50 protein-coding genes (1 of these 50 only partly in view) are annotated in these 55626 nt (G+C 71.8%); 31 read left to right on the top strand and 19 right to left on the bottom strand.

Going from position 1 to position 55626, the window contains the following annotated elements:
- Positions 1–544, bottom strand: the 5' portion of a protein-coding gene (locus tag K8625_RS22060; RefSeq protein ID WP_223750442.1) for a TetR/AcrR family transcriptional regulator. 47 nt of this gene lie to the left of the window's left edge; only the first 544 of its 591 coding nucleotides appear in the window; it begins with the start codon at positions 542–544; the stop codon falls past the left edge of the window.
- A gap of 188 nt (positions 545–732) precedes the next feature.
- Between K8625_RS22060 and K8625_RS22065 the strand changes: the two genes are divergently transcribed.
- From K8625_RS22065 to K8625_RS22075, 3 genes are all read left to right on the top strand, one after another.
- Positions 733–1746 (top strand): NAD(P)-dependent oxidoreductase, encoded by a 1014-nt coding sequence (locus tag K8625_RS22065; protein WP_223783804.1) that lies wholly within the window; start codon positions 733–735, stop codon positions 1744–1746.
- Positions 1747–1778: 32 nt separating this feature from the next.
- Positions 1779–2795 (top strand): NAD(P)-dependent oxidoreductase, encoded by a 1017-nt coding sequence (locus K8625_RS22070; RefSeq protein WP_223783805.1) that lies wholly within the window; start codon positions 1779–1781, stop codon positions 2793–2795.
- A gap of 169 nt (positions 2796–2964) precedes the next feature.
- Positions 2965–3267 carry a hypothetical protein gene (locus K8625_RS22075; RefSeq protein ID WP_223783806.1) on the top strand — a complete coding sequence of 101 codons (303 nt, stop codon included), beginning with the start codon at positions 2965–2967 and terminating at the stop codon, positions 3265–3267.
- Here the strand turns inward: K8625_RS22075 and K8625_RS22080 are convergent.
- From K8625_RS22080 to K8625_RS22090, 3 genes are all read right to left on the bottom strand, one after another.
- Complete coding sequence (locus K8625_RS22080; RefSeq protein ID WP_141327493.1) at positions 3264–3770, bottom strand: MarR family winged helix-turn-helix transcriptional regulator; 507 nt, start codon at positions 3768–3770, stop codon at positions 3264–3266. The genes K8625_RS22075 and K8625_RS22080 overlap by 4 nt on opposite strands.
- Positions 3771–3827: 57 nt before the next feature.
- The gene (locus tag K8625_RS22085) at positions 3828–4205 is read right to left on the bottom strand and encodes a response regulator (protein WP_223750437.1); all 378 of its coding nucleotides are present in this window, start codon (positions 4203–4205) and stop codon (positions 3828–3830) included.
- An 80-nt stretch (positions 4206–4285) separates the two neighbouring features.
- A complete protein-coding gene (locus K8625_RS22090; protein ID WP_141327495.1) occupies positions 4286–4639 on the bottom strand; it encodes a helix-turn-helix domain-containing protein in 354 nt (117 codons plus the stop codon).
- A 232-nt stretch (positions 4640–4871) separates the two neighbouring features.
- Between K8625_RS22090 and K8625_RS22095 the strand changes: the two genes are divergently transcribed.
- From K8625_RS22095 to K8625_RS22105, 3 genes are all read left to right on the top strand, one after another.
- Positions 4872–6338: a GDSL-type esterase/lipase family protein gene (locus K8625_RS22095; protein ID WP_223783807.1), complete on the top strand. Its 1467-nt coding sequence runs from the start codon at positions 4872–4874 to the stop codon at positions 6336–6338.
- A 2-nt stretch (positions 6339–6340) separates the two neighbouring features.
- Entirely contained in the window at positions 6341–8557 is a 2217-nt protein-coding gene (locus K8625_RS22100) for a serine hydrolase domain-containing protein (protein ID WP_370641949.1), read from the top strand.
- Positions 8558–9120: 563 nt separating this feature from the next.
- A complete protein-coding gene (locus K8625_RS22105) occupies positions 9121–9882 on the top strand; it encodes a YIP1 family protein (protein ID WP_223783809.1) in 762 nt (253 codons plus the stop codon).
- Positions 9883–9976: 94 nt separating this feature from the next.
- Here the strand turns inward: K8625_RS22105 and K8625_RS22110 are convergent, their stop codons facing one another.
- Both K8625_RS22110 and K8625_RS22115 read right to left on the bottom strand, forming a co-directional pair.
- On the bottom strand, positions 9977–11074 hold the full coding sequence (locus tag K8625_RS22110; protein ID WP_223783810.1) for a hypothetical protein: 1098 nt from the start codon (positions 11072–11074) through the stop codon (positions 9977–9979).
- Positions 11075–11272: 198 nt separating this feature from the next.
- The gene (locus K8625_RS22115) at positions 11273–11740 is read right to left on the bottom strand and encodes an amidohydrolase family protein (RefSeq protein WP_223750432.1); all 468 of its coding nucleotides are present in this window, start codon (positions 11738–11740) and stop codon (positions 11273–11275) included.
- 227 nt (positions 11741–11967) lie between these two features.
- Between K8625_RS22115 and K8625_RS22120 the strand changes: the two genes are divergently transcribed.
- Positions 11968–12687: a trimeric intracellular cation channel family protein gene (locus K8625_RS22120; RefSeq protein ID WP_223750431.1), complete on the top strand. Its 720-nt coding sequence runs from the start codon at positions 11968–11970 to the stop codon at positions 12685–12687.
- Between the two features lie 87 nt (positions 12688–12774).
- On the opposite strand, the gene K8625_RS22125 is transcribed toward K8625_RS22120, so the two are convergent.
- Complete coding sequence (locus K8625_RS22125; protein ID WP_223750430.1) at positions 12775–13890, bottom strand: kelch repeat-containing protein; 1116 nt, start codon at positions 13888–13890, stop codon at positions 12775–12777.
- A 175-nt stretch (positions 13891–14065) separates the two neighbouring features.
- Between K8625_RS22125 and K8625_RS22130 the strand changes: the two genes are divergently transcribed.
- On the top strand, positions 14066–14968 hold the full coding sequence (locus K8625_RS22130; protein ID WP_223783811.1) for a LysR family transcriptional regulator: 903 nt from the start codon (positions 14066–14068) through the stop codon (positions 14966–14968).
- An 86-nt stretch (positions 14969–15054) separates the two neighbouring features.
- Positions 15055–15552: a DoxX family protein gene (locus tag K8625_RS22135; RefSeq protein ID WP_223783812.1), complete on the top strand. Its 498-nt coding sequence runs from the start codon at positions 15055–15057 to the stop codon at positions 15550–15552.
- Here K8625_RS22135 and K8625_RS22140 read toward each other — a convergent pair.
- Both K8625_RS22140 and K8625_RS22145 read right to left on the bottom strand, forming a co-directional pair.
- Positions 15519–16859 (bottom strand): nicotinate phosphoribosyltransferase, encoded by a 1341-nt coding sequence (locus K8625_RS22140; RefSeq protein WP_223783813.1) that lies wholly within the window; start codon positions 16857–16859, stop codon positions 15519–15521. The genes K8625_RS22135 and K8625_RS22140 overlap by 34 nt on opposite strands.
- 60 nt (positions 16860–16919) lie before the next feature.
- Positions 16920–17372, bottom strand: a complete 453-nt coding sequence (locus tag K8625_RS22145) for a co-chaperone YbbN (RefSeq protein ID WP_223750426.1) — start codon at positions 17370–17372, stop codon at positions 16920–16922.
- 257 nt (positions 17373–17629) lie between these two features.
- Here K8625_RS22145 and K8625_RS22150 point away from each other — a divergent pair, with 257 nt between their 5' ends.
- The 4 genes from K8625_RS22150 to K8625_RS22165 all read left to right on the top strand — a co-directional run bounded on the left by K8625_RS22150 (position 17630) and on the right by K8625_RS22165 (position 22486).
- Positions 17630–18643: a 2-hydroxyacid dehydrogenase gene (locus K8625_RS22150; protein ID WP_223783814.1), complete on the top strand. Its 1014-nt coding sequence runs from the start codon at positions 17630–17632 to the stop codon at positions 18641–18643.
- 33 nt (positions 18644–18676) lie between these two features.
- Positions 18677–19966 carry a universal stress protein gene (locus K8625_RS22155; protein WP_223783815.1) on the top strand — a complete coding sequence of 430 codons (1290 nt, stop codon included), beginning with the start codon at positions 18677–18679 and terminating at the stop codon, positions 19964–19966.
- 192 nt (positions 19967–20158) lie between these two features.
- Positions 20159–20746: a superoxide dismutase gene (locus K8625_RS22160; RefSeq protein WP_223750423.1), complete on the top strand. Its 588-nt coding sequence runs from the start codon at positions 20159–20161 to the stop codon at positions 20744–20746.
- Between the two features lie 105 nt (positions 20747–20851).
- Positions 20852–22486, top strand: coding sequence for a hypothetical protein (locus K8625_RS22165; protein ID WP_223783816.1), 1635 nt, complete (start codon positions 20852–20854; stop codon positions 22484–22486).
- 7 nt (positions 22487–22493) lie between these two features.
- Here K8625_RS22165 and K8625_RS22170 read toward each other — a convergent pair whose 3' ends face one another.
- Positions 22494–23141, bottom strand: a complete 648-nt coding sequence (locus tag K8625_RS22170) for a hypothetical protein (protein WP_223783817.1) — start codon at positions 23139–23141, stop codon at positions 22494–22496.
- Between the two features lie 133 nt (positions 23142–23274).
- Positions 23275–24333: an SMP-30/gluconolactonase/LRE family protein gene (locus K8625_RS22175; protein ID WP_223783818.1), complete on the bottom strand. Its 1059-nt coding sequence runs from the start codon at positions 24331–24333 to the stop codon at positions 23275–23277.
- Positions 24334–24415: 82 nt separating this feature from the next.
- Here K8625_RS22175 and K8625_RS22180 point away from each other — a divergent pair, with 82 nt between their 5' ends.
- From K8625_RS22180 to K8625_RS22205, 6 genes are all read left to right on the top strand, one after another.
- Positions 24416–25237, top strand: a complete 822-nt coding sequence (locus tag K8625_RS22180; RefSeq protein ID WP_223783819.1) for a hypothetical protein — start codon at positions 24416–24418, stop codon at positions 25235–25237.
- Positions 25238–25339: 102 nt separating this feature from the next.
- Positions 25340–26221: a LysR family transcriptional regulator gene (locus tag K8625_RS22185; protein WP_223783820.1), complete on the top strand. Its 882-nt coding sequence runs from the start codon at positions 25340–25342 to the stop codon at positions 26219–26221.
- 98 nt (positions 26222–26319) lie between these two features.
- Positions 26320–26952 (top strand): CHRD domain-containing protein, encoded by a 633-nt coding sequence (locus tag K8625_RS22190; RefSeq protein WP_141332680.1) that lies wholly within the window; start codon positions 26320–26322, stop codon positions 26950–26952.
- A 104-nt stretch (positions 26953–27056) separates the two neighbouring features.
- Entirely contained in the window at positions 27057–28664 is a 1608-nt protein-coding gene (locus tag K8625_RS22195) for an LVIVD repeat-containing protein (protein ID WP_223750416.1), read from the top strand.
- A 155-nt stretch (positions 28665–28819) separates the two neighbouring features.
- Positions 28820–30004 carry a hypothetical protein gene (locus K8625_RS22200; RefSeq protein ID WP_223750415.1) on the top strand — a complete coding sequence of 395 codons (1185 nt, stop codon included), beginning with the start codon at positions 28820–28822 and terminating at the stop codon, positions 30002–30004.
- A 102-nt stretch (positions 30005–30106) separates the two neighbouring features.
- Positions 30107–30847 (top strand): SDR family oxidoreductase, encoded by a 741-nt coding sequence (locus K8625_RS22205; RefSeq protein WP_223750414.1) that lies wholly within the window; start codon positions 30107–30109, stop codon positions 30845–30847.
- Between the two features lie 15 nt (positions 30848–30862).
- Here the strand turns inward: K8625_RS22205 and K8625_RS22210 are convergent, their stop codons facing one another.
- Positions 30863–31531, bottom strand: coding sequence for a metallophosphoesterase (locus tag K8625_RS22210; protein ID WP_223783821.1), 669 nt, complete (start codon positions 31529–31531; stop codon positions 30863–30865).
- A 3-nt stretch (positions 31532–31534) separates the two neighbouring features.
- Positions 31535–32449, bottom strand: coding sequence for a transcriptional regulator (locus K8625_RS22215; RefSeq protein WP_223750413.1), 915 nt, complete (start codon positions 32447–32449; stop codon positions 31535–31537).
- A 196-nt stretch (positions 32450–32645) separates the two neighbouring features.
- Between K8625_RS22215 and alr the strand changes: the two genes are divergently transcribed.
- Positions 32646–33857 carry an alanine racemase gene (gene alr, locus K8625_RS22220; RefSeq protein ID WP_223783822.1) on the top strand — a complete coding sequence of 404 codons (1212 nt, stop codon included), beginning with the start codon at positions 32646–32648 and terminating at the stop codon, positions 33855–33857.
- A gap of 109 nt (positions 33858–33966) precedes the next feature.
- Here the strand turns inward: alr and K8625_RS22225 are convergent, their stop codons facing one another.
- Positions 33967–34962, bottom strand: coding sequence for a lysophospholipid acyltransferase family protein (locus tag K8625_RS22225; RefSeq protein ID WP_223750411.1), 996 nt, complete (start codon positions 34960–34962; stop codon positions 33967–33969).
- A gap of 92 nt (positions 34963–35054) precedes the next feature.
- On the opposite strand from K8625_RS22225, the gene K8625_RS22230 reads away from it, so the two are divergent.
- Positions 35055–37805, top strand: a complete 2751-nt coding sequence (locus K8625_RS22230) for a M1 family metallopeptidase (RefSeq protein WP_223783823.1) — start codon at positions 35055–35057, stop codon at positions 37803–37805.
- 56 nt (positions 37806–37861) lie between these two features.
- On the opposite strand, the gene K8625_RS22235 is transcribed toward K8625_RS22230, so the two are convergent.
- The gene (locus tag K8625_RS22235) at positions 37862–38614 is read right to left on the bottom strand and encodes an enoyl-CoA hydratase (protein ID WP_223750409.1); all 753 of its coding nucleotides are present in this window, start codon (positions 38612–38614) and stop codon (positions 37862–37864) included.
- An 89-nt stretch (positions 38615–38703) separates the two neighbouring features.
- Positions 38704–39609, bottom strand: a complete 906-nt coding sequence (locus K8625_RS22240; RefSeq protein WP_223750408.1) for a ribose-phosphate pyrophosphokinase — start codon at positions 39607–39609, stop codon at positions 38704–38706.
- A 136-nt stretch (positions 39610–39745) separates the two neighbouring features.
- Here K8625_RS22240 and K8625_RS22245 point away from each other — a divergent pair, with 136 nt between their 5' ends.
- The 3 genes from K8625_RS22245 to orn all read left to right on the top strand — a co-directional run bounded on the left by K8625_RS22245 (position 39746) and on the right by orn (position 41850).
- Complete coding sequence (locus K8625_RS22245) at positions 39746–40432, top strand: phosphoribosyltransferase (protein WP_223750407.1); 687 nt, start codon at positions 39746–39748, stop codon at positions 40430–40432.
- A 54-nt stretch (positions 40433–40486) separates the two neighbouring features.
- The gene (locus K8625_RS22250) at positions 40487–41179 is read left to right on the top strand and encodes a dienelactone hydrolase family protein (RefSeq protein ID WP_223783824.1); all 693 of its coding nucleotides are present in this window, start codon (positions 40487–40489) and stop codon (positions 41177–41179) included.
- 119 nt (positions 41180–41298) lie between these two features.
- The gene (gene orn, locus K8625_RS22255; protein ID WP_046716931.1) at positions 41299–41850 is read left to right on the top strand and encodes an oligoribonuclease; all 552 of its coding nucleotides are present in this window, start codon (positions 41299–41301) and stop codon (positions 41848–41850) included.
- 21 nt (positions 41851–41871) lie between these two features.
- Here orn and K8625_RS22260 read toward each other — a convergent pair whose 3' ends face one another.
- Both K8625_RS22260 and K8625_RS22265 read right to left on the bottom strand, forming a co-directional pair.
- Positions 41872–42267 carry a response regulator gene (locus K8625_RS22260; protein ID WP_223750405.1) on the bottom strand — a complete coding sequence of 132 codons (396 nt, stop codon included), beginning with the start codon at positions 42265–42267 and terminating at the stop codon, positions 41872–41874.
- Between the two features lie 163 nt (positions 42268–42430).
- On the bottom strand, positions 42431–43975 hold the full coding sequence (locus K8625_RS22265) for an AMP-binding protein (protein ID WP_141330564.1): 1545 nt from the start codon (positions 43973–43975) through the stop codon (positions 42431–42433).
- A gap of 299 nt (positions 43976–44274) precedes the next feature.
- On the opposite strand from K8625_RS22265, the gene K8625_RS22270 reads away from it, so the two are divergent.
- Genes K8625_RS22270 through K8625_RS22300 form a run of 7 tightly spaced genes read left to right on the top strand, consistent with a single transcriptional unit; the run spans position 44275 to position 54703 of the window.
- Positions 44275–45519 carry an efflux RND transporter periplasmic adaptor subunit gene (locus K8625_RS22270; RefSeq protein WP_223750404.1) on the top strand — a complete coding sequence of 415 codons (1245 nt, stop codon included), beginning with the start codon at positions 44275–44277 and terminating at the stop codon, positions 45517–45519.
- Positions 45516–46283, top strand: a complete 768-nt coding sequence (locus K8625_RS22275; RefSeq protein ID WP_223750403.1) for an ABC transporter ATP-binding protein — start codon at positions 45516–45518, stop codon at positions 46281–46283. The genes K8625_RS22270 and K8625_RS22275 overlap by 4 nt, the downstream gene beginning before the upstream one ends.
- A gap of 39 nt (positions 46284–46322) precedes the next feature.
- Positions 46323–48740 (top strand): ABC transporter permease, encoded by a 2418-nt coding sequence (locus tag K8625_RS22280; RefSeq protein WP_223783825.1) that lies wholly within the window; start codon positions 46323–46325, stop codon positions 48738–48740.
- Between the two features lie 20 nt (positions 48741–48760).
- Positions 48761–49438: an ABC transporter ATP-binding protein gene (locus tag K8625_RS22285; RefSeq protein ID WP_223783826.1), complete on the top strand. Its 678-nt coding sequence runs from the start codon at positions 48761–48763 to the stop codon at positions 49436–49438.
- A 19-nt stretch (positions 49439–49457) separates the two neighbouring features.
- Positions 49458–51863 carry an ABC transporter permease gene (locus tag K8625_RS22290; protein ID WP_223783827.1) on the top strand — a complete coding sequence of 802 codons (2406 nt, stop codon included), beginning with the start codon at positions 49458–49460 and terminating at the stop codon, positions 51861–51863.
- Between the two features lie 33 nt (positions 51864–51896).
- Positions 51897–53348 (top strand): sigma-54 dependent transcriptional regulator, encoded by a 1452-nt coding sequence (locus K8625_RS22295; protein ID WP_223750399.1) that lies wholly within the window; start codon positions 51897–51899, stop codon positions 53346–53348.
- Positions 53345–54703 carry an ATP-binding protein gene (locus K8625_RS22300; protein WP_223783828.1) on the top strand — a complete coding sequence of 453 codons (1359 nt, stop codon included), beginning with the start codon at positions 53345–53347 and terminating at the stop codon, positions 54701–54703. Before K8625_RS22295 ends, K8625_RS22300 begins: the two co-directional genes overlap by 4 nt.
- A 7-nt stretch (positions 54704–54710) precedes the next feature.
- On the opposite strand, the gene K8625_RS22305 is transcribed toward K8625_RS22300, so the two are convergent.
- Positions 54711–55151 (bottom strand): VOC family protein, encoded by a 441-nt coding sequence (locus K8625_RS22305; RefSeq protein ID WP_223783829.1) that lies wholly within the window; start codon positions 55149–55151, stop codon positions 54711–54713.
- Between the last annotated feature and the right edge of the window lie 475 nt (positions 55152–55626).

Below are 55626 nucleotides of genomic sequence, written 5' to 3' on the forward strand. Positions count from 1 at the left end.
TGGCCGCGGTGCCCTCCGCCACGGCCCCGCGCAGCACGTCGCGCGACAGGGCCTCCGCCGCGCCGATGATGGCCACGCAGCGCTGGCGCAGGGCCTCCCGGGGCAAATCGCAGAAGGGCGCGAGCGTGCGCTGGTAGAAGTCCACGTACTGGTCCAACAGGCCCTGGTGGAAGGCCTCCATCTGCCCGTCCCCCTTGAGCGCGGCGGCGATGGCGAAGTGCTCGGGGCCGGACGTGGTGTAGCAGCTCATGTACGCGGCGCTCATCACCCGGGCCACGTCCTCCAGCTTGCGCCGCGTGCGCTCGAGCGCCTCCTGAAGCTGGGCCACCTGCCGCGCGTCGGTGCGCTCGTACAGCGCCATCAACAGCCCGGCGCGCGTCTGGAAATGCTCGTAGGTGATGGGCTTGCTCACCCCCGCGCGCTCGGCCAGGTGCCCGAGCGTCAGCGCGTCCGTGCCCTCCTCACGCACCACCGCCACCGCCACGTCGAGCAGCTGCTCGCGTCGCTGGGCCTTGGGCAGCTTCTTGGAAGAGGTCTCACTCATGCGCGTCACCACGGCTCTTGAGGGCTTAGTCGCCTCGCCCCTGGCGCGCAACCGACGGGGTCCTGGTCGAAATGGTTGCGGACCTACTTTTAGTAACTTACTTCCTGTAGGGTCGTCGGAATTCCCGTCCGCGCCGGTCCTCCGGCCCTCTCGACCACTGCCTTCGCTGGCAGGGGAGCGCACCCGTCATGTCTTCACCCACGCAGAAGCCCGTCCTCATCATCGGAGGCTCGGGCGTCGTCGGCTCGATGGCCGCCCAGACGCTTCGTCGTTTCCATCCCGAGCTGCCCATCACGATTGGCGGGAGGGATGTGGCCCGCGCGGAGGCAGTGGCCCAGAAGCTGGGGCACGCGGACGCGGTGCGCGTGGACTTGTCGCGCGGGGATTTGGGATTGCCCGAGGGGCGCGGGTACAGCGCCGTGGTCCTGTTCGTGAAGGACCACACGCTCAACGCGCTGCGCTTCGCCCAGGCCCGGGGCATCCCGCACCTGGGCATCTCCACGGCCCTGTTCGAGGTGGCGCCCGAGGTGACGTACTACATGAACGCGCCCCAGCGCTCGGCGGTGCTGCTGGGCACCAGCTGGCTGGTGGGCGCGGCGACGCTGCCCGCGCTCCACTTCGCGCGGGAGTTCAAGACGCTGGACTCCATCGCGATGGGGGCCGTGCTGGACGAGCAGGACGTGGGGGGGCCCGCCGCGTCCGCGGACCTGGAGCGCGCCGCGAGCGCCGCGCCCAACGCGCTCATCCTCGAGGACGGCAAGTGGCGCTGGGTGGGCGGCGCGGCGGGGGAGCGTCGCTTCCGTGATGGCGACGGGAACGAGCACGTGGGGCAGGCGTACTCGCTGACGGACCCGGTGAGCCTGGCGGCCGAGACGAAGGCGCGCGCCATCCGGCTCGACGCGGTGGTGGGCCTGTCCGCCGGGCGTCGCAAGGGTGGGGCCTGCTCCGTCGAGACGCTCTTCGAGCTCGAGGGCACGCTGCAGGACGGCACGCGGGCACTCGTGCGCTACGAGATGAGCCACGCGCAGGGGCAGGCGCCTGTCACGGCGGTGGGCGTGGCCGTGAGCGTGGAGCGACTGCTGGGGCTCGCGGGCGGCGCTCCCGTCGCGCCGGGGCTCTACCTGCCGAACGTCCTCATCGAGCCCGCCTATCTGATGCGACGGCTCGAGGAGGCCGGTGTCCGTACGCGCCGCCTCTCCTGATTCGCATCCCCTTGCTCGAAAGGAATCCCGTCATGAACAACGCATCGAAGCTCAACCCCGTCCTCTTCATCGGTGGCTCCGGCGTCGTCGGTCGTCGCGCCGTGAAGGCCCTCCGCGACCTCCAGCCGCACCTCCCCCTCCGCATCGGCGCGCGCGATGTGACGAAGGCGTCCGCGCTCGCGCGTGAAGTGGGCCACGCCGACGCCGTGCGCATCGACCTGGAGCGCGATGACCTGGGCCTGCCTCCGGGCTCCACGTTCAGCGCCATCGTCGTGCTGCTCAAGGACGACTCGCTCCGGACCCTGCGCTACGCGCAGGACCAGGGGGTGCCCTACGTGTCCTTCTCCGACTTCGTCTTCGACATCGGCCCGGAGGTCGCGCTCCACGTCCAGCGGCCCACCGCCGCGCCCACGCTGCTGCTCGGGCACTTCCTGGGCGGCACCGTCGCCCTGGCCACGCTCCACTTCGCGCGCGAGCTGGCGAAGGTCCACGCCATCCGCATCTGCGCCGTGTTCGACGAGGAAGACGTGGGCGGACCCGCCGCGCTCGGCGACATGGACCGCGTGGCGAAGGGCGTGCCCAGTCCGCTCATCCGCAAGGAGGGCCGGTTCCTCTGGGCCACCCGCGAGGCCGACCTCACGCGCACCTTCCAGGGCGTCGACGGCACGCAGTGGCAGGGCCGCGCGTATCCGCTGCTCGACGTGGCCTCGCTCGCGGCGGTCACGGACGCGAGCGACATCCGCCTGGACTTCGCGCTGCGCCCCGCGTCGCGCCGCGCGCCGGGACAGGGTCCGGGCCACGAGGTCATCATCGAGTTGGAGGGCGTGAAGGCGGACGGAACGCCGTCACTCGTGCGTCACGCGCTGGTCGACGCGGACGTCCATTCCGGTCTCAGCGGAAAGGGCGCCGCGCTCGCCGTGGAGCGGCTGCTGGGCCTCACGGGTGGGGCGCCCGTGAAGCCCGGCTTGTACTCACCCGAGGGTGTGCTCGACGCGGCCTACGTCGTGAGCCGCCTCCAGGAGTGGGGAACACGGATTCACCGCGTATGACGCAATCGAGTGCCTGGAGAGGAGGCCGCCGTCCCCACCCGACTGGCGACTGTCAGTCCACGGGCGGATACTCGCGCCTCCCCCTCACTCCGTCCCCGCAGGAGTCCGCTTCATGTCGCGTCCGCTGACCGCAGCACTCCCTCGTCCTTCTTCGGTGAATCGGTCTTCCGTGAGTGTCGCGGTCTCGAACGTGAAGGTGGCGGACCCCGGTGACGCGGGCGCGCCGCGCGCCGTGCCCGTGGGTGAGCGCACGGAGCGGCTCGACGGCATCTCCCGCTTCATGCAGGAGCTGGAGCAGGGACAGCGCGCGCTCGTCGGCGTCATCCAGTCGGCGCCCTCGGGCGAGCGGCTGTCCAACGCGGAGCTGCTCGCGCTCCAGGCCTCGATGACGCGCTACACCCAGGCGCTGGAGCTGGTGAGCCAGTTGGTGGGAATCGGCGGCAGGCCGACGCGCACCGCGCCGGCGCGCTAGCCGGACTTCTTGCGCTGACCCCGGGGCGCCGCGGCGGAGGACTCCTCACCCAGCCGCGCGCCCAGTTGCTCCCGGATGGCGAGCACGCGGGCCTTCAAGTCCCGGAGCTCCTCCAACGAGCAGCCCGAGGCCTCCAGGATGGACGGAGGCACGCTCTCCGCCCTGGCGCGCAGCGCGCGACCGGACGCCGTCAGGCGGATGCGCACCTGGCGCTCGTCGAGCACGTCCCGCTCACGCTTGAGCAACCCCGCCGACTCCAGCCGCTTGAGCAGCGGCGTCAGCGTGCCCGAGTCGAGCAGCAGCCGCTCCCCCAGCGCCTTCACCGTGACGCCGTCCTCCTCCCACAGCACCATCATCGCCAGGTACTGGGGATACGTGAGGCCCAGCTTCTCCAGGAGCGGCCGGTACGTGCGGTTGAGCAGGTGCACCGTCGAGTACAGGGTGAAGCACAGCTGCTCGTCCAGGTGCAGCGCGTCGCCGCGCTTCTTGTTCGACGGGGACATGACGGCTCCTCTCCCCACCATGCCCCCGGACTGCATTGTGCGCAATGAAATCGCGCCTCAGGGCCGGGGCAGGTCGCGCGCCAGCCGCAGCCAGACGGGGAGCCGCTCCAGGAGCGTCTCCAGGTCGAAGGGCTTGAGCAGCGTGTCGAGCACGCCGGGGTGATGGATGGGCCGCGTCGTCATCGCCACGACGGCGAGGCCCGGCCAGTGCCGCGCCACGCGCCCGAGGAAGTCCTGGCCCGTCATGCGCGGCATTCCCATGTCGAGCAGCACCAGCCTGGGACGGCCGTGCACCTCCAACCAGGTGAGCGCCTCCAGGCCGTCCTTCGCCATGGACACGAGCTGTCCCGTGCTCGCGATGATTTCGACGACGGCGGCGCGCAGGTCCGCATCGTCCTCCACGACGAGGAGGATGCCTTCGGGGACTCCCGACATATGCGAGCGTGCGTAGGTCAGCGTGGCCGTGGGGAACAGGGAACATCTGCCGGTTTCCACCGGCAGATGTCCGAAGAAGACTACGAGTCCTCGAACATCGCCTGGAGCACCCTCCGGGCGAGCTTCACCTCCGGGTCGGAGCGACACGAGAGGAAGTCGCAGATTTCCGCCACGTCGCCGGTTCGCTCGTGCTCGAAGCCCTGGAAGAGCGTCTTGAGCGACACGTCCAGGCCCACCGACAGCTTGCCCAGCGTGTCGAGCGAGGGAGAGAAGGACCCGCGCTCGATCCGACGGATGGCATCCACGGAGAGGTCGCACCGCTCGGCCAGCACCTCCTGGGTGAGCTCGCGGCCATTACGGAGCTGGCGTACATGGCTGCCGAACTTGCGATGGAACCTCGTCCAGTTCGCTACCTTGTTTTTCGCTTTCTCCATATGAGTGGCGGGTAATTTGGGGACGGGGCGGCCCAAGTGAAGTGAGTCTGTTGGCGTGTGGACCCTGGCATCGGCCTGTCCGCCAACTCGCAGGCCCTGTGTGTCGCAGGCGCGCGCGAAACCAGTGGGCAAGGTGCGAGCCCCCGGAAGCTTCGGGCTCCCTCGGAGAGCAGGGGGCCTGGCGGGCCGGGAAAATGCGCGAGCGGAAGCTTTCGTCTACGCTGGATGCCGCATGACGCATTCGGAAGTCGGGTGGGTGGGCGTCGGGCGCGTGCTCCGCGTCCTGGCCTGTGGCGGGCTGCTGACCGCTTGTGAAATCGGTTCCGAGGCACGTCCCCCCTCCGCGCCAGTCCCCGCGGCGGTGGCGACGCCGGCCGTGGCGTCACCGAGGACCCCGGTGCCGGTGACACCCGCCGTGGCGCCCCGCAGGGTCTTTCCGGAGCCGACCGAGCGGACCCGCTCGACGCAGGCGCTGGCGGTGAAGCTGGGTGCTCCGGGCGCGAAGGTGGAGGACCCGTGCGTGGCGTCGGTGGCGCAAGGGTGCGTGCGCACCGCGCTGGCGCCCTTCTTCGAGTCGCTGGACGCGCTGTCGTCGGGCACGGCGAGGCGGCCCACCGTCATCGAGGCGTTCGGCAACTCCCTCATCGCGGGAGATCGCATCGTGGACATCCTGCGGGATGACCTGGGCGCGAGCTTCGGCGCGGCGGGGCGGGGCGTGCTGCTGGTGGACCGGATGGCGCCCTACGGCGGGCGTGGCCGGGCGAGCCACAGCGCGAGCGGTTGGACGCCGCGCACGCTGGGCGAGCTGCGCGCGCCGCCGCTGCCGTTCGGAATCACCGGCGTGTACCACGTGGCCACCCAGGCGAAGGCGCGCGGCCGCTTCAAGCTGGAGGGCGAGGCGCGGGGCACGCTGTGGTGGCTGGACGTCCCGCGCGGGGGCGCGCTCAGCGTGGTGAGCGGCGACACGGTGCTGGCGCGGACGACGCCGGAGGGCACGGGCGCGTCGCGCTCCACGCGCTTCGAGCTGCCGCCCGGCGCGACGACGGTGGACGTGGTGGCGGAGGGCAAGGGCGCGGTGGTGCAGGGGGTGGTGCTCCAGCACGAGCGCCCTGGCATCGTCCTGGACATGTTGGGCGTCCCGTCCGCGGACGCGAGCCTGTACGCGCGGCTGGAGGACGGAGCGCTGCGCTCGCAGCTCACCGAGCGGGACCCGAAGCTGCTGGTGTTCTTCCTGGGCGGCAACGAGTCCAAGCGCCTGGAGTGGAAGCGCACGGACCTGGCGACGCTGCGCGAGGACCTGGGGGCGCTCTTGCGGCGGGCCCGCGTGGCGGCGCCGTCGAGCGCGTGCCTGGTGGTGGGGCCGATGGACGCGGTGCGCGACTCGAAGGACTCGGGCAAGGCCTTCACCCAGCGCCCGTTCCTGGAGGCGGTGGTAGAGGCGGAGCGCGAGGTGTCGCTCGCGGAGGGCTGCGCGTTCTTCAACCTGTACGAGGCGATGGGCGGCAAGGGCGCGCTGACGCGCTTCCACAAGTCCGGCTTCATGCATGACGACCTGGTGCACCCGCGTGGACGCGGGCTGGATGTGCTGGGGCACCTGGTGACGGACGCGCTCCTGCGCGCGTGGGTGGAGACGCCGCCGGCCCAGGGCCCCGTGGCCCAGGTGGCTCCGGCGGCCGAGCGGGTGGAGGCCGTGCCATGAGGATGCGAAGCGCGGGGTGGCTGGCCGTCGTCCTCTGGGTCTCGACGCCGGTGGTCGCGGCGCCGAAGCTGCCGTCCAGCTGTGAGAGCGTGGACGTGGACGAGGCCGGCGCCTCGCCGCGCGCGCTGCCCGAGGAGGTGACGAAGGCGCTGGACGCCATCGTCCGCTCGGAGCTGTCCCAGGGGCCCGTGGCGGGCTTGTCCGTCGCGGTGTCCCGCGGGGAGCAGCGGTGGGTGTGTGGCTATGGCTACCGCGACGTGGCGAAGCGGCTGCCCGCGACGCCGCGCACCACGTACCGCATGGCGTCCGTCACCAAGTCCTTCACCGCGGTGGCGGTGCTGCAGTTGGTGGAGCAGGGCAAGCTGTCGCTGGACGCGGACATCCACGCGGTGGTGCCGACGTACCCGGAGAAGCAGTGGACCGTCACGGTGAAGGATTTGCTGGGACACCTGAGCGGCGTGCCCACGTATGACGGCGTGGCGTCGACCCAGAACGTGAAGGCGGTGAGCACCGAGGAGGCGCTGGCGGTGTTCTCGCACAAGCCGCTCGCGTTCGAGCCGCGCTCCCGCTACCTGTACAGCACGTGGGGCTACAACCTGCTGGGCGCGGCGGTGGAGTCCGCGTCCGGGCAGTCGTATCGCGACTACCTGCGCGAGCATGTCTTCCAGCCCGCGGGTATGGCGCACGCGGACCTGGATGTCACCGCGACGCGCGATGAGCACCAGGCGGTGGGCTACCGGGTGAAGGACGGGGTGCTCCAGCGCTCGCGCTTCCTGGATGTGTCCAGCCGCTTCGGTGGGGGTGGGACGCGGGGGACGGTGGGGGACATGCTCGGCTTCGGTCGGGCGGTGCTGTCGCACCGGCTGGTGTCTCGCGACACGATGGGGAAGATGCAGGCGTCCATGGCCACGAGCGATGGGCGGCTGACGGACTACGGCATGGGCTTCGCGACCTATCCGCTGCGCGGCCACTACCTGGTGGCGCACGCGGGAGGGCAGCCGGAGACGACGACGCTGCTGGTGATGTTCCCCGCGGAGGACACGGTCATCTCGCTGGCCACGAACATCGAGGGCGAGGCGAAGCGCCTGCGCCGGCTGTCCATCCGGTTGATGGAGGGGGTGCTGGAGCAGGGCGTCACGCGGCGGGATGCGCACTTCACGGACCCGGTGGACTCGGTGGTGTACGAGGGGCTGGGGCGCATCGCGAGCTACGGGCTCGCGTACCATCTGTGGGCCACGCGCGGGCCGGGCTCGCTGCCGGCGGACGAGGACCTGCCGGGCGCATTCAGCCGGGTGTCGGAGCTGCTGGACCGCAAGGCGATTGCGCGCGATGGCAAGGCGGCGCTGGAGCGCATCCGCGGTGGGCATGACCCGCGGCTGGGGTCGGTGTTCATCCGCGTGGGCGCGCACATGGCGCGCACGTTGGAGAAGGCGCGGGGCCCGGAGCGGCTGCTGGCGTATCCGGCCGAGGGGCCGCTGTCGTTCTTCGCGGACTACCTGGCGGCGTGTGAGGCGCAGGGAGCGCCGGACACGGAGCGCTTCGGGGAGCCGCTGCGCACGGACCTGCTGCGGTTCGTGGCGGGGTGGAAGCGCGCGGAGGTGCCAGAGCTGCAACGTCAGCGGCTGGACGAGGAGTCGAACCCGGAGCCGCGCTGGGCGGTGGTGAAGAAGGCGGCGGGGCTGTCGCCGGACGTGCGGCCGGACTACTCGGACGAGATGCTGCGCATCGCGGAGCGCTTCGCGTGGCGCAAGCAGCAGGCGGGGCGGCTGCGCTGGCTGGAGCGCGCGGTGGAGCTGCACCCGAGGAGCGTGGACGCCCGGCTGGCGTTGGCGCAGGCGCTGCTGGTGGCGAAGCGGGACGAGGAGGTGCTGGGGCATCTTCGCGAGGCCCACGCGACGCCGCAGGGCATGCTGGCGCTGGCGCCGACGCCGCTGCTCAAGCGCGTGGCGGAGGCGGAGTCTCCGCGCGTGGGGCTGGGGCTCTTGCGCGCGGCGGTGGCGCTGCATCCGGAGTCGCCGGAGCTGTGGGAGGCGCTGGCGAAGCGGGAGAAGGCGCAGGGGCACAAGGCCGAGGCGAAGGCGGCGCTGCGTCAGGCGCGACGCGCGCGTGAGGCCCGGCCGGAGCCCTCGGTGGACCCCGCGAGCCGGAGCGGTGGAGACCGTGGCGCGGGCCCCGTGCCGGATGACCACGGACTGGTGCGGCCGCGTCCGTCGCCCTGAGCGGGGGCTCGCGTCGCGGGCCGGAGCGGTGGAGACGGTGGCGCGTGCATGGGCCTCTCGCCTCGCGCGGGCGCCTCGTTGCGAGCCCACGCGCCGGAGCGGCGCGAAGCTCGTGCGCCCATGCTCTTCTCTCGCGCGGGCGCCTCGTTGCGAGCCCACGCGCTGGAGTGGCGCGGGCGCCACGTGCCGGAGCGGCGCGGCGGATGCGCCCGCGTTCCTCGCATTGCGAGGATGCCTCGCTCCGAGTCATGACCCGGGCGGGTGCCGGAATGAGCACGGGTTGATGCGTCCGTGTCTCATGTTCTGAGCGGGTGGCATGCTCGTCGAGTCACCGAGGGCAGACGGGCAGGCGCTGCGCATGAGGCGCTCCCGCAGGCGTTCCGCTGGGGCCTTGCGAGCGTTGCGACTGTGCGAGGATGTGAAGCGTGTCCGAGTTCGTGTGTCCCTTCTGTCAGGCCCCCGTGGGCGCAGGTGCCCTTCGCTGCGGTGGCTGCGGCGCCTCCTTTGTCGTCTCGCCTCCGCCCGACTCGGGCGCTCCGGTGTGTGCCGTCCATCCTCAGTGGATGAGCCTTCATGCCTGTGAGCGCTGCGGCGCCTTCGCGTGCGCCCGGTGTCTGCGCCGAGGTCCTCGGCTGGAGCTGGTCTGCGAGTCGTGCCACGCCCGCGTGCCCCACGCCCTGCTTCCGTGGGACCAGCGCGCGGAGCTGGGCTGGGTCAAGGCGTTCTGGAGGACGTGCGTCGAGGTGATGCTCCGCCCCGTCACCACCTTCGAGCGGATGTCTCGCGAGGCGTCGGTGGGCGACTCGCTCCTCTTCGCCGGCCTCAGCGCGTTCGTGGGCTACGCCTCCACCTGGCTCCTCTACACCCTCTTCCTGCTCGCCTTCCCCTACGAGAGCTTCCCCGCCAGCGGCTCCGACAACGAGACCCACCCCGCGCTCTTCCGCGGCGTCGTCGTGGTCCTCTTCGTCGTCTGCATGCTGCTGTTGCCGTTGCTGAGCATGGGCCTCACGCTCGCTGTCGCGGGGCTGGACCACCTGGTGCTCAAGGTCGCCGGCGCGCAAGGCACGTTCAGGACGACGCTGCGCGGCCATGCCCTGTCCCAGGGCGTCAACCTCGCGGGCCTGGTGCCCTTCTGCAGCATGTACGTGCTGCCCTTCTGGAGCCTCGGCGTCCGCGTCTCCGCGTACCGGAGCCTGCACGGTGTCGGCTGGGGGCCCGCGGTGTTCGGCGCGCTGCTGATACCCGCGCTCACCTGCTGCATCGGCGTGGGCAGCTACGTGGCCATCATGACGGCCATCCTCGCACCCGGGACCCTCAAGCTCTGACGACCGCGCTCGGTGCTTCGCGTCTCCATGCCGTGGAGGGGGTCCTGCCTTCGCGTCGCCGCGACGCGAAGGCGCGCTCATGCACCTGAGGGGACTACTGCGTCGCCGACGCGCCCGCCGTCGGGATGGCGGCCGTCACCGTGCGCTGCTTGGGCCAGAAGCGCGCGTCGTGCACGTCGTCCAATGACGCGATGCGCTTCTTCGTGCGCGCGTCGTAGACGCGGGCGTGGGCCTCCGCGCTCACCAGCAGCAGGGCGCCCCTCACGCGCACGGCCACCACCTCCGTGGGGGACAGCGACAGGGACTCGGGCTCCGCCAGCCGGTCCTCCGACTCCCACCGCAGCGGCAGCATCAGCACCGGCAGCTCGGTCGCCGCGCGCCACGCGTACAGCGGCCCGCCATGCGTCTCCAGCGAGACCCAGGCGCCGTACTCCGTATGGCCCTTGTCCTTCACCACCGCGTCCAATCGCACGGCGTCCTCGCTGCCCTCGGAGAGCTCCGTCGCGACGGGGTCGTCCGGGTCCGTGCCGACGGTGGAGGACACCAGCTGGCTCGCGGTGGCCAGCGCGCTCGTGCCCGGCGCGTCCTCGGTCTCGTACACCGTGGCGACCGACTCGATGCGCTTCCACGCCTCACCCTCGCGGCGGTACGCGTGGGCCAGGCCCGGGCTGCTGCCCTCCATCTCCGGCACCATCAGCTTGCGGCCGTCGACGACGAAGAACTCCTCGCCGCGCTCCTCCTTGCGCGCCAGCCCCTCGAGCTGGGAGACGAGCGCCACCACCTGCCCCCGGGCGTCGAAGCCGACCGTGTCCGTGTGGCCCTCGGTGGGCAGCGGCAGCGGGACACCCTGGGCGGCGTCGAAGTCCACCCTCCAGGCGCGCGGCTGCACATTGCCGTTGCCCCGGTCCACCAGGACGCCCTGCTTGCCGTCCGGGCTCCACGCCAGGCGGACCCGCGCGCAGGGCGCCTCCACGGTGGCCAGGGCCTTGCGTATGCCCGTGGTGTCCTGACGCAGCCACGTACAGCTCGCTGGCGCCGCGTCCTGGAGGAGCGACAGCGAGAAGGCGGGCACGGGCTCCGGGGCGGGCTTGGGCGCCGCGGGCGTCTCGGGGACGGGGTCCTGTGACTTCTTGCAGGCGCCACCGAGAAGCATGGTGCCGAGGAAGAACGCGGGGCCGAGATGGCGGAGCATGGAGGCTCTCCGGTGCGGGGTTCCTTCACACCATCGCAGAACGGCCGGAGTGGGAGGAAGTCACCCTCGGAGTAGACGGCGAGGAAGTTTCCGATAGACCACTCGCGCGTGGGTGCCATTCACCCCGCTCCCCCCGTCACGACGCATCGCTTCCGTCGCATGTCTTTTCATTTTCTCGCGCGATGAAGGCAGGCGGGCTCAGACGAGCCAGCCGCTCTCGTCGAGGAACAGGGCCTCGCTGAACACGGTGTCGTCGTCTTCCTTCGCGGCGCGCGCGTTGTCGAAGTAGAGGCTCTCGCCGTCCTTGACGATGTGCAGCACGCGCAGGTCCTCGCGGGCGCGGGGCGTGATGGTGAGTGGGTTGTCGGAGAGCACGACGAAGTTGGCGCGCTGACCGGGCTCGAGCGTGCCCTGAGGTTCGGCGTCGCCGGAGGCCGCGGCGTCGGTGGTGGTCGGGTCATCGACGATGGCGGGAATCATGGTGCCGCCCCGCAGCGAGACGACCTCCGTGTCGGGGCCGCGCAGCGCGAGGATGTCGGCGCGGGTGCCCACGGCGAGGATGCGGCCGGCCTGGACTGCGATGGCCTCGGCGGTGGGCTGCTGGTCGTTCATGGTGAGGAGGGTGCCACCCTCGAAGATGCGGTCCGCGGGCTGGGTGGGGCTCATGGCGTGGGCTCGGGGGAGGGGGTTGCTTTCAGCAAAAGGTGTTGTCGCGCGCGGAGCCCGTCCACGGGGGCGTGAGGTGTCGCGCCGTCGCCCGAGAGGTTGCCCGCCGGGGTGGGAGCGCCGTGCGGACGGTCCCTGGGCCTGTCGGCGTGTGTTGCCCGCGGCGCGTGGCGTCCCCACGCTGCCAGTGGGGTGGTGGAGCGCTGACGGGCCGCCTCGCGCATGCCATGTCACTCGACCTGACGGAACCGAATGTCCAGGAGCAGGTCATCTCGCTGGGGACGCTGGTGGCGGACCTGCTGGGGGTGTTCTCCGGCTCGGTGCTGGGCGCGCTGCTGGCCGAGCGTCGGAAGATGGACCTGATGGGCTTCCTGGTCCTGGGCCTCGTGTCCGGCGTGGGCGGCGGCATCCTTCGCGACACGCTGTTGCAGGTGGGGCCTCCGCTGGTGTTGGTGAAGCCGGCGTATCTGGTCGCGGCCTTCACGGGGGCGTTCGCCGCGTTCCTCTTCGAACTGCGGCACGGGCCGACGGTGAAGCTCTTGTCGATGCTGGACGCGCTGACGCTCGGCTCGTTCGCGGTGGCGGGCACGCAGCGCACGCTGGAGGTGGGGCTCAGTCCGGGGACGGCGGTGTTGATTGGCATCATCACCGCGTCGGGGGGCGGCATCATCCGCGACGTGCTCATCCGGCGCACGCCCACGGTGATGAGGCCGGAGCCCGGGTACTACGCCATCGCCGCGCTCGCGGCGAGCGTGGTGTGTCTGGCGTTCTCGCTCATGGGGCACAGGCGTCTGGCGTTGGCGGCGGGCATGGCGGTGGGCGCGCTGGTGCGGCTCATCTCCGTGCGGCGCGGGTGGAGGCTGCCGGTGAAGCGCTCGCGGCAGCCTCCCAGGAAGGGCGATGACTTCGGTGGGCCCCCGGACAGCGAGCAGTGGGTGAAGCCGTGAGGTGACGGCTCAGGGCTTCTTCTTCTCGCGGAGGACCTCGGCAGGGAGGTTGCGTCGGAGCGGACGCAGCAGCGCCGAGACGGCGGGCTACTCGGTGAACAGCTCCGCGGAGGAGTACAGCTCGGGCTCCTCCTGGCTGGTGCCGCCCGCCACGAGCACCTTGCCGTTGATGAGGCGCGTGGCGGTGTGGCCCTGCGTGGGCTGGTCATTGCCCACCACGGACAGCTGCCAGAAGGCCTGCGGGTCGTAGACCTCCGTGACGCCGCCAATCTGGTTGCGCGTGCCGCGCGCGACGAGCACCTTGCCCGACGGCAGCAGCGTCAGCGAGTGGCCCATGCGGCGCTCCTCGGTGGCGTAGGACGTGTACTCCCACTCGTTGTCCTCCGGCCAGAACAGCCACGCGCCGCTCGCGTACTGGCCCTGCTCCTGTCCCACGGCCAGCACCGCGCCCTGGTTCAGCAGGATGGCCGCGTGCCCGTAGAACGCGGGCGCCGCCGCGGCGGTGCTCCACGTGCCCGTGCTCACGTTGTAGACCTCGGCCGCGCCGACGACGCCGTCGTCGTTGATGGCCAGCACGTTGCCGGACGGCAGCCGCGTGAGGCTGGCGCGGCCCGCCACCACGGACGTCGAACCCGTCGCCGTCCACGTGCCCGTCGCCGGGTCATACAGCTCCGCGCTCTTCAGCGCCGTCGCCCCGAAGCCGCCGAACACCAGCACCTTGCCGGTCGACAGCACCACCGCCTTGTGGCCCCGCCGCGCCGTGGCCAGGCTGCCCGTGGCGCTCCACGTGTTCGTCGAGGGGTTGTACAGCTCCGCGCTCGCCAGCGTGCCGGCGCCCTGGCCGCCCACCACGAGCACCTTGCCCGAGGACAGGAGCGTCGCCGTGTGGTTCGAGCGCGTCTGGCTCATCGTCGCCGTCGCCGCCCAGGTGTTGGTGTTCGGGTTGTACGTCTCCGTCGACGCCGTCACGCTGCCCCAGCCGCTGCCGCCCGTGACGAGCACGTTGCCCGTCGGCAGCCGCGTCGCCGTGTGGTACGCGCGCACCTGGCTCATCGACGCCGCCGCGGACCAGGGCGAGGTGAAGGCCGCCCGCGTCTCGGCACGCGGCGCCTCGGCTGCCGCCGTGGTGGCGCCCGCCATCGTCGCCAGCGCTCCGCACAGTCCCAGGCCCAGCCACGTCTTCGCTGTGGTTGCTCGTGTCATCCGTTCCTCGTGGTGAATGGTGAGGCCCGCATTGTGACAAGTGGGACCGACGCTCCGGGCGGTCTTCCACGTCAACTCCGCGTGACGGCGGCATAACAGTCACCTGGTTGCATTGGAAATACGGTGTAGATGTGTGTATCTGGTCCTTGAGGTATGTCCGTGGCAGCCTGCGCGCGTGACGGAGCCTCTGTTCGATGACCTGCTGGGCCTCGCGTGCTTCGCGCGCGTGGTGGAGCACCGCTCGTTCACCCGGGCCGCGGCGGTGCTCGGGGTGTCCAAGTCGGTGGTGAGCGCGCGCATCTCCCGCCTGGAGTCCAGGGTGGGGGAGCGGCTGCTCATCCGCACCACCCGCAAGCTCTCCGTCACGGACGCGGGGATGGGGGTGTACGCGCATGCCGCGCGCCTGTTGGAGGAGGCGGGCGCCGCCACGCGAGGGGCCTCCGATGCGGGACGGGGGAGCCTGCGCGTCAACGCGCCCATCAGCTTCGCGCAGATGTACCTGGCCCGGCCCCTGGCGCGCTTCCTCGCGGCCCACCCGGGGGCTTCGGTGGAGGTGATGTTGAGCGACAGGCTGGTGGACCTGGTCGAGGAGCGGGTGGATGTCGCCTTGCGAATCACGCGCCTGCGCGATTCGAACCTCGTGGCGCGCAAGCTCGCGACCACCGCGCTGTGTGTCTGCGCGGCGCCCGCCTACCTGAAGCGCAGGGGGACACCCCGCAGGCCCGAGGACCTGTCGGACCATGCGTGCCTGCGCTACGCGCACCTGCGCGCCGAGGACGAGTGGCGCTTCCACGGCCCCCGGGGGCGCATCCCCGTGTCGGTGAGCGGTCCGCTGACGGTGGCCAACGGCACCCTGCTGCGCGAGGTGGTGGCGGAGGGAATCGGCCTCGCGGTGCTGCCGCGCTTCATGGTGGACGAGGACCTGCGCGCGGGGCGGCTCGTCACCGTGCTGGACGACTTCATGCCCAGGCCCGTGGGCATCCACGCGGTCCACGCGGCGGGGCGCTCCCCCGCGCCGCTGGTGCGCGCCCTGCTCGACGTGCTGGCCGCGGAGTTCCGTCCCGCGCGCTGGGGCTGAACGGACCGACGCACGGGATTGTCCTGCCAGCAGAACGATTCGTTCTCGACACAGGCCTTCCGCGGGAGCCGCCAGGCGCGCATTCCATGTCGCGTCAGCTCACCCGTCTTCCGGAGGTCGTCGTCATGCTCGGCAACGCATCCCATCCCGCCTCATCCGCCCTCGCCGCCACCGTGCTCCGCGTGTCCCTGGGGGTCGTGTTCCTGGCCCACGCGGGCGCCAAGTGGTTCATCTTCACCCTCGATGGCACCGCCCGGTTCTTCGTGGCCCATGGCTTCCCCGGGTGGACGGCCACGCCGGTGTTCGCCATGGAGCTGCTCGGCGGCCTCGCGCTCATCGCGGGCCTGCGGGTCCGCCTCGTGTCACTGGCGCTCCTGCCCGTGCTGCTCGGCGCCTTCGCGTCCCACGCCTCCCTGGGCTGGATGTTCACCAACCCGGGCGGAGGCTGGGAGTACGTCGCCTTCCTCATCATGGCGCTCGCCACCCAGGTCCTCCTCGGCAGCGGCGCCTTCGCCGTGGACGGCGTCCTCGCGCGAAGCGCCACCCAAACTCACGGCCCGGTCGCCCAGACCTCCACCTCGTGAGCCCGCGCCCGCGCCAGCCCGTCCCCGATGACGACCGAGTAGGGCGGCCTCGCTGGCTGCAGCGCCCGAATCTCCCTCGGCAAGCGCTCACGCTCCCGACGCGCGTACTCCCGCGCCTCGGCCAGTGACGCCACGGCCCCGGGCACGCGCTGTCCCGCGCGCATCACCGGCCGCAACAGCGGACGCCCCTGCGCCGCGTCTCCCCGCCGCACCAGCAGGTCGCGCCTCGCCACGCCGTCCTCCTCCTGCCGGTACACCTGCTTCGCCCCGGGGAGCAGCGCCTTGCCCGCGGACAGCTTCACCCGCGCCCGGCCCGCGTACTCCACCAGCTTGTAGGCCATGTCCAGCGAGGGTGCGTCCGCGGACACGCCCATCGCCGTGCCCACCCCGAAGCTGTCGATGGGCGCGCCCCGCGCGAGCAGCCCCGCCACCTGCTCCTCGTCCAACCCGCCACTGGCCACCAGTCGCACGCGCTGAAGCCCCGCCTCGTCGAGCAGCTCCCGCGCCGCCAGCGACAGCGCGAGCAGGTCCCCCGAGTCGAGCCGCAGCGCGCGCACGCGGAACTCCTCACCCCGCTCGCGCGCCAGCCGGATGACGTGCTGGATGCCCCGCAGCGTGTCGTACGTGTCCACCAGCAGCGTCGCGTCCGGATACACGCGCGTGAAGGCGCGGAACGCCTCCAGCTCATCGTCGTGCGACTGCACGTAGCTGTGCGCCATCGTCCCCGCGAGCGGAATCCCATACCGCTTCCCCGCGAGCACGTTCGACGTCGAGTCCACCCCCGCGAGGTACGCCGCGCGCGCCACCTTCAGCCCCGTGTCCGCGCCGTGGATGCGCCGCAGCCCGAACTCCATCACCGGCCGGCCCCGCGCCGCCTCCACCACCCGCGAGGCCTTGGACGCCGCCAGCGTCTGCAGATGCACCAGGTTGAGCAGGTACGTCTCCACCAGCTGCGCCTCCGGCAGCGGCGCCCGCACCTCCAGCAGCGGCTCCTGCGCGAAGACCGGCGTGCCCTCCGGCATCGCGTCCACGTCCCCGCTGAAGCGGAAGCGCTCCAACCACCGCAAGAGCCGGTCCGAGAAGCGGCCCGTCGACTCGAGCCACGCCAGGTCCTCGGACTCGAAGCGCAAGCCCTCCAGCGTCTGGAGCGCGTCCTCCAGGCCCGCCGCCACCAGGTAGTTGCGCTGGCGAGGCAGCCGGCGCGCGAAGAGGCTGAACACCCCCTCGTCCCACTGGCCCTCGGCCAGGTACGCCTCCGTCATCGTCAGCTGGTAGAGGTCCGTCAGCAGCGCGGCCTCGGACTCCATGTCGACTCCCCTCCTGCGCGGGCCCCGAGCCGAGGCGCGGGCCGCACTCGAATGCACGACTCAGGCCGTCACGCCCGCGCCTCCTTGCGCCGACGTCGCGCCCGCCACCCAGCGCTCCAGCTCCGGCTTCGGCATCACCCCGCTGCGCCGCGCCACCTCGCGCCCGCCCTGGAACACCACGAACGTGGGGATGCCCTGCACGCCGAGCGCGCTCGCGGAGCGCGGGTTCTGCTCCGTGTTGAGCTTGAGCACGAGCAGTCGCCCCGCCTGGGCCCGGCCCACCGCGTCCAGGATGGGGGCCGCCGCGCGACACGGTGCGCACCAGGGCGCCCACAGGTCCAACAGGATGGGCACCGGCGAGCCCAGCACCGCCCGGTCCAGCCCCTCGCCGTCCACCTCCTGCGGCGCGCCCGACAGGTCCAGCGCCCGGTGACACCGGCCACACTCGGGGTTTCCCGAGGGTCGGGGCTCTCTCACACGATTGAACGCACCACAGGCCGCGCAGCGGAACATGACGCCTCCTTCTCGACAGCCTCTCATTGCGAAAGGTAGGCCGCGCGGGGCCCCGGCGCGTCCCCCCGCGAGCACGTCACGCCGAGGGTACCGCCTGCCCGCCCGCCACGGTGCCCTGACTTTTTTGCGCCCTTTGTCGCGCATGCGCAGCTTTTTCGCGGTCCTCCATCGCGCCTGGGCCACGGGGAGGGCATGGTGTGGGCGTTGCAGGGAGCACCATCAGGACGGGCACCCGGTCCGTCGGCGGGAGGGCAGGCATGCGGCTGGCGGTATTCGACACCCATCGCTACGACCGGAGCGCGTTGGAGGATGCCAACGCGGACTTCGGCCATGCGCTGACCTTCCTGGAGCCCCGCCTCACGGCGCAGACCGCGCGGCTGGCGGAGGGCTTCCACGCCGTGTGCTCGTTCGTGAACGACCGCGTGGACGCGGCCACGCTGGAGTTGCTGCGTGCGTGCGGCGTGCGGCTCGTGGCCACGCGCTCGGCGGGCTACAACCACATCGACCTGGAGGCCGCGCGGCGGCTGGACGTGCGGGTGACGCGCGTGCCGGAGTACTCACCGCACGCGGTGGCCGAGCACGCGGTGACGCTGGTGCTCTCGCTCAACCGCCACATCCCCCGCGCCTTCGCGCGCGTGCGCGACTGGAACTTCTCGCTCGACGGCCTGGTGGGCTTCGACCTGGCGGGCAAGACGGTGGGCATCGCCGGAACGGGCCGCATCGGCCGCGTCGCGGCGCGCATCTTCCGGGGCTTCGGCTGTGACGTCGTCTGCTTCGACGCTGTCGCCGACGCGGCCTTCGCGCGCGAGGTGGGCGCCCGCTACGTGACGCTGGAGGAGCTCTACGCCGTCAGCGACGTCATCTCGCTGCACGTGCCGCTGACGCCGGGCACCCACCACATGGTGGACGCGAAGGCGCTGGCACGGATGAAGCGCGGCGTGGTGCTGGTCAACACGGGCCGGGGCGCGCTCATCGACAGCCGCGCGCTCATCGACGCGCTCAAGTCCGGCCACATCGGCGCGGCGGGGCTGGACGTGTACGAGGAGGAGGAGGGCGTCTTCTTCCAGGACCTCTCCGGCCAGGTGCTCCAGGACGACGTGCTGGCGCGGCTGCTCACCTTCCCCAACGTGCTCGTCACCTCGCATCAAGCCTTCCTCACCCGTGAGGCGCTGGGCAGAATCGCCCACACCACGCTCGCGAGCGTCCGGGCCTTCGAGCGCGGCGAGCCCCTGGTCAACGAGGTGCGCGTGGAGCAGGTGCGGCCCGCGTGAACCCCATCCCGTAGCCGACTCGAGGAGTCCCCCATGTCCATCGTCTGCGCCACCAACTTCTCCGATGCCGCGCGCCGCGCGTGTGACGTCGCCGCCGAGCTTGCCCGGAAGGCGAACGTGCCGCTGTTCCTGGTGCACGTGCTCAACCCCAACTCCGCGCGGGCCTTCGGTCCCTCGCTGCTCCAGGCGGCCGAGGCCGCGCTGGGTGACGAGGCGAAGCGGCTGTCCCAGAAGGGCGCGCGCGTGGAGCAGGAGCTGCGCACCGGCGAGCCCTCCGCCGAGGTCGCCGACGTGGCCCGCCAGCGCCTGGCCATGCTGGTGGTGGCGGCCTCGCCCAGCAAGGAGGCGCCGTTCCTGGGCGTCGGCGGGACGGTGGACCGGCTGGCGCAGTCGCTGGAGGTGCCGCTGCTCGCCGTGCAGGACGCGAACGCCATGGAGGCGTGGGCGCGGGGCCAGCGGCCGCTCAAGGTGGTGCTGGGCGTGGACCGCTCGCTGCCGTACGAGGCCGCGCGCGAGTGGGTGCGCGCCCTGGGCGTGTGGGGCCCGCTGGACGTGGTGGGCGCGCGCGTGGTGTGGCCGGACGAGGAGTACCGGCGGCTGGGTCTGCCGCGGCCCATGGAGCTGGCGGAGGTGACGCCGGAGCTGCGCGCGGTGCTGGACAAGGAGACGCAAGCCCTGGTGACGCCGCTGGGCACGCAGGGCGTGAAGGTGCGCACGGTGCTGGAGCCGTCCCTGGGCCGCATCGCGGACCACCTGGTGGAGCTGGCCGCGCGCGAGCAGGCGGACCTGCTGGTGGTGGGCACGCACCACCGCCGGGCGCTGGGGCGCATGTGGAGCGTGTCCCACAACGCGCTCCGGCTGGCGCGGGTGTCGGTGGCCTGCATCCCGTCGCAGGCGATGGCGCCGGGCGTGGACGCACCCCTGCCGTCGTTCCGCGAGGTCATGGTGGCCACGGACTTCTCCGAGACGGGCAACCACGCGGTGGCGCACGCCTTCGGCCTGGTGCCTCCCGGGGGCAAGGTCTACCTGGTGTCCGTGGCGGAGCTGGGCTCGCAGGTGGACACGGAGCGGGGCCGGCTGATGGCGCTGGTGCCGCGCGAGGCGGAGGCCACCGGACGCCGCGCGCAGGCGGAGGTCATCATGGATGCGCAGGACGTCGTCACCGCGCTGGTGCAGACGGCGGAGCGGCTGGGCGTGGACGCGGTGGTGATGGGGACCCACGGACGCACGGGGCTCAAGCGCGCGCTGCTCGGCTCGACGACGCAGGCGGTGCTGTCGCGCACCTCGCGGCCCGTCCTGCTGGTGCGGCCTCCCACCGTGTGAAAGGCGACGCTCCACGCGCGGGCCCGCCCACCCGGAGGGCGGGCCCTCGTACGACGCGTCGAAGTGTTGACCCGAGGATGGCCGGGGGGCTCCAGCAGGTTGGCGGCACGCCAATGGATTGGAGTCAGGCCCTCTTCCCGGGTGGGATGGTGGTAGGTGTCCTCGTCCCTTTACCCTGGAAAGGACCTGACCATGGCCGTCACGCTGCCCCCTCTTCCCTACGCCCATGACGCCCTCGCTCCGCACATGAGCAAGGAGACGCTGGAGTACCACCACGACAAGCACCACGCGGCGTACGTGAACAACCTCAACAAGCTGCTGGACGGCAAGGCCGAGGCCAACAAGTCCCTGGAGGAGATCATCCTCAGCAGCGACGGCGGCGTGTTCAACAACGCGGCCCAGGTCTGGAACCACACCTTCTTCTGGAACTGCATGAAGCCCAAGGGCGGCGGGCTGCCCACGGGCGAGCTGCTGGCGGCCATCGAGCGCGACTTCGGCTCCTTCGACAAGTTCAAGGAGGAGTTCTCCAACGCGGCCGCCACGCAGTTCGGCTCCGGCTGGGCGTGGCTGGTGCTGGACAAGAACAAGCTGGCCGTCACCAAGACGAGCAACGCGGACCTGCCGATGAAGCACGGCCAGAAGGCGCTGCTGACCATCGATGTGTGGGAGCACGCGTACTACATCGACCACCGCAACCTGCGGCCCAAGTTCATCGAGACGTTCCTCACGCACCTGGTCAACTGGGACTTCGTGGCGGACAACCTCCTCAAGAAGGGCTGAGGTTTCCACCGGGGGGTGGCTTTCCAAGGCGGGCTGTCATTGGGTTGAATGACAGCCATGGCCCTTGCCGCCCCCCGTTGGTCGTCCCACCGCCGGAGCCGGGGCGTGACGAAAGCCCTGGTGCTCGTGGCGCTCTGTCTGGTGATGGGCGCCGCGGCCGGGCTGTTCGTCCTGAAGCAACGCGGGTTGTCCGGCGAGGGAGGCCCCACCGCGCGGGCCCCTGTCGTGTGGTGCGAGGGTTTGCCGGTGGAGCGCTGCGGGCAGCATCCGCGCGACTGCCGCGTCTTGGCCTACTGCGATGGCGTGAAGTTCTGCGCGGCGACGACGGCAGCGCCTGAGCCCTGTGGCGCGGCGGGCGAGCGACCCGAGGGCATCGAGGGAGGGGCTGACGGGGCGGCCTCGCTCGTGGAGGTGGCGGAGGAGCCGGTGATGGAGGCCGTGCTCCGCTCGGACGGGTTCCGCCTGGGTGAGCTCATCGCCTCCGGGCGTGGCATCAACCTGCCGGGCAGGTCCAAGGCCACGCGGAACCTCTCGCCGCTGATGGCGGCGGCCGAGAAGGCGGATGTGGCCATCACCCGGCTGTTGCTCTCGTCGGGGGCGGACCCCTCCCTGCGGGTGCCCCGGCACGCGGAGGCCTGGCCGCCCCATGGGTGGACCGCGCGGTGCTTCGCCCGTTTCCAGGCGCTGTCCGCGGTGGAGGCGGGGCTCGTGGGCGCGAACACGGAGGAGGAGGGGTGTCTGCGGGAGGCGGACCTCCTGTCGGCGTTCCGGAGCCGGGACTCCTCGCGCGCCCTCTCGCTGAGCCGCGAGCTGCGCGGAAAGGTGCAGGTCCGGGTGCTCGAGCGGGCCGCGGAGCTCTCCCTCAAGCACCGCAGCCCCTTGTTGATGCGCGCGGCGGTGGGCGCGGGCTGGGTTCCGCCGAAGGGCAACGAAGCCAGCTTCGAGAGCTGGCCCGCCTACCGGGCGTTGCTCCAGCGGGACCTGCAGAGCCTGGAGGTCCTCGTGGAGGCGGGGGCGCGGTGGCCGCCGCTCGCGGAGCTGGCCCGGCTGGGACATGCGGACCTGGTGCGGCGCTCCCTCGAGGCGGGGGCGGACCCGAATGCCCAGCTGCCTCGGCTGCCCACGCCGCTCGTGGCGGGGGTGCAGTCGGGGAGCAGCTCGGTCGTCGACGTGCTGCTCGAGAAGGGCGCCGACCCGAACCTGCCGAGCCGGGGGGACGTGATGCCCCTGGGCGCCGCGGTGAACCGCCCGGGGGGCGCTCCCGCGGACGAGGAGATGGTGGGGCTGCTGCTGGAGGCGAAAGCGAATCCCAGCACGGCGGGGAAGGTGGGCGCCCTGTTGTACGCGGCGACGGGGGCCTGTCGTCCGAGCATGATTCCCCTGGTGCTGAGCCATGGGGCTCGCTGGGACAAGGCCACCCAGGGCGCGTTCCTGTATCTGTCGGCCCTGGACGCCCGCAGGTGCCCGGACGCCTCGAAGCTGGAGCTGCTCCAGGCCCTGCTCGCGGCGGGTGTCACGCTGAGCGCCGAGGACGCGGAGCGCCACGATGCGCGGTGGCGCGAAGCCATCCTCCATCCCCCCTTCGCGCGGGTCCTGCGTCAGGCGGGGCTGGTGCTGGCGCCCGTGCCTCCCAAGCCGGTGCATGAGAAGCACCTGCTCCTGTTCGACTCCGCGGACAGGGGCAAGGACCCGCGTGGCGAGCCCCGGTGGAACAACGCCGCGTCCTCCGACGCGCCGTGAGGTCCGCTCAGAAGGCGATGCCCGTCTGGATTTGCGGCCCGAAGCTGAAGCCGCTGTCGCCCGGCGCGCCGGTGAAGAACAGCGGCAGGTCCAGCTCGAGGAACCACTTGAGGTGTTCGGTGATGGGGAAGGGCTTCACGACGATGGGCACGACGCCCAGGTTGAACGGCTGGCCCGCGCCCACCTGCATGGCCAGGCGCACGCCGGCGGTGAAGCCGCCGAAGTTGTAGAGCAGGCCCGGGTCCACCACGAAGCTGGTGCCCACCCGCTCCGGCTCGCCGTCCTTCTCGAAGTCCCAGCGGCTGAAGGCGATGAACTCGAAGTCGAGCGTCCACTGCTCGGTGAGCTTCAGCGAGATGCCGGGCGTCAGGCCCAGGGAGAAGAAGTCCCCGCCGATGACCGTGGTGTCATCGTCGGTGATGTTGAGCAGCGGCAGCGCGAAGCCCACGTGACCGCCCAGCCGTGGATACATGGCCGCCATGCCGGAGCCGCCCATGGCGGCCTCTTCGTGGTGACGGCGGTGCCGCTTGTCCTTCTTGAGTGAGTACCCGGAGCTGGGGCGCCAGTCCTCGCCCGCGTGCTCGGTGGCCTGCGCGCTCCAGGGCGCGAACGTCGCGAGCAGCCCACCCAGCCCCACCATGCCTCGCCAACCCATCCGACTCCCCATGCAGCCATCCCCCTCGTGACACTTCGCCCTACCTCGACACGACGGAGGGTGGGGAGCCCCTCAAGTCAGGACAAGCCGGCCGGGACTGGGGGACAAGGGGCGCGTCGGATTCTGGTGGGCCTCAGGGCAGCTCGCAGTCGAGGAAGTCCTTCTCGAAGACAGGGCCCAGCAGCATCCGCTTGCCGAAGACGGCGGCGGTGGCGGTGGCGGAGGTCTGCTGTCCGTCGTCGAGGAAGACCTCGGTGACCTTCATGTCCGCGTCGGTGCCGGACAGGCGCAGCACCTGGGCGGGCGCGCGGGCCTTGCCGGTGGTGTCGCCCGCATAGGCGGCGAAGTCGAGCAGCTTCGGATGGGCGGCGACCCAGAGGTTGCCCTCGGCGTCGAGCTCGATGTTGTCCGGGCCGGTGTCCAGCGCGAGCGAGTGGCGCAGGGTCAACGCGCCCGTCTCCACGTCGCGCGAGTAGCTGTCGAGCGTGCGACCCACGGCCTGCGCCAGGTACACCGTGGCCCCGTCGTGGGAGCGGTTGATGCCATTGGCGTACGTGGTGCCCTCGATGACCTTCTTGAAGCGCTGGCCGTCGAAGTAGAGGACGTTGCCCTGGCCCAGCTGGAGATAGTCCTCCAGGGTCTGCCAGAAGCCCGGCGGGTTGCCGTGGTCGTTCGTCACGTAGAAGCGCTCGGCGTCCACGGCGACCACGTCGTTGGGCGAGACGAGCTCGGGGCCCTCGCGGGTGGCGCGGTGGACGAGCAGGCCATCGCTGCCCACCTCGAAGCGCTCGATGGTGTTGCGGTGCCCCGGGAGGTGGTTCACGACGAAGAGCGTCTGCGCGCCGGTGGGGTCCACGTACAGGCTGATGCCGTGGGGCTGGAAGGTGCCCTGGAAGCTCCCGGTCAGCAGCACCGGCGGCGTGTCGCCATCGAGCGAGTAGCGGTAGATGTCGCCCCGGACGGGGGCGCCGGCCGCCATCGCCGCGCGGCGGTCATGCGAGGACACGTAGGCGTACTCGCCGCTCGGATGGAAGGTGAGGTCCTCCGCGCCGGGCATGCCCGACACCGGCTTGCACCTGCCGGGGGCGTGGGGGGCGATGGAACGGAACTGACCCGCGTCTCTCATTGTCTTGAGCGCGAAACCCGCGAGCAGCACGCACAGCACGCCCGCGACCATCAGGAGTTTCTTCATGGGGATTGGGAGGCAGGGAGGAGGAATCCCGCAGGCTACCACGGCGGTATGGAGGCGGCTGGGGCCCTGGCGCCAGGTCCTGGTGACGGGGGGCTTCTTGCTGTGGCTGAGCCAGTCGCGCGGGGCCCTCTGGGACGTCCGCCCGCCGGAGCCGACGACGGTGTACCTGCCGGTCTCGCGGGTCGAGGGGCCCTCCGGGCCGATGCGCACCTTCGAGGATGGGATTGACGTGAGGGGGCGCGTGCTCGACGCGCGCGGCAGGCCCGTGGCCCGGGGCTTCGTCTCCTTCACGCTGCCGGGCGGCCTGTGTGGCAACGAGCCTCGGATGAAGGGGCGGGTGGCGTTCACCGAGGGCGTCTTCCGGGTGGAGCTCCCCCACGCGAGGTTCGTGACGGTGGTCGCGGAGGACGGCCGCGCGAGCTCGGTCCGCGTCGAGCCAGGGCTGTTCCGGAGGGTGGAGGTGACGGCGGTGCTGCCGGACCACCCGACCGCGCCCTCGGGCGCGGACGCCGTGCTGCCCTGGGCACGGCCCGAGGGGCCCATCGACGAGATGTCCGAGCGGCGCTCGCCGCATGAGGCGCGCCAGGCCGCGGCGCTGACAGGCCCCCCGCGCACCGCCTGTGAGTACCTGGCGGGCGCGCGCTTCGAGACCGTGGCGGTCCCCTCACAGGGGGCCCGGGAGGTCGAGTTCCCCGTGACGTCCGCGGGGGAGCTCACGTTGGACCTGGGGCGCTTCGTCGGGTCATCCCCGGTGGACTGCGACGGCTGGAGCCTGGTCAAGGTGGACCGGTCCTGGATGACGCGGCAGCGCGTGGGCCACGTGGAGCCGTCGACGGGGCGACTCGTGCTCGAGGGCGTCGAGTACCTGCGCGCGGGCCCGGTCCACGGGGGCCGCGTGTACTGAGCCGCGCGTGCCGGACGCTTCCGGGCGCGGAGGGCGGGCTCGCGCGGGCGGGCGGGCTTCAGGGAAGATGCGCGCGGTGGCCTCCACCGGAGCGAGGACGGCATGGACCTGGAAGAGTTGCGAGCCTTCGTGGGCGTGGCGGAGACGGGCTCGTACCTGGAGGCGGCGGAGGTGCTGGCGGTGTCGCGCACCACGCTGCGCAGGCGCGTGGAGGCGCTGGAGGCCCGCGCGGGCGTGCCGCTGCTCACGAGCACCCGGACGGGCATCATCCTGACGGAGGCGGGGGCCCTGCTCGCGCGCCGGGGCCGCTTGATGATGCAGGAGACGAGCGCGCTGGTGGCGTCGCTGCGCGAGGTGGGGCACACGCCCTCCGGCACCCTGCGGGTGGTGCTGCCGGTGGGGATGCCGCCGCACCTGCTGGCGCCGCTCTTCGGGCTCTTGAGGACCACCTATCCCCAGCTGCGCGTGCACGCGCGCTTCAGCGAGCACCCTTTGTCGGAGTCGCTGGAGGACGTGGACCTGGCGGCGCACTTCGGCGACGCGCTGCCCCGCGGGCCATGGCTGTCGCAGGTGGTGCTGCGCGTGCGCGAGGGGCTGTGGGCCAGCGAGACCTACCTGCGCCAGCGTGGCGTGCCCGCCTCCGTGGAGGACCTGAAGGCGCACGAGCTGTTCTGCTGGCAGGCGCCCGGTGACGACGCGAGCGTGTGGCCCACGCTCACGGGGGCCCCGTTCCCGGTGGCGCCCGCGCTCATCTCCACCGACATCCACTTCGTCCGCGTGTGTTGTCTGGCGGGGCAGGGCATCGGCCTGATTCCCAGCGTGGAGCTGCCGGACCCGGCGGGAGGGGACGCGCTGGTGGCGGTGCTCCCGGACGTGGTGGGCCGGGTGCGCCCCTTGAGGCTGAGCGTGCCGGAGGCCCTGAGCGAGATTCCCAAGGTGCGCCAGGTGCTCACGCACATCCGCCAGTTCCTCGAGCCGCTGTGATGGGGCGGGGCGGCCATCGGGTGGCCATCTTCGGCCATCCGCGGGCCCTCGCATCCACGCTACGCCAGGAGCGTCTCATCCCCGCCCTGGAGCCCGCCATGCGTCCGTTGCTGATGTCGCTCGTGTCGACCTGTGTCCTCGTGTCCTCGGCCCACGCCAAGGACCCCGCGCTCGGGGCGAGCACCTTCACCGTCTACGAGGCGTTCCTCAGCCCCGCGCAGGAGCCGGGTGAGGAGTCGGAGGTGCCCAAGCTGTTGGAGAAGAGCCTGGGCGCCACCGCGCCCTCGACGCCGCGCGAGGCGCGCAAGTCCCGCGGGCACGGCGTGCTGCGCTTCAGCAAGGATTTGACCCGGGCCTACGTGGAGGTGGAGATGACGGGCGTCAATCCCGCGGACATCCTCATGTTCCACATCCACTGCGGGCCGCCCGGGGTGCTCGGGCCGGTGGTGGTGGACTTCGGGGAGCTGGGCAACCTGTCGAAGACGCTCGCCAACGGGCGCTGGTCCGTGGAGCTCACCAACGCCAACGTCACCTTCGTCAAGGAGATGAAGGGCATCAAGCCCGGGCTGCCGGAGAGCTGCCCCGCGGAGCTGGGGTTCCTTGCCCAGACGCGGACGCTGGCCAGCCTGGAGTCCCTGGCGCGCAAGGGCGTGCTCTACTTCAACCTGCACACCAAGGCGCATACCTATTACGGGGAGATGCGCGGGCAGCTCTACGCCGCGCAGCCCTGAAGGTTCCGCGCCGCCGGCGCAATCGTCTGGCTTTTCGTTCGATATGCGGGAGGGACCCCGGACGTTGGGAGTCCAGGGGCCGGAACACATGAACGAGGAGCTTCATGACGAACCGGTGGAAAGGTGGCGTGCTCTGGGTCCTGCTCTGCGCGGGGATGGGGAGCGCGTGTTCCCGCGAGCTGGATGACGTGGTGAAGGTGCCCGTGGAGCAGGGGCCCTCCCACAGACTGGAGGACCACGGGGACTGGTCCACCGAGCCGCTCGCCGCCTGCCCGGTGCTCCCCGCCGGGAGTACGAGCGCCGCGTGCGGAACGCTGGAGTCCTTCGACCTGTCGGCCTGCTCGCGCGACAGCCTGGGGGCGGTGCGGGGCGCGGGCATCTTCACCCTGCATGTCATTGGCAATGACATCCTGACGAACGACAACAGCCAGGGCACCGGAGCGGTGCGCATCCTGGAGGACGGGCGCGTGTTCCAGGATGGCGTGCCCTTCCCGGAGTCGCGCCTGGATGAGAGCACCTTCTTCGCCTCGCGCGGCGGCACGCTCCCGGATGGGCGGGCGTACCGGACGTCGATGGTGGGGTGCAAGGCGGAGGGCTCGACGCGGCTGACGGGCTGCTTCGTGAACTGCCTGGGTGGCACGCCGGCGTTCCAGGGCACCTTCGAGCTGGAGAAGGTCCGCCGGCGCGAGGGCGAGGCGGAGGGCTCCAAGCTGGAGCTGGTGGGTGAGGGCGTGGTGCCCCAGGGCACGGTGGCCGACGTCTTCGTCACCAAGGGCCACGCCTACGTGGTGTCGCTGGAGGATGCGTTCAAGGGGCCCGGCGGGCTCTACGTGTTCGACCTGGCGGACCGCAAGGCGCCCCGGCTGGTGAAGAACGTGTTCTTCCCGGGGGACAGCTACTGGAACGGCGTGTGGGCCAAGGACGACGCGCTGTATGTCGCCAGCGCGGCGCGGGGGCTGCTGGTGTTCGACATCTCGGACCCGGCGGACCCGGTGCTGGTGAGCGCGCTGCCGGGCGGAGGTGCGGTCAACGTGCACACCGTTTTCGTGGCGATGGACCGGCTGTATGCGATGTCCATCTCGCCGGCGCCGGTGACGCTCATCTTCGACGTGAAGAACGCGCGGGAGCCGGTGCTGCTCGGTCGCTACGCGGACCCGAGCGTCAATCCCAGCGTGGCCTCCTTCCCGCATGACGCCACGGCGTGGGGCAACCGGCTGTTCGTGAATCACTGGCGCGCGGGCCTGCTGATTCTCGACGTGAGCGACCCGGCGAACGTGGTGAAGGTGGGGGAGTATGTCTATCCGCGCTCCACCAGCCACACGAACCGCTGGCACTACGTGAACAACCGCCTCATCGTCTTCGAGGGCGGCGAGGACTGGGGAGGGCACGTGCGGGCCATCGACATGACGGACCCGAAGGACCCCATCCTCGTCGGCGAGTACCGGCTCACCCCGGGCGTCTCCGTGCACAACATGGAGCTGAAGGGGAATCGGCTCTACCTGAGCCATTACCAGCACGGCGTGCGGGTGCTGGACGTGTCGCGGCCCTCGGAGATGAAGGAGGTCGCCTACTACAACACCTGGCGGGCGACGGACCGGGCGCGGGGGTTGATGTTCTTCGACGGCGCCATCGGCGTGCGCATCCCGGATGACGGCCACGTGTATGTCATCGACACCTCGCGGGGCCTGCTCATCTTCGAGGAGGTGGAGTAGCGGACGTGACGCCGCGCCGGAGGTGGGCCTCGTGTCCGCCTCCGGCGGTGGGGTCCTCCTCCGGGATGACTGGCATGGTCTCGCGCGGGCCTCCTGGCCTACGCTCGCGCGGGGTGCCGGGTCATTCGAAGTCGGGAGCCGGAGAGATGGGCTCGATGAAGCGTTACGGGTGGATGGTGGTGTTGCTGCTCGCGGGCGGCTGTGGTTCGCGTCACCACGGGCCGACGGTGCACGAGCGCCGGGCGGCGATTCGGGCCGACCATGCGGGCAAGTATGGCGGCGAGGGCTTCCAGGCCACGCAGTGGGGCATGTCGCGCGCGCAGGTGCGGGCGCTGTACCCCGAGGCGCTGGTGACGGCGCGCGAGGACCTGGTGGTGTCGACGACGCTCGGGGAGCGTCCGGCCCGGGTGTTCTTCCTCTTCGCGGGAGACAAGCTGGGCTCGGTGTTCGTGCGCTTCGCGACCCCGGAGGTCCTGCGGGACGAGCACCAGCAGATGGTGGAGGTGCTGAACGCGAAGTACGGGCGGCCCCGGAAGCGAGGCTCGTCGCGACGTGTGTTGAAGTACCGCGAGTCCATCGACCTGGCGTGGCTGCTCACCAAGACGTCGCCGCCCGCGGCTGAGTGGGCGCCCGCGCGGCGAGATTCCGCGTTCGGGACGAGCGAAGCACCGGCGGAGGCGATGTCCTCGCCGCCGCTCGTGGAGGAGTCGGGGAGGGTGACCGTGGCGCCTCCCGTGGAGGCGCAGGCGATGGAAGGGCGGGCGGGGAGCGAGGCATCCGCTCAGGCGCAGTCGACGGGAGGACAGGCGGAGATCGCGACACCCGCGCAGGAGCAGTCGACGGGAGGACGCGCAGGGAGCGCGGCACCAGCGCGGGCGCAGGCGACGGGAGGACAGGCGGGGAGCGAGGCACCCGCGCGGGCCCAGGCGAGCGGAGTTCCTGCGGACGATGCGATGGCCTCATCGCGCGAAGGGGCTCGGGAGGGCGAGGCGCAGATGGACGTGCCGCCGCTCGTGGCGGTCGAGCAGGACGCGATGGACGAGGCGCCGCCGCCGCTCGTGGAGGCCCAGGTGGACGATGACGACCGGCCTGACGCGTACGACGACACCCAGGAGGAACCCTCTTCTCCGGAGCCGGAGATTCGCGCGTCCCGGAACGGGTACGTGGTCGTCGCCCGCTGGAAGGCCCCGGAGACGGCGGTCCGGCTCCTGGGCTACCAGGTGGCGCGAGACCGCCTGCTGACGCTGCTCTACGAGAGCGATGCCTACGGCGAGGAGATTCGCGAGGAGATGGAGGGGCGGCTCGCCGCGGAGCTGCGCAAGCAGGCCCGCGACTTCTAGCGGACAGTGACGGCGGACCCCGCGTCACTCCCTGCTTCCCGCCGAGCGAAAGACATGGTTCCTCCCGGCTTTCGTCACGGAAGTCCGGCCGGGAGGAATCACATGAGCATCCAGGGTTCGAAGGTCGCCCTCGTCACCGGGGCATCGCGAGGCATCGGCGCGGCGGTCGCGGAGCGGCTCGCGCGGGACGGCTTCAGCGTCATCGTGAACTACTCGAGCTCCGCGGGGCCCGCGGAGGCGCTCGTGCGTGACGTCGAGCGGGCCGGCGGCAAGGCCCTGGCCGTGAAGGCGGACATCAGCAAGAGCGCCCAGGTGCGCGGCATGTTCGACGCGGCCGAGAAGGCCTTCGGCGGCGTGGACGTGCTGGTCAACAACGCGGGCATCATGACGCTGTCGCCCGTGGCGGACATGGAGGACGCCGCCTTCGAGCGGCTCGTCGCCGTCAACCTCCAGGGCACCTTCAACACCCTGCGCGAGGCCGCGCGCCGGCTGCGCAAGGGCGGGCGCATCATCAACTTCTCCTCCAGCGTGGTGGGCCTGCTGCAGCCCACGTACGCCGTCTACGCGGCCACCAAGGCGGGCGTGGAGGCGATGACGAGCGTGCTGGCCAAGGAGCTGCGCGGCCGCGACATCACCGTCAACGCCGTGGCCCCCGGCCCCACCGCCACGGACCTGTTCCTCGACGGCAAGCCCCAGGAGGTCGTGGACCGGCTGGCGAAGCTGGCCCCGCTGGAGCGGCTGGGGCAGCCCGTGGACATCGCGTCGGTGGTCTCCTTCCTCGCGGGCCCCGACGGCGCGTGGGTCAACGGGCAGGTGCTGCGCGCCAACGGCGGCATCATCTGACGCGGAGTGCCCGCCTCACGGCGAGCCGTGCACATCGACATAGGCGCGCTGGGCCGGCACGGACACGAGCCGGCCCTCCGGCATCACGTACGCGGTGAGCCGCCCGCCGTACACGCAGCCCGAGTCGAGCCCCACCGCGTGCGGATGCCGCTGCACGCCGCGCATGGCGTCGTGGCCGAAGATGACCAGCTCCGGCCCCTTCCAGCAGCTGGCCCAGGGCACGCCGCCGTCCACCCGCTTCGACGGCGTCCCGTCCGGGGCGATGCTGCGCAGGTTGAGCAGCTCGTCCGCGCGCTGCGCCTCCAGGGGAACTCCCGGCACCAGCCCGCCGTGCACCGCGAGCACGTTCAGCTCCGGGAAGCGGCGATACAGCGGCTGCGCCTCCAGGTACGCCCAGTCCTCGGCGCACAGCGTGTCGAGCACCTGGCGGTGCTCCTTGCCCAGCTTCTTTCCCTCGGGCCCGCGGCCCGAGTGCCAGCGCAGCACGTGCGCGTCGTGGTTGCCGCGCACCGCGAGCATCCCCAGCTCGCGCGCCCGCCGCACCACACCCGCCGAGTCCGGCCCCTTCGCGACCAGGTCCCCCACCAGCACCACGCGGTCGTCGGGGCACCAGCCGCACGCGGTCAGCAGCGCGTCCAGCTCCCGCGCGCAGCCGTGCACGTCGCCGATGAAGAGCGTGCGCATCGCTCACTCCACCTTCGAGCGCAAGAGGCGGCTCAGGTTGACGTCGAGCTGGCTGGAGATGAGGCGCAGCACGCTGTCGAGCTGCGAGCCGGTCAGCCGCAGCTTCTCGGTGAGCAGGCGCCGCGTCTCCTGGAGGAGCGACTCCTGCGCGGCCACCACCCAGCGCGCCGCCGTGGAGCGGTGCACGCCGTACAGCGCGCCCAGCTGGTCGATGCTCAGCCCGTCCAGGTACTTCATGCGCAGGAAGTTGCGCTGACGCGCCTCCAGCGTGCCGAGCGCGGTGGTGAACGACGCGCTGAACTCCGCGCGGTACGTGTTCTTCAAGTAGACGAGCTCCGGGTCGTCCCCGGGCGCGACGAGCAGCGACAAATCCCCATCATCCGCCTGGGGGTGTCCGCCGCGCTGGCGCTGCCAGTCGAGCGCGAGCCACAGCGCCGCGGCGCGCACCCAGCCGCTCAAGGGACCCGTGCCGGGGTAGGCCGCCAGCCGGGCGGGGGCATCCTGGCTGCCCACCAGCATGCGCTGGCGCAAAAGCTGGCGGACCTCGTCGAGCCCCGAGGGCGGCAGCTTCAGCCGCGCCACGGCGGCGTTCACCTCGGGCATGAAGCTCGCCTCGAAGGCACTCAACGCGGAGGGGAGCTGGTCCGCCGCCGCGCGCGCCAGGTAGACGTCCGGGAGGTGGAACTTCTCCACGTCCTCGGAGGGGGCCTGCGCGGGGAGCAGCCGCGCCAGGTGGACGACGAAGCGCGCGCCGTCCAGTTCCACCCCGGGCCACGCCGCGCGCGCCGTACCCAACACGCGCGCGAGCAACGCCTGAAGCGGGGGCAGCGACTCCGGCGCGCAGGGGACACCTCGCGCCGCGATGAAGGCCTGGGCCAGGGAAACGTCCGGGGAGGACACGCCGTGGGACGATAGCACCCCCCTCCCGTAATCCAGATTCGACCATTTCCGAAGTGAACGCTTGTTTGCCCCGTCTCGTGACGGGAGTGGGACGCCTGGGTGCCTTGTGTGACAAGGGGCTCGCCTGTCCCGGAAACGGGCGCCCGCGGCCCCTGGACCGCGCGCTCCCTGGCCCGGCCATTGCTGGTATGGGACGGGAGTCGACGTCGCGGAGGTGCACGTGGAGTCCATTGGTGGCGGGCCTGGGGACGCGGCTCATACCTCGTGGTTGGAGCTGAGCGCGGGTGCGCTGAGGCACAACGTGGAGGTGTTCCGGGCGCTGGAGGGGGGCAAGGGGCCCTCGGGGGCACTGGGAGTGGTGCTCAAGGGCAACGCCTACGGACACGGGCTGTCGCAGGTGCTGCCGGTGGTCCATGGGCGGGTGGACATCCTGTACTTCATCGCGCCGCAGGACGCGCTGCGGGTGCGGGAGCACGAGCGGGCCCAGGGCCTTGCTCCCCGGCAGGTGGTGGTGCTGGGGGCGGTGGCGCCGGAGGAGGCGGTGGTGCTGGCGCGGGAGGGCGTGGAGGTGGTGGTGGCCGACCGTGGTTGGGAGGCCGCGGTGCCGGTGCTGCGCGCGGCCAGGCTGGCTCGGCCGCTGCGGGTCCATGTCCACATCGACACGGGCCTGGGGCGCGAGGGCTTCACGTTGGAGCAGCTGCCCGGGGAGACGCGGTTCCTCGTGGACGCGCGCGACGTGCTGGAGGTGGTGGGCGGGCTGAGCCACTTCGCCAACACGGAGGACGTGACGGAGCAGGGGTACGCGCTGGCGCAGGTGGACGCGTTCGAGACGGGGCTGGGGCTGCTGTCGGCGCAGCTGGGGACCGGGCGGGTGTTGCAGCGGCACATCGCCGCGAGCGCCGCGACGCTGGTGCTGCCCCGGGCGCGCTACGAGGCGCGGCGGGTGGGGATTTCGTTGTACGGGCTGTGGCCGTCGGCGGAGACGCGGCTGTCGGCGCGGCTGGTGCTGGGCGAGGTGCCGTCCTTGCGGCCGGTGTTGTCGTGGCGGTGCGGGAGTCAGGTGGTGAAGTGGCTGCCGGCGAATGCGTACGTGGGCTATGGCTGCACGTACCGGACGTCGGAGCCCACGCGCATCGCTGTATTGCCGGTGGGGTACTACGACGGCTACCCGAGGCTGGCGTCGGGCAAGGCGCACGTGCTGGTGAACGGGCGGCGGTGCGCGGTGCTGGGGCGCGTGATGATGAACCACCTCATCGTGGACGTGACGCGGGCGACGCCGGACGAGCGCCCCGTGACGGCGACGCTGCTGGGGCGCGACGGCGAGGAGTCCATCACCGCCGAGGCGCTCGCGGGCTGGGCGCAGACCATCCACTACGAGGTCGTCACGCGCCTGGGCGCGCACCTGCGCCGCGTGGTGGTGGAGTAGGGCCCCGGTCAGCGCTTCGCGTCCATCCCAGCGGGCGCCGGACGCCGCCCGGGTGGTCGCGCGGCGGCATCACGCGGCCGCGCGATGGGGGCAGCCGGGCGCGCGCGCCTCAGCGCTTCGCGTCCGTCGCCGCGGGCGGCTGCACCTTCCAGCGGCGGTGCAGCCACATCCACTGGTCGGGGTACTTGCGGATGCAGCGCTCCAGCGCGGCGGTGATGCGCGCGGTGTGCTCCGTCACCGGGTCCGCGCACTCACCGGGCGCGGGCGCCGGGATGGGGCCCTCCACCTCCAGCCGGAAGCGCGCGCCCTTGCCGCTGCGCACGCCCATCACCACGAACACCGGCGCGCCCGTGCGCTGCGCGGCCACCGCGCACGCGGGCGTGGTGGACGCGAGCCGACCGAAGAACGGCACGAACACCGCGGCCTTCGCCGGCAGCGCCTGGTCCAGCAGCATGTAGGGCGACTCGCCGCGCTCCACCGCCTCCGAAATCTCCTGGATGGCGCCGCGCGGATAGATGAGCCCCGCGCCGCAGCCCAGCCGGTTCTCCGCGATGCGCGTGTTGAGCGCGCCCTTGAGCGGACGCACCAGCGCGTCGATGCCCACGCCCCAGCGAATCAGCATGTCGCCGAGCAGCTCCCAGTTGCCGAAGTGCGCCGTCACCAGCAGCGCGCCCTGGCCCGTGGCCACCCGGGCCCGCAGCGCGTCCCAGGCCTCCTGGCCCACGACCCCCTGCTCGCCCCAGTCGGCGGGCAGCCGGTCCCCACCGGGAATCGACTCCAACACCACGCGCGACATGTTGATGTACGCGCCCCGCGCGATGTCGCGCCGCTCCGCGTCGCTCTTCTCCGGCAGCCCGCGCGCCAGGTTGTCCATCACCACGCGGCGACGGATGCCCAGCGTGTACGCCAGATTGCCCACGAAGCGGGCGAGTGCGTCGCGCGACTGGGGCGACAGCCAGGTGATGAAGGCGAAGACGGGCCGCGTCAGGAGCTTCACCAGCGCGCCGGGCGGCGTGCCGATGATGCGGCGCAGATGCTCCGCGGGCTGCTTCTGGGCGTTCGTTACCGGGACGACCTGGTCGGAAATGGGAGCGGAGGCGGACACGCGGGCACTCCACCCCGAAGTGAAGTTTCCGGCAAGGACACACTCGCGCTCGGCGCTACCCTGGCTGCTCGGCATAAGACACACTGCGCGCCATGCCCAACCTGCTCCGTCCGGTGGCGCTGGCCACCGTTGCCCTGTTGTCCGCATGCGGTGCCCGGCAGACCCCGCCGGCCACCGAGCCCGTGGCGACCACCGCCGCGGCTCCCTCCACCGCGGCCCCCACGCCGCCCACGCTGCGCCTGCCCAAGGACGTGCGTCCCAAGGGCTACGCCGTGGAGCTCACCCTGGACCCGAAGGCCTCCGCCTTCCAGGGCGTCGCGGAAATCGGCCTCGACGTGTCGAAGCCCACCACCGTCGTGTGGCTGCACGGCAAGAACCTCACCGTGAAGCAGGCCACGCTGACGCAAGGAGGCACGCCGCGCGAGGCGACCGTGCACCGGAGCGAGGCGGGAGACTTCCTGGGCTTCTCCGTGAAGGAGCCGCTGACGCTGGGCACCGCGAAGCTGCGCGTCGTCTACGAGGGCATCGCCTCCGAGAAGGAGACGGATGGCGCCTTCCGCGTGAACGAGGGCGGTGACTGGTATGTCTTCACCCAGTTCGAGCCCATCGACGCGCGCCGCGTCTTCCCGTGCTTCGACGAGCCCGAGTTCAAGGTGCCCTGGCAGTTCACCTTCCACGTGCCCGCGGGCAACGTGGCCGTCACCAACACGCCGCAGCTGGCAGAGGAGGCCCGCCCCGACGGCGGCCGCACCTACCGCTTCGGCCGCACGCAGCCCCTGCCCAGCTACCTCATCGCCTTCGGCGTGGGCCCGTTCGACTTCCTGGAGGCGGCCGACTCCGGACAGAAGAAGGTGAAGACGCGCATCATCACCCCGCGCGGCCGCACCGTGGAGGGCACGTACGCCGCCAAGGTGACGCCCGAAATCCTCGCCGCGCTGGAGGCGTACTTCGGCATCCCCTACGCATACGAGAAGCTGGACGTCATCGCGGTGCCGCTGCTCGGCGGCGCCATGGAGCACCCGGGCCTGGTGACGTTCAACTCGCAGCTCATGCTGTCCAAGCCGGAGGAGGACTCCATCGGCCGCCAGCGCGCCTTCTCGGAGACGCAGGTGCACGAGCTGGGGCACCAGTGGTTCGGCAACCTCGTCACCCTGGCGTGGTGGGACGACCTGTGGCTCAACGAGTCCTTCGCGTCCTGGGTGACGCCGCGCATCGTCGAGTCCTGGCAGCCGACGTGGGACGCGCCGGTGGAGCGCGTGCAGGACCGCAGCCGCTCGCTGGACGCCGACAGCCTCTTGTCCGCGCGCCGCATCCGCCAGCCCATCGACAGCGCCAATGACATCCACAACGCCTTCGACGGCATCACCTACGGCAAGGGCTCCGCGGTGCTGACCATGACGGAGGAGTGGCTGGGGCGCGAGGTGTTCCGCAAGGGCATCCAGCGCTACATGAAGAAGCACGCGCACGCCAACGCCACGGCGAAGGACTTCCTGGACGCGCTGTCGGCGGAGGCCGGGCAGGACGTGACGGGCGTCTTGAGCACGTTCCTGGACCAGGGCGGCGCGCCGCTGGTGACGGCGACGCTCGAGTGTGGCGCGGGCCAGCCCAAGGTGGTGCTCACCCAGCAGCGCTACCTGCGCCTGGGCTCGAAGGCGCCCCAGCCGCAGACGTGGAAGGTGCCCGTGTGCGTGAAGTACGCGGTGGGCAACAAGGACGCGAAGGCGTGCACGGTGCTGGAGGGCGAGCGCGCCGAGGTGGCCCTGACGGAGGCGAAGACGTGCCCGGCCTGGGTGTTCCCCAACGCGGAGGGCGCGGGGTTCTTCCGCATCCAACTGGCGGGCGAGGCGGCGAAGAAGCTGACGAAGGCGGGCATGGCGAGGCTGTCGCGCGCGGAGCGGGTGGCGCTCTTGGGCGACGTGCGGGCGCTGGCGCTGGCCGGGGCGCTGCCGGCCTCGGAGGCGCTGGCCCTGGCGGAGCGCTCGGCGCACGACCCGGACCGGGTCATCGTCGAGAGCACCATGGAGATGCTGGACCTGGTGAGCACGCGGCTGCTGCCGGAGAGCCGGCATGCGGACCGGGCGCGCTTCCTGCGTGAGACGTACGGCCCCCGGGCCCGGGAGTTGGGCTTCGTGCCGCGCAAGGGCGAGAGCGAGGACACGCGGCTGTTGCGTCCCCGCGTCATCCGGCTCGCGGGCCGCGACGGCGCGGACCCGAAGCTGGTGGCGGAGGCGAAGGGGCTCGCGGACAAGTGGCTCGTCAACCCCGCGGCGGTGGACCCGGAGATGGTGGACGCGGTGCTCTCCATCGCCTCGGCGCACGGGGACGCGGCCTTCCAGCAGAAGCTGCTGACGGCGGTGCGCTCGGAGAAGGACCGCTCGCGGCGCGGGGACATGATTCTGGCGCTGAGCGGCTTCGTCGACCCGGAGCTGGTGAAGCAGAACCTGGGGCTCGTCTTCGAGAAGGGGATGGACCCGCGCGAGACGGTGTGGATGGCGTTCGCGGCCTCGCAGCACGTGAAGACGCAGGGCGTGGCGTTCGACTTCGTGACGAAGAACTACGACAAGCTCGTGGGCGACTCGCCGGACGCGCTCCTGCCGCAGGACGCGGCGGGGCGGCTGTCCTTCGTGGGCCGCGCGTTCTGCGGTGAGGAGCAGCGCAAGGCGCTGGCGGAGTTCTTCACGCCGCGCGCCGAGAAGGCCCCGGGGGGGCCTCGCACGCTGGCGCAGGTGCTGGAGTCGGTGGACCAGTGCGTGGCGCTGAAGGCCGCGCAGGCCCAGAGCGTCGAGTCGTTCCTCGACGGCCGCGTCACCCACCCCCAGCCGAAGCTGCAGAAGACGCGCTGAAGCGGGTGTCGCGCAAAGCCCGGAGGGCCTTCGTGGCTCTCCGGGCGGTCCGCGGGCTACTTCCGGCCGCGCGACATGAACGCCATGAAGGCCTCCTGGGCCTCCGTGGAGCCCAGGCGCTCGATGAACTTCGCGCCCTCGCGCGCGAGCGTGGCGTGGGTCTGCTCGCGCAGCGGGCCGCGAATCAGCTCCTTCGTCACGCGCACGGCCTCGGCGGGGCGGGAGGCCAGGGTGCGGGCGCGCTCGGTGGCGACCTCGTGGAGGCTCGCGTCGGGGACGACCTTGTTGATGATGCCGGCGCGCAGCGCGGTGGCCGCGTCGAAGGGCTCGCCGAACAGGAGCAGCTCGCTGGCCAGCGCGTAGCCGGCCATGCGCGGCAACAGCAGGCTGCTGGCGCCCTCGGCGCACAGGCCCAGCTGCACGAAGGGCATGTGGAAGCGCGCGCGCTCGGTGGCGATGACGTAGTCACAGTGCAGCAGCATGGTGGTGCCGATGCCCACCGCCGGGCCGTCCACCGCCGCGAGCACGGGCTTGGGCGCGTCCACCAGCGCCTTGAGGAAGAGGAACACGGCGCTGTCCTCGCCCGCGGGCGGGTGCTCCATGAAGTCGCCGATGTCGTTGCCCGCGGTGAAGACGGTGCCGGCGCCGATGAGCAGCACCACGCGGACCTCGTCGTCCGTCGCCGCCTGCTGGAGCGCGGCGGTGGCCGCCTCGTACATCGCATGCGTGAAGGCGTTCTTCTTCTCGGGTCGGTTGAAGGTGAGGGTGAGGACCCCCGCTTCCCGCTTCGTCAGCAACGTGTCGGACATGGCGCCGGAGCCTAGACCGACTCGCGCCGGGGCGCGGGCGGAACTTGCGGCCCACCCCGCGTGTGCTCCGTCTCCCTACGCGAAGCGGCTCAGGGCCGCAGCGCGCGGGCCACCAGCGGCGCGAGCGTCACCACCCTGTGCTCGATGGGCAGCCCCGAGCGCGGCTCCACGCTGTCGGTGGAGACCAGCTGCCCCAGGGGCAGCGTGCGCAGGCGCTCCACCGCCGGGCCCACGAGCAGCGCGTGCGTCGTCACCACCGTGAGGTCGTCCGCGCAGCCCGCGTCGCGCAGCGTGCCCGCGGCCGCCACCAGCGTGCCGCCGGTGGACACCATGTCGTCGACCAGGATGGGGCGCTTGCCCCGCACCTCGCCCATGAGGCCGCTGGCGTGCACCTGGTCCCCGCTCAGCCGCACCTTGTGAATCACCGCCCAGGGGCGCCCGAGCAGCCGCGCCAGCGCCTCCGCGCGCTTCACCGCGCCCAGGTCCGGCGCCACCACCACGGACGTGTCGCTCACCCTGGGCAAGAGCGCGTCCGCGAGCAGCGGCAGCGCGGTGAGGTGCTCCAGGGGCGAGTCGAAGCACCCCTCCAGCGCGGGGCTGTGCAGGTCCACCACCAGCACCCGCGCGAAGCGGCCCTGGGACAGCATGTCCGCCACCAGCCGGCCACCCAGGGGCTCGCCGGGCCGGGCGCGCCGGTCCTGTCGCGCGTAGCCCAGGTAGGGCACCACCGCCTCCAGCCGCGCCGCGCCGGCCCGCCAGCACGCGTCCGCCATCAGGAGCAGCTCCAGCAGGTGCTCCCCCGCGGGCGGCGTCAGCGACTGCACCAGCACCACCGTGCGGCCCCGCACCGAGGCGGGCACCTCCAGGTGCATCTCCCCATCCGGGAAGCGCTCGAAGTGACAGTCGGCGAGGGGCACGCCCAGGGCCAGGGCGAGCTCCCGCCCGAGGTGCGGACTGGCGGTGCCGGTGAGGAGGAGGGGGTCCATGGGCCGCACCCTAGCGCGCCCGGTGCCCCGGAGCGCGGGCCCCCGCCGTCCGCCCCGGGCACATGCCTCCAGGCGGGCCGTGGGTCGCCCCTCCGGCGCAAGCAGGCCGGGCCGTGCTTTTCCTTGGGAGCAAGGAGGATGACGCATGCGCTTTCGCGACAGGGCCGATGCCGGACGCAGGCTGGCGGCCACGCTCTTGCCCTACCGGGGCTCCAACGTGCGCGTGTTGGGGCTGGCCCGGGGCGGCGTCCGGGTGGCGTACGAGGTGGCCCGCGCGTTGGAGGTCCCCCTGGACATCTGGGTCTCGCGGCGACTGAGCATCCCCGGCCGGGTGATGACGCTGGGCGCGGTCTCCGAGAACGGCGCCCGGTTCCTGCTCTCGGATTCCCTGCGCCTTATGCCCATGCCCCGCGCGGAGGTCGACGCCCTGGTGTCCGACGAGGCGGCCGAGGTGGAGGCGCAGGTGCGGCGCCTGCGCGGGCGGGCCCAACCGGAGCTGGGCGGCTGCACGGTCATCCTGGTGGATGACGGCGTGCTGACGGGCGCCACGGCCGCCGCCGCGCTCGTCGCCTTGCGACAGTTGCACCCGGCGCGCCTGGTGATGGCCACGCCCGTGGCGTCGCCGCGAGGGCTGGAGGTGGTGCGCGCGGAGGCGGACCAGGTGTCGTGCGTGGAGACGGAGCCGGGCCTGCGCACCGTGGCCGAGGCGTACGACGACTTCCGCGCGTTCCCGGACGTGGAGCTGCAGAGCCTGGTGGAGCGCTCGCGCCAGCCGCCGTGGCGCTCGCGCTCGGTGCTGGAGTCCGCGGACCCGGGCGGCTCCTGGATGTGAGTCGTGAGCCGTGACGCGTTCTGGAGTCCCCCGCAATCCAAGAGGTCCGCCGCGATGACGACCGAGGTCAGCCTGGATGTGGACGTTCGCGAGGTGAGGGTCCGCTCCGGCCACGCGGAGCTGGGAGGCAGCCTGGGGGTTCCGCCCGGCGCGCGCGGGCTGGTGGTCTTCGCGCACGGCAGCGGCAGCAGCCGGTTCAGCCCGCGCAACGTCGCCGTCGCGCGCGGCCTGCGCGAGGCGGGGCTGGGCACGCTGCTGTTCGACCTGCTCACCGAGGACGAGGAGGCGATGGACCTGGGCACCGGCGAGCTGCGCTTCGACATCCCGTTCCTCGCGCGGCGGCTCATCGCGGTGACGCGCTGGGCGCGGGCGCGGCCGGAGCTCGCGGGGCTGGGCCTGGGCTACTTCGGCTCCAGCACGGGCGCGGCGGCGGCGCTGCTGGCGGCGGCGCTGCATCCCGGGGACGTCCAGGCGGTGGTGTCGCGCGGCGGCAGGCCCGAGCTGGCCGGGCCCGCGCTCGGGCGGGTGCGCGCGCCCACGCTCCTTCTGGTGGGGAGCCTGGACGTGGACGTGCTCGAGCTGAACCAGGAGGCGTTCGACGAGCTGCTCTGCGCCAAGTCCCTGGTCGTCATCCCCGGCGCCACGCACCTGTTCGAGGAGCCCGGCGCGCTGGGGGACGTGGCGCGCCGCGCGGCCGACTGGTTCTCCCGCCACCTGGACGCCCCCGGGTTCGCCGCGCGCGAGTGAGGTCGTCCTGGGGACTCGCGGTGCGACGGCGCGCGGACGGGCCGTGGACCGTCGGGGGCTCGCGCCGGAGCCAAGCTTTGGCGCACCGCCCGGACGCGCGGGCTGCTATAGGCAGGTGCATGCCCTCGCGTGAACCACGCTTCGTCTGGTTGGACCTGGAGATGACCGGGTTGGACCCCGAGTCCTGCGCCATCATCGAGATTGGCGTCATCATCACCGGCCCCGACCTGCGCCCGCTCGCGGAAATCGAGCGGGTCATCTGGCAGCCGGAGGAGGTGCTCCTGCGCATGGAGCCCGTCGTGCGCGAGATGCACACGCGCAACGGCCTCCTGGAGAAGGTGCGCGCCTCCAGCACCTCGCTGCGCGTGGCCGAGCGCGAGGTGACGGCGCTGGTGGCCGAGCACTGCCCGCTGGGCGAGGGCGTGCTGGCCGGCAACTCCATCCACACCGACCGCCGCTTCCTGTTCCAGTACATGCCCCTGCTCGAGCGCTACCTGCACTACCGCATGGTGGACGTCACGAGCCTCAAGGTCCTCACGCGCGCCTGGTACCCGAACCTCGTCGAGCCGCGCAAGCCGCCCTCCGGGCACACCGCGCTCGCGGACCTGCGCTCGAGCATCAACGAGCTCCAGTACTACCGGGACACGCTCTTCCGCGCGACGCCGGGCTGAGCGGCGTCACGCTCGAGGGCCTCAGCCCTGGGAGCCCTCGCCGCTCCCGGGCACGGGCCCGTTGGGGCCGCCCAAGAGCTCGCTGATGGTGTCCAGCAGCAGGTCCAGCTCGAAGGGCTTGGCCAGGAACCTCGCGCTGGAGCGCCGCTCCTCGTCGGAGATGCGCCCGGCGCTCATGACGACGACGGGGATGGTCTTCAGGGCGGGGTCGTCGCGCATGCGGCGCAGCATCTCCCGCCCGTCCATCACCGGCATCATCAGGTCCAGCAGCACCAGGTCCGGCTTGATGTCCGCCATCCGCTGGAGCCCCTCCGCGCCGTTGAAGGCGGTGAGGATGCCGTAGCCCTCCACGGAGAGGATGTCCTGGAGCGCCTCGACGATGGCCAGCTCGTCATCGACGATGAGCAGCCGCTTCATCGAAGCCCTTCCTCCCTTCGCCAGGCGCCCTCGGCGCGCTCATGGGCCGCATCTCGCCAGACGTCATTCCACCCGCGCGCCCCTGGGCGCAAAGCTAGGGGAAAGTCCGGCGCAAGCCACGCATTTGCGTGAGGTGTGTTCGGAATATTGCGCTCGAGGTGGCTCACCGCAGGCGCGCTCGCAGCAGGTGTTTCTGCACCTTGCCCAGCGCGTTTCGCGGCAGGGAGTCCATGAAGACGACGCGGCGGGGCTTCTTGAAGCTGGCCAGCCGGTCCTTGCACCACTCCACCAGCGCCTGGGCCTCCGGGGCGTGCACGCCCGGCGGGGGCACCACCACGGCGACCACCTGCTCGCCGTAGTCCGCGTCCGGCAGGCCCAGCACCGCCACCTCGGCCACGCCCGGGTGGGTGGCGAGCACCTCCTCCACCTCGCGCGGGTACACGTTGAAGCCCCCGCAGATGATGAGCTCGCGCGCCCGCCCGGTGATGCGCAGGTAGCCGTCCGCGTCGAGCTCGCCCAGGTCCCCGGTGTGGAACCACCCCTCCGAGTCGAACGACTCGCTCGTCGCGTCCGGACGCCGCCAGTAGCCGGCGAAGACGTGGGGGCCGCGGACCTCGATTTCCCCCGTCTCGCCCTGGGGCAGCGGGCGGCGGGTGCGCACGTCCACCACGCGGGCCTCCTGGCCGGGGAAGGGGAAGCCCACCGTGCCGGGGCGGCGCTCGCCGTCGTACGGGTTGGTGGTGTTCATGATGGTTTCCGTCATGCCGTAGCGCTCGAGGATGCGCGCGCCGAAGTCGTGCTCGATGTCATGGAACAGCTGGGGGCTCAGGGGCGCCGAGCCGGAGACCCAGAGCCTCAGCTCCCGGGGCTTCACGCCCGTGCGTCGCGACTCCTCCAGCAATCGTCCATACATGGTGGGCACACCAAAGAACATCGTCAGCGACGTGTCATCGCGCAACGTCGCCAGCGCGTCGGTGGCCACGAAGCGCCGGTGCAGCTCCAGGCTCGCGCCCGTGTACAGCGTGCCGTGCAGGCCCACCATCAAGCCGTGCGTGTGGAACAACGGCAGGGTGTGCAGCAGCCGGTCCGCCGCCGTCCACCGCCACGCCTCGGTGACGGCCTTGACGTTGGCCAGCAGGTTCCTGTGCAGCAGCATGGCGCCCTTGGAGCGCCCCGTGGTGCCGGACGTGTAGCCCAGCACCGCCAGGTCCTCGGGCCGCGGCAGCGCCAGCGCCAGCGTGGACTGGCTCCCCTCGGTGACGAGCGTGTCGAAGTCGATGACCTCCAGCGACGCGGGCGGCGTCACCGTGGGCGCCTCCACCGTCACCAGCCACTGCAGCGTGGGCAGCTGCTCGCGCAGCGGCGCCAGCTCCGCCACGCCCGCCGCGCCGGTGACACACGTGTGCACCTCCGCGTCCGCCAGGATGTGGGCCAGCTCCACCTGGCGATACGCCGTGTTCACCAGCACCACCACGCCCCCCGCGTACTGCACGCCCAGGTAGGCGACGATGAAGCTCGGGCTGTTCTCCAGGAAGAGCGCCACGCGCTCGCCCGGTTGCAGGCCGCGCTGGCGAAGTCCCCGGGCGAGCGCCGCGACGCGCGCGGCCAGCTCTCCGTAGGAGGTCGACTCACGCTCGAACGTGAGCAGCGGCCGTGCTGGCGCGCCGTGGGCGTGGTCCAGGAAGGCCTCGAGCAGGGACGAAGTCATTCGCACCGCAGCCTACTGCCGTGGCTTCGTCTGGGAACAAGCTGTGAGTCAATTTTGACGCTCTAGAATGGTATTAACTGCATAGTCTGCAATTCTAGTCGACGCTGACCTCACCCGGGAGACGGGGAGTGTTTGCCGGGCCGGACCGCACGCGCATCCGGGTCGCGCGGTTGTTCGCTTCTGGGACATCACTTCGCGGAAGCGGGCACGGCCTGGGGCGAGGGGGGCCCTGCCTCCAACGATTCTGTGGGGTTGGTGCGCGAGGAGGTGTTGGCACGCGGCTCGCTCTAGGGCCTGGCGTGGACATTCCCAAAGCCAAGAAGCCTCGCCGCAAGCCCTGGGTCTTCGCCATCGGAGGCGCGCTCGCCCTCATCCTCGTCACGGTGGGGCTGGGCCGGCTGCGCCCCGCGGCGCCGTCGGTGGACCGGGCCTCGGTGTGGTTGGACACGGTGAAGCGCGGCCCCATGGTGCGCCAGGTGAAGGGCGCGGGCACGCTGGTGCCCGAGTACATCCGCTGGCTGACGGCGGACACGGCGGGGCGCGTGGAGCGCATCCACGTGCGGCCCGGCGCCGAGGTGAAGGCGGACACGCTCCTGATGGAGCTGTCCAACCCGGACGTGCAGCTGCAGATGCTGGAGGCCGAGCGGCAGCTGGCGAGCGCGGAGGCCGAGTACATCCAGCTGCGGATGACGCTGGAGACGCAGCGGCTGGCGCAGGAGGCGACGGTGGAGACGCTCACCGCGGAGTCCTCGGACGCCGCGCGCCGGGCGTCGGCGAACACGGCGCTGGCCCAGAAGGACCTCATCCCCGCGCTCGAGGCGCGGCAGCAGGGGGAGAAGGCGGGCGAGCTGACGCGCCGGCTGGAGTTGGAGCGCAAGAAGCTGACCGTGGTCGCCGCGAGCATGAAGGACCAGCTGGCCGCGCAGGCCGGACAGGTGGAGCGATTGAAAGCGGTCGCGCGCTTCCGTCGTACCCAGGTGGACTCGATGAAGGTGGTCGCCGGGGAGGATGGCGTGCTGCAGGAGCTGCCGTTGGAGCTGGGCCAGTGGGTGACGCCGGGCGTGCTGCTGGCGAAGGTGGTGAAGCCCGAGCGGCTCAAGGCGGAGCTGAGAATCGCCGAGACGCAGGCGCGCGACATCGTCCAGGGCCAGAAGGCGCTGGTGGACACGCGCAACGGCGTCGTCGAGGGCACGGTGGCGCGCGTGGCGCCGGCGGCCAGCCAGGGCACGGTGCGGGTGGAGGTGTCCCTGCCGGCCCAGCTGCCCCGGGGCGCGCGGCCGGACCTCACGGTGGAGGGCACGGTGGAGCTGGAGCGGCTGGCCAACGTGCTGTCGGTGGGGCGCCCGGCGGGCGCGCAGCCCAACGGGACGATGTCGCTCTTCCGTTTGATGCCGGGAAGCGACGAGGCCGTGCGGGTGCCGGTGCAGCTGGGCCGGGGCTCGGTGAATGCCGTGGAGGTGCTCCAGGGCCTCGCGGAAGGTGACCAGGTGGTGCTTTCGGACATGGCCGCGTGGGACGCGGTGGAGCGGGTGAGATTGCGATGACGACGACGACGAGCAGTGTGGAGACCCCCGCTTCCGAGGACGCGGCGGTGCTCTCCGGTGGACCCAAGGCGGACCCGAGCAAGGCCCTCATCACGCTGGAGGGGCTGACGAAGGTGTTCGAGACGGAGGAGGTGGAGACGCACGCGCTCTCCAACATCCACCTCAACATCCGCCAGGGTGAGTGGGTGGCCATCGTCGGCCCGTCGGGCTCGGGCAAGTCGACGCTGCTGGCGGTGCTGGGGTTGCTCGACACGACGACGCGCGGCACGTACCTGCTGGACGGCAAGAGCGTGCTGGACTTGTCCGCCACGGACCGCGCGCTGGTGCGCAACCGGCACATCGGCTTCATCTTCCAGAGCTTCAACCTCATCGGTGATTTGACGGTGTTCGAGAACGTGGAGCTGCCCCTGACATACCGGGGCATGCCCGCCGCCGAGCGCAAGCAGCGGGTGGAGCGCGCGCTGGAGAAGGTGGGCATGGCGCACCGCGCGCGGCACATGCCGGGGCAGCTCTCGGGTGGTCAGCAGCAGCGCGTGGCCGTGGCGCGCGCGGTGGCGGGAGACCCGCTCATCCTGCTGGCCGACGAGCCCACGGGCAACCTCGACTCGAAGAACGGCGAGGCGGTGATGCAGTTGCTCTCCGAGCTGCACAAGGCGGGCGCCACCATCTGCATGGTGACGCACGACCCCGCGCACGCGCGCACCGCCACGCGCACGGTGAGCCTCTTCGACGGCCGCATCGTGCAGGACGAGCAGCGCCGCTGACCGTCCGTCGTCCCCTTCGACACGCGGACTCCCCCACGCATGGAAAACCTTCTACAGGATGTCCGCCTGGCGCTGCGCTCGCTGCGCAAGAGCCCCGGCTTCACGCTGGTGGCGGTGCTGGCGCTGGCGCTGGGCATCGGCGCGAACAGCGCGGTCTTCAGCGTGGTGAACGGCGTGCTGCTGGTGCCGCCGCCCTTCGCGGCGCCGGACCGGCTGATGGACGTGTCGAACGACTTCGCCCGCGCGGGGCGCAAGGGGCTGACGTCCTCGGTGGCGGAGTACCAGGACGCCGCGAGGCTGCCCGTCGTCTTCTCCTCGGTGGCGGCGTACACGGATGACAGCGTGACGCTGACGGGCGTGGACACTCCGCAATCGCTGGTGATGGTGGAGGCCACCGCCTCCTTCCTGCCCACGCTCGGCGTGGCGCCCATGCTGGGCCGCAACTTCACCGAGGCGGAACAGACGCAGGGCAATGACCGGGTGGTGGTGCTCACGCACCAGACGTGGCGCGCGCACTTCTCCGAGGACCCGAGCGTGCTGGGACGCACGCTCCAGCTGAACGGAGAGCCGTACACCGTCATCGGCGTGCTGCCGCACGGGGTGGCGTTCCCGGCGGGCTCGCAGCTGTACAAGCCCTTCGCGCCCTCGGCGGAGCTGGCGTCCGAGGACAAGCGCGACACGCGGTTCCTGGAGGTCATGGCCCGGCTGAAGCCCGGCGTGACGCTGGAGGCGGCGCGCGAGGACCTGGAGCGGGTGTCGCGGCAGCTCGCCCAGGAGCATCCGAAGTACGCGCAGGGCCAGCGCACCATCGCCCTGAAGTCGCTGGAGGACGAGGTGGTGGGCGAGGTGCGCGGGACGCTGTGGCTCTTGCTGGGCGCGGTGGGCTTCGTGCTGCTGGTGGCGTGCGGCAGCGTGGCGAACCTGCTGCTGGCCCGAGCCGCGGCGCGCGAGCGCGAGGTGTCCATCCGCGCGGCGCTGGGCGCGAACCGCGCGCGCCTGGTGGCGCAGTTCCTCACCGAGAGCCTGTTGCTGTCGCTCCTGGGCGGGGCGCTGGGGCTGCTCTTCGCGCTGTGGGGCACGGACGTGCTGCTCGCCTTCGTGGGAGACGCGTTGCCGCGCGCGACCGAGGTGCGGCTGGAGGTGCGCTCGGTGCTGTTCACCGGTGGGGTGAGCCTGTTGTCGGGACTGGTGTTCGGGCTGGTGCCGGCGCTGCAGGCGAGCCGCGCGGACCTGAACGCGGCGATGCGCGAGGGCTCGCGCGGCACGGCGGGCGGGCGCTCCGGGAAGCTGCGCTCCGGGTTGGTGGTGGGGCAGGTGGCCTTCGCGCTGGTGCTGCTGGTGGGCGCGGGGTTGTTCGGCCGGAGCCTGCTGGCGCTGCTGTCGGTGGACCCCGGCTTCCGGCCCGAGGGCGTGCTCACCGCGCGGCTGACGCTGCCGGAGAACCGCTACGCGACGACGGAGCAGCAGGGCGCCTTCCAGCGCGAGCTCCTGACGCGCCTCCAGGCCCTGCCCGGCGTGGAGTCCGCGGGGCTCACCAACCTGCTGCCCCTGGGCCGCTCGGTGACGTTCGGCTTCGACATCGACGGGCGCACGAAGGGCCCCGACGAGGTGTGGCCCGCGGTTCAGCTGCGCACCGTGAGCCCGGACTACCTCTCCACGCTGGGCATGCGGCTGCGCGAGGGGCGGCTGCTCGAGGCGACGGACGTCCCGGGCACGGCGTGGGCGGTGGTCATCAACAAGACCTTCGCGGACGCGTACTGGCCCCAGGGCAACGCGCTGGGGCAGCGGCTGAAGTTGAGGTACCCGAAGGCCGAGTGGGCCACGGTGGTGGGCATCGTCGAGGACGCGCGCGAGTGGGCCTTGGACAAGCCGGTGGTGCCCATGGCGTATTACTCGCTGCCGCAGCTGGGCGGCTCGCACCTGGCGCTCGCCGTGCGGACGAAGGCCGGGGCCCCGGAGGCGCTGCGCGCGGGCATCGCCGCCGAGCTGCGCCAGGTGGACGCGGACGTGCCGCTGTTCGGCGTGGCGCCGCTGACGCGGCTGGTGGACGAGTCCATCGGCGCGCGGCGACTGTCGGCGCTGCTCATGGGCCTGTTCGGCGGCACCGCGCTGCTCTTGGCGGCGCTGGGCCTCGCGGGCGTCATCGGCTACTCGGTGGCGCAGCGCACGCGGGAGCTGGGCATCCGCATGGCGCTGGGCGCGGCGCGCTCGGACGTGCTGTGGCTGGTGCTGCGCCAGGGCCTGAGCCTCGCGGGGCTGGGGGTGGTGCTGGGCCTGGGGTTGTCGCTGGGCCTCGCGCACCTCTTGCGCTCGCTGCTGTACGGCGTGGCGGCGTACGACGCGTGGACCTTCGCGGGCGTCGCGGCGCTGCTGGGCGCGGTGGCGCTGGCGGCGACGTGGCTGCCGGCGCGCCGGGCCACGCGCGTGGACCCCATCATCTCCTTGCGCTCCGAGTGAGCACGAAAGAAGCACGCACCATGTCCTCTCCCCTCATCTCCCTGCGCCAGGTCGAGAAGTCCTATCCCCTGGCGGGCGGCCGCACCTGGGTGCTGCGCAACATCGATTTGGACATCCAGGCCGGCGAGTTCGTCACGCTGATGGGCCCCTCCGGCGCGGGCAAGTCCACGCTGTTGTCCGTGCTGGGCATGCTCGACGCCGAGTGGAAGGGCGAGTACGTCCTGGACGGCCAGGCCGTGCACGCGATGAAGCCCAAGGAGCGCGGGGAGCTGTCCCGCCGCACCATCGGCTTCGTGTTCCAGCAGTACCACCTGCTCGACAACCTCACGGTGGCCGAGAACCTGGAGGTGCCGCTGTCCTACCGCAACCTCAAGCGCGGCGAGCGCGAGGCGCTGGTGGGCGACATGCTCGACCGCTTCCAGCTGGTGGGGAAGAAGGACCTGTTCCCCTCGCAGCTCTCCGGCGGTCAGCAGCAGCTGGTGGGCATCGCCCGCGCGCTCATCGCCACGCCCAAGGTCCTGTTGGCGGACGAGCCCACGGGCAACCTCCACTCGGCGCAGGCGAAGCACATCATGGAGGTGTTCCAGACGCTCAACCAGCAGGGCACCACCATCATCCAGGTGACGCACTCGGAGGCCAACGCGGCCTACGGCCACCGCATCATCCAGCTCGCTGACGGCTGGCTCCAGAAGTCCTGAGAGTTTCGCGAGGAACGCCATGCTGAGCGACCTGTCGATGGACGTGAAGTACGCCCTGCGGACGATGCGCCAGTCGCCCGTCTTCACGGTGGCGGCGGTGCTGGTGTTGATGCTGGGCATCGGCGTGACGACGGCGCTGTTCAGCGTCGTGGACGCGGTGCTGCTGCGCCCCCTGTCGTTCCCGGAGCCGGAGCGACTGGTGGTGCTGTCCAACGCGCGGCCCGGGAAGTCCCTGGCGCGCTACAGTCTGCCCAACTACGAGGACGTCGCGCGGCGCTCCACGCAGCTGCGCTCGATGACCGCGTACGGCCAACGGCTGATGAACCTCACCGGCCAGGGTGACGCCGAGCAGCTGCGCGGCGCGGTGGTGGTGGGGGACTTCTTCGGGGCCTTCGGTACGAAGCCGATGCTGGGCAGGACCTTCGCGCCCGAGGAGCGCGCCGCGCCGCTGACCGTCATCTCGTACGCGCGCTGGCTGAAGGAGGGCGGCGGCGCGGGCGTGCTGGGCCGCACGCTGACGCTGGGCGGTCAGCCCTACACGGTGATTGGGGTGATGCCGCCGTCCTTCGACGCGCCCTCCCTCACCACCGAGGTCTGGGTGCCCTTCGACAGCCTGCCGGGCGCGGCCACGTCGGATGAGCGCACGCAGCGGGGCTTCCGCTCCTTCGCCGTCGCGGCGAGGCTGGCCCAGGGCGCGACGCTCGAGTCGGCCCGGCACGAGCTGGAGGGCCTGCGCGAGGAGCTGCTCGCGCGGGACGACACCACCCTGGGGTTGCGGGTGGTCCGCTACGACGAGCACCTCACCCAGGGCGTCAGCCTGCTGCTGTGGGTGCTGCTGGGCGCGGTGTCCCTGGTGCTGCTGCTGGCGGCGGCCAACGTGGCGCACCTGCAGCTCGCGCGGGCGGCGGCGCGGCAGCGGGAGATGGGCATCCGCGTGGCGCTGGGCGCCGGGCGTGGCCGGCTGATGCGTCAGCTCCTCACGGAGAGCGTGCTGCTGGCGCTGATGGGCGGGGTGGGCGGCGTGCTGCTGGCGCTGTGGATCACCGATGTGTTGATGGCGCTGGGCGCCGACAAGCTGCCCCGCTCGGGCGAGGTGGTGGTGCATGGCCGCGTGCTCGTCTTCGCGCTGGCGGTGACGCTGACCACGGGCGTGGGCGTGGGGCTGGTGCCGGCGCTCCAGCGCACGCAGCTGTCGCCGGCGACGGTGCTGGGGCGCGGAGCGACGGAGACGTCCCGCGGGCGCGCGCACGCGGCGCTGGTGGTGGCGGAGGTGGCGCTCGCGCTGATGCTCGTCACCTCGGCGGGGTTGATGCTCAAGAGCTTCTGGCGGATGTACCAGTCGGACCCGGGTCTGGACCCGGCGGGCGTCTTCGTGGCCCGGCTGGCGCTGCCGCAGGGCCGCTATGACACGCCGGAGCGGACGGAGGCCTTCCATCGGGAGCTGACGGCGCGGCTCTCCGCGCGTCCGGAGGTCGCTGGCGTGGGCGTGGGCGAGAGCCTTCCGGCGGGGGGCTCCATCTCGCGCTCGGGTTACTGGAAGGAGGGCTCCGAGGATCCACCCGTGCGTCCCGACGCGCTCATCAACGCCGCCACGCCGGGCTTCCTGGAGGCGCTGCGCGTGCCGCTGCGGGCGGGGCGGCTCCTGACGGAGGCGGACGGAGCGAAGGCGCCCCGGGTCGCGGTGGTGAGCGAGCGCTTCGCGCGCGAGGTCTTCCCGGACCAGGACCCGATTGGCCGCCGCATCTCCTTCGGAGGTGACGACGAGCAGGGCAACCCGCTGTGGACGACGGTGGTGGGCGTGGTGGCGGACGTGGCGTACGCGGGGGTGGAGACGGGGCACGAGCCCACCGCGTACGTCCCCATGGCGCAGGAGCCGACGACGGACGGGCAGCTCGCGGTGCGGGCGGCGCCGGGCCTGGACCCGAGGACGCTGGAGTCGGTGGTGCGCGAGGAGCTGCGCGCGGTGGACTCCTCGGTGGCGCTGGCGCGCGCGAGCACGCTGGAGGAGCGGCTGGCGATGGACTTGGGACAGCCGCGCTTCCGGGCGGTGCTGCTGGGGGCCTTCGGCGTGCTGGCGCTGGTGCTCGCGGCGGTGGGCATCTACGGCGTGATGTCGTACTCGGTGGCGCAGCGCTCGCACGAGATGGGGGTGCGGCTGGCGCTGGGCGCGCGCGGCGTGGATGTGCTGTGGCTGGTGGTGGGGCAGGCGCTGCGGCGGGTGGGGCTGGGGTTGGGCCTGGGCCTGCTGGGCGCGCTGGCGGCCCATCGCATCATGGAAGGGCTGCTGTATGGCATGGGCGCGCTGGATGTTCCGGTGTTGGCGGGCGTGGCGCTGTTGCTCCTGGGTACCGCCTGGCTGGCGAGCTGGCTTCCGGCTCGCAGGGCGGCGAGCGTGGACCCCGCGTCGGTGCTTCGTCGCGGCTGAGTCCCTTCCTTTCTGGCACTCTCTTTCTCCTGGATGACCTCCGTGTCCGAATCACTCTCCGTTTCCGTTCCCACCCCCGTCCCTGCGTCGCCGGCCCTGGTGGCCGCCGCGAGGCCCTCGCGCATCCTCATCGCGGACGACCAGGCCGACGTGCTGGAGGCCCTGCGCCTGCTGCTCAAGCGTGACGGACACACCGTCGTCACCGCGCAGTCGCCCGCGGGAGCGCTCGCCACGCTGGAGGCCGAGGACGTGGACCTGGTCCTGATGGACCTGAACTACGCGCGCGACACCACGTCCGGCAAGGAGGGCATGGACCTGCTCGGCCGCATCCGCGCACAGGACGCGTCGCTGCCGGTGGTGGTGATGACGGCGTGGAGCAGCGTGGAGGGCGCGGTGGAGGCCATGCGTGGCGGCGCGCGCGACTACGTGCAGAAGCCGTGGGACAACACGCGGCTGCTCGCCACGCTGCGCACGCAGCTGGAGCTGAGCCGCGCGCTCAAGCGCAGCCGCCGGCTGGAGGAGGAGAACCAGCACCTGCGCCGGGGACAGGGCGGGCTGCCGAACCTGGTCTCCGAGTCGCGCGCGATGATGCCGGTGCGCCGCATGATTGAGCGCGTGGCCCCGTCGGCCGCCAACGTGCTGGTGACGGGTGAGCACGGCACGGGGAAGGAGGTGGTGGCCAGGCTGCTGCACGCGTCCTCCACGCGCGCGGACCGGGCCTTCGTGGCGGTGAACTCCGGTGGGCTGTCGGAGGGCGTCTTCGAGAGCGAGCTGTTCGGCCACGTGAAGGGCGCCTTCACGGACGCGAAGACGGACCGCATCGGCTGCTTCGAGCTGGCGGACGGCGGCACGCTGTTCCTGGACGAAATCGGGAACATGCCGCTGTCGCAGCAGGCGAAGCTGTTGCGCGTGCTGCAGACGGGGGAGCTGCACCCGGTGGGCTCGTCGAAGACGCGGCGGGTGGACGTGCGCGTGGTGAGCGCGACGAACGTGGACCTGCCCAAGGCGGTGGCCGAGGGCCGCTTCCGCGAGGACCTGCTGTACCGCCTCAACACGGTGGAGGTGCCGCTGCCGGCCCTGCGTGAGCGGCGCGAGGACATCCCGCTGCTGGCGGCGCACTTCCTGGCCGAGCACGGCAAGCGTTACGGGCGCCATGACGTGCGGATGTCGGCGGGGGCGCTGGAGGCGCTCTTGTCCTATCCGTGGCCGGGCAACGTGCGCGAGCTGGAGCACGCGGTGGAGCGCTCGCTGTTGATGGCGGTGGGCAACGAGGTGACGGCGGAGGATTTGCTGCTGCGCCGGGCGGGGCGTGAGGGGTTGTCGCGGCTGGAGGAGATGACGCTGGAGGAGGTGGAGCGCTACCTCATCGAGCGGGCGCTGGCGCGGCACGAGGGCAACGTGAGCGAGGCGGCGAAGGGGCTGGGCCTGTCGCGCAGCGCGCTGTACCGTCGGCTCCAGTACTACGGCATCAAGGGAGCAAGGTGAGGCGCGAGCGCGGGCCCTGGCCACATGACCTGCAGGTGCTGGCCCTGACGTGGCTGGCGGGACTGCCGGGCGGGGTGGCGTCGCTCGCGCTGGTGTGGACGGGAGACTTCTCGTCGAAGGTCCGCTGGACGCTCACCACGCTGGTGGTGGGCATCTTCCTGGGCGTGGGGCTCCTGGTGCGCGAGCGGGTGATGCGGCCGCTGCACGCGGTGGCGAACCTGTTGGCCGCGCTGCGCGAGGGCGACTACTCGACGCGCGGGCGGGGGGCTCGGGCGGGTGACGCGCTGGGCGAGGTGCTGCTGGAGGTGAACGCGCTGGGCGACACCTTGCGCGAGCAGCGACTGGGGGCGCTGGAGGCGGGGGCGCTGCTCGAGCAGGTGATGGAGGAGATCGACGTCACGGTGCTTGCGTTCGACGTGGCGGGGACGCTGCGGCTGGTGAACCGGGCGGGTGAGAAGCTGTTGGGCCAGTCGCGCTCGCAGTTGATGGGGAAGGGCGCGGGCTCGGTGGGGCTGGCGGACCTCTTGGAAGGGCCGGCGCCACGCAGGCTGTCGCGCATCTTCGCGGAGGAGGGCGGGCCGTACGAGCTGCGGCGCGGGGCGTTCCGTCAGGGGGGACTGCCGCATCACCTGGTGGTGATCGCCGATTTGCGACTGGCGTTGCGCGAGCAGGAGCGCGAGGCGTGGCGCCGGCTGGTACGTGTGTTGAGCCATGAAATCAACAACTCGCTGGCGCCCATCCAGTCCATCGCGGAGGCGCTGCGGGACACGCTGGTGATGGAGCCCAGGCCGTCGGATTGGGAGGACGACGCGAAGAGTGGACTGGGAATCGTGGCGAGGCGCTCGGAGGCGCTGGCGCGGTTCATGTCCGCGTATGCGCGGCTGGCGAGGCTGCCGCCGCCGGTGTTGCGAGGCGTGGAGGTGGATGGGTGGGTGCGGCGCGTGGCGGCGCTGGAGCACCGCAAGCCCGTGGCGGTGCGGACGGGGCCGTCGTTGGTGGTGCGGGGGGACTCGGACCAGCTGGAGCAGTTGCTCATCAACCTGGTGCGCAACGCGGTGGACGCGGTGCTGGCGGAGCCGCGCGGTGGCGACGTCTGGGTGTCGTGGGCGGTGTTGTCGCCGGGGGCGGTGGAGGTCTGGGTGGAGGATGAGGGCCCGGGGCTGGCGGACACGGGGAACCTGTTCGTGCCGTTCTTCACGACGAAGCCGCAGGGCAGCGGCATCGGCCTGGCGCTGAGTCAGCAGATTGCCGAGGCGCACGGTGGCACGCTGCGCCTGGAGAACCGTCCGGAGGGACGTGGGTGCCGGGCGCGGCTGAGGCTCCCGCTGGAGGGGCGCGCGGCGATGGTGGGGTGAAGGTGCTTCAGCGGAGCTCCTCGGCCAGGGCGACGATGATGCCCGAGGGGCCTCGGAGGTAGCAGAGCAGGTAGCGGTCCTGGTAGCGGGCGACCTCGCCGACGAGCTCGGCGCCGTGTTTGCGCAGGCGGGTGACGACGTCGTGGATGTCGTCGACGGCGAACATGATGCGACGCAGGCCCATGATGTTGGCGGGAGCGTTCTTCGGCTCGCCGTGGGTCGCGGCCGGGTGGTGGAACTTCGTCAGCTCCAGGCGGGTGGGGCCATTCGGGGTCCGCATCATCGCGATGTCGACCTGGACGTTCTCGAGTCCGACGCAGCGGTCGACCCAGTCACCGGCGACGGGCATCTCGCCCTCGAGCTCCAGGCCCAGCTCGGTGAAGAAGGCGATGGCCGCCGGGAGGTCCTCGACGACGATGCCGATGTTGTCCAAGCGCTTGACGGTCATGTGTTCGTGCCTGGGGGTGAAGGGGGCCGGCGGACAGCATCGCTCAGTGGGGCCAGGTACACGGCATGAAGATGCGTGTGAGTCGTTGCCCGGTGGGGCGTTCGAGCAACTGCAAAGGCAAGCGCCGTGAGCGGGTGGGTCCCAGGGGACACGATTGTCAGGCTGGCACGCCTGCCCGAGGATGGGGGTGGCTCGAACATCCCTGGCTCGCACAGCTCCACGAAACGGGAGGGCTGCCATGAAGTGCTTCAAGTGGTGGGTTTTGGCCTGTGCTGTCGGTCTGGTGATGGGATGTGGAGGCGCGTCGACCGAGGTCGCTGTCGAGGGCGAGGTGCTGGAGTCGTCCTCGCAAGAGCTCGCGGTCTGTACCGCGCTCTGTTCCTCGGGCTCGGTCAGTTGTCCGACGGGGACCTCGACGTGCACGACGACGGACTACCAGGGCGTGACGTGCGACGGGGTCTTCATGCCGTGCCCC

Source organism: Myxococcus sp. AS-1-15 (assembly GCF_020037055.1).
Lineage (GTDB): Bacteria > Myxococcota > Myxococcia > Myxococcales > Myxococcaceae > Myxococcus > Myxococcus fulvus.

Excerpts from the sequence above, each read along its gene's own strand:
- K8625_RS22160 (WP_223750423.1), top strand. The coding sequence starts at position 20,159 with ATGGCCGTCACGCTGCCCCCTCTTCCCTACGCCCATGACGCCCTCGCT.
- K8625_RS22170 (WP_223783817.1), bottom strand. The coding sequence starts at position 23,141 with ATGGGTTGGCGAGGCATGGTGGGGCTGGGTGGGCTGCTCGCGACGTTC.
- K8625_RS22100 (WP_370641949.1), top strand. The coding sequence starts at position 6,341 with ATGCGAAGCGCGGGGTGGCTGGCCGTCGTCCTCTGGGTCTCGACGCCG.
- K8625_RS22265 (WP_141330564.1), bottom strand. The coding sequence starts at position 43,975 with ATGACTTCGTCCCTGCTCGAGGCCTTCCTGGACCACGCCCACGGCGCG.
- K8625_RS22285 (WP_223783826.1), top strand. The coding sequence starts at position 48,761 with ATGTCCTCTCCCCTCATCTCCCTGCGCCAGGTCGAGAAGTCCTATCCC.
- K8625_RS22110 (WP_223783810.1), bottom strand. The coding sequence starts at position 11,074 with ATGCTCCGCCATCTCGGCCCCGCGTTCTTCCTCGGCACCATGCTTCTC.
- K8625_RS22070 (WP_223783805.1), top strand. The coding sequence starts at position 1,779 with ATGAACAACGCATCGAAGCTCAACCCCGTCCTCTTCATCGGTGGCTCC.
- K8625_RS22135 (WP_223783812.1), top strand. The coding sequence starts at position 15,055 with ATGTCGCGTCAGCTCACCCGTCTTCCGGAGGTCGTCGTCATGCTCGGC.
- K8625_RS22125 (WP_223750430.1), bottom strand. The coding sequence starts at position 13,890 with ATGACACGAGCAACCACAGCGAAGACGTGGCTGGGCCTGGGACTGTGC.
- K8625_RS22105 (WP_223783809.1), top strand. The coding sequence starts at position 9,121 with ATGAGCCTTCATGCCTGTGAGCGCTGCGGCGCCTTCGCGTGCGCCCGG.
- K8625_RS22280 (WP_223783825.1), top strand. The coding sequence starts at position 46,323 with ATGGAAAACCTTCTACAGGATGTCCGCCTGGCGCTGCGCTCGCTGCGC.
- K8625_RS22155 (WP_223783815.1), top strand. The coding sequence starts at position 18,677 with ATGTCCATCGTCTGCGCCACCAACTTCTCCGATGCCGCGCGCCGCGCG.
- K8625_RS22185 (WP_223783820.1), top strand. The coding sequence starts at position 25,340 with ATGGACCTGGAAGAGTTGCGAGCCTTCGTGGGCGTGGCGGAGACGGGC.
- K8625_RS22210 (WP_223783821.1), bottom strand. The coding sequence starts at position 31,531 with ATGCGCACGCTCTTCATCGGCGACGTGCACGGCTGCGCGCGGGAGCTG.
- K8625_RS22275 (WP_223750403.1), top strand. The coding sequence starts at position 45,516 with ATGACGACGACGACGAGCAGTGTGGAGACCCCCGCTTCCGAGGACGCG.
- K8625_RS22260 (WP_223750405.1), bottom strand. The coding sequence starts at position 42,267 with ATGAAGCGGCTGCTCATCGTCGATGACGAGCTGGCCATCGTCGAGGCG.
- K8625_RS22175 (WP_223783818.1), bottom strand. The coding sequence starts at position 24,333 with ATGAAGAAACTCCTGATGGTCGCGGGCGTGCTGTGCGTGCTGCTCGCG.
- K8625_RS22250 (WP_223783824.1), top strand. The coding sequence starts at position 40,487 with ATGACGACCGAGGTCAGCCTGGATGTGGACGTTCGCGAGGTGAGGGTC.
- K8625_RS22120 (WP_223750431.1), top strand. The coding sequence starts at position 11,968 with ATGTCACTCGACCTGACGGAACCGAATGTCCAGGAGCAGGTCATCTCG.
- K8625_RS22145 (WP_223750426.1), bottom strand. The coding sequence starts at position 17,372 with ATGTTCCGCTGCGCGGCCTGTGGTGCGTTCAATCGTGTGAGAGAGCCC.
- K8625_RS22305 (WP_223783829.1), bottom strand. The coding sequence starts at position 55,151 with ATGACCGTCAAGCGCTTGGACAACATCGGCATCGTCGTCGAGGACCTC.
- K8625_RS22090 (WP_141327495.1), bottom strand. The coding sequence starts at position 4,639 with ATGGAGAAAGCGAAAAACAAGGTAGCGAACTGGACGAGGTTCCATCGC.
- orn (WP_046716931.1), top strand. The coding sequence starts at position 41,299 with ATGCCCTCGCGTGAACCACGCTTCGTCTGGTTGGACCTGGAGATGACC.
- K8625_RS22095 (WP_223783807.1), top strand. The coding sequence starts at position 4,872 with ATGACGCATTCGGAAGTCGGGTGGGTGGGCGTCGGGCGCGTGCTCCGC.
- K8625_RS22115 (WP_223750432.1), bottom strand. The coding sequence starts at position 11,740 with ATGAGCCCCACCCAGCCCGCGGACCGCATCTTCGAGGGTGGCACCCTC.
- K8625_RS22150 (WP_223783814.1), top strand. The coding sequence starts at position 17,630 with ATGCGGCTGGCGGTATTCGACACCCATCGCTACGACCGGAGCGCGTTG.
- K8625_RS22295 (WP_223750399.1), top strand. The coding sequence starts at position 51,897 with ATGACCTCCGTGTCCGAATCACTCTCCGTTTCCGTTCCCACCCCCGTC.
- K8625_RS22230 (WP_223783823.1), top strand. The coding sequence starts at position 35,055 with ATGCCCAACCTGCTCCGTCCGGTGGCGCTGGCCACCGTTGCCCTGTTG.
- K8625_RS22235 (WP_223750409.1), bottom strand. The coding sequence starts at position 38,614 with ATGTCCGACACGTTGCTGACGAAGCGGGAAGCGGGGGTCCTCACCCTC.
- K8625_RS22200 (WP_223750415.1), top strand. The coding sequence starts at position 28,820 with ATGAAGCGTTACGGGTGGATGGTGGTGTTGCTGCTCGCGGGCGGCTGT.
- K8625_RS22085 (WP_223750437.1), bottom strand. The coding sequence starts at position 4,205 with ATGTCGGGAGTCCCCGAAGGCATCCTCCTCGTCGTGGAGGACGATGCG.
- K8625_RS22065 (WP_223783804.1), top strand. The coding sequence starts at position 733 with ATGTCTTCACCCACGCAGAAGCCCGTCCTCATCATCGGAGGCTCGGGC.
- K8625_RS22290 (WP_223783827.1), top strand. The coding sequence starts at position 49,458 with ATGCTGAGCGACCTGTCGATGGACGTGAAGTACGCCCTGCGGACGATG.
- K8625_RS22140 (WP_223783813.1), bottom strand. The coding sequence starts at position 16,859 with ATGGAGTCCGAGGCCGCGCTGCTGACGGACCTCTACCAGCTGACGATG.
- K8625_RS22190 (WP_141332680.1), top strand. The coding sequence starts at position 26,320 with ATGCGTCCGTTGCTGATGTCGCTCGTGTCGACCTGTGTCCTCGTGTCC.
- K8625_RS22195 (WP_223750416.1), top strand. The coding sequence starts at position 27,057 with ATGACGAACCGGTGGAAAGGTGGCGTGCTCTGGGTCCTGCTCTGCGCG.
- K8625_RS22080 (WP_141327493.1), bottom strand. The coding sequence starts at position 3,770 with ATGTCCCCGTCGAACAAGAAGCGCGGCGACGCGCTGCACCTGGACGAG.
- K8625_RS22205 (WP_223750414.1), top strand. The coding sequence starts at position 30,107 with ATGAGCATCCAGGGTTCGAAGGTCGCCCTCGTCACCGGGGCATCGCGA.
- K8625_RS22245 (WP_223750407.1), top strand. The coding sequence starts at position 39,746 with ATGCGCTTTCGCGACAGGGCCGATGCCGGACGCAGGCTGGCGGCCACG.